Annotated in this window: 47 protein-coding genes and 2 tRNA genes (1 of these 49 running past the window's edge); 24 read left to right on the plus strand and 25 right to left on the minus strand. The window is 72.5% G+C overall.

The annotated features are described in order from the left end of the window. Nucleotides 1–185: 185 nt before the first annotated feature. The 3 genes from K7862_RS27315 to K7862_RS27325 are packed head-to-tail and all read right to left on the minus strand — an operon-like array spanning nucleotide 186 to nucleotide 3,073. Nucleotides 186–992, minus strand: coding sequence for a TrmH family RNA methyltransferase (locus K7862_RS27315; RefSeq protein WP_222967188.1), 807 nt, complete (start codon nucleotides 990–992; stop codon nucleotides 186–188). Between the two features lie 33 nt (nucleotides 993–1,025). Then, the gene (locus K7862_RS27320; RefSeq protein ID WP_222967189.1) at nucleotides 1,026–2,411 is read right to left on the minus strand and encodes an HTTM domain-containing protein; all 1,386 of its coding nucleotides are present in this window, start codon (nucleotides 2,409–2,411) and stop codon (nucleotides 1,026–1,028) included. After that, a complete protein-coding gene (locus tag K7862_RS27325; RefSeq protein ID WP_222967191.1) occupies nucleotides 2,408–3,073 on the minus strand; it encodes a DUF5819 family protein in 666 nt (221 codons plus the stop codon). The genes K7862_RS27320 and K7862_RS27325 overlap by 4 nt, the downstream gene beginning before the upstream one ends. A gap of 391 nt (nucleotides 3,074–3,464) precedes the next feature. On the opposite strand from K7862_RS27325, the gene paaA reads away from it, so the two are divergent. The 5 genes from paaA to K7862_RS27350 are packed head-to-tail and all read left to right on the plus strand — an operon-like array spanning nucleotide 3,465 to nucleotide 7,208. Next, a complete protein-coding gene (paaA, locus tag K7862_RS27330; RefSeq protein ID WP_262413896.1) occupies nucleotides 3,465–4,454 on the plus strand; it encodes a 1,2-phenylacetyl-CoA epoxidase subunit PaaA in 990 nt (329 codons plus the stop codon). After that, nucleotides 4,451–4,816, plus strand: a complete 366-nt coding sequence (gene paaB / locus K7862_RS27335) for a 1,2-phenylacetyl-CoA epoxidase subunit PaaB (protein WP_262413897.1) — start codon at nucleotides 4,451–4,453, stop codon at nucleotides 4,814–4,816. Before paaA ends, paaB begins: the two co-directional genes overlap by 4 nt. Then, nucleotides 4,813–5,610 (plus strand): 1,2-phenylacetyl-CoA epoxidase subunit PaaC, encoded by a 798-nt coding sequence (gene paaC, locus K7862_RS27340; protein ID WP_222967192.1) that lies wholly within the window; start codon nucleotides 4,813–4,815, stop codon nucleotides 5,608–5,610. The genes paaB and paaC overlap by 4 nt, the downstream gene beginning before the upstream one ends. Beyond that, the gene (gene paaD / locus K7862_RS27345; RefSeq protein WP_222967193.1) at nucleotides 5,604–6,146 is read left to right on the plus strand and encodes a 1,2-phenylacetyl-CoA epoxidase subunit PaaD; all 543 of its coding nucleotides are present in this window, start codon (nucleotides 5,604–5,606) and stop codon (nucleotides 6,144–6,146) included. Before paaC ends, paaD begins: the two co-directional genes overlap by 7 nt. Beyond that, the gene (locus tag K7862_RS27350; RefSeq protein WP_222967194.1) at nucleotides 6,147–7,208 is read left to right on the plus strand and encodes a 2Fe-2S iron-sulfur cluster-binding protein; all 1,062 of its coding nucleotides are present in this window, start codon (nucleotides 6,147–6,149) and stop codon (nucleotides 7,206–7,208) included. A gap of 75 nt (nucleotides 7,209–7,283) precedes the next feature. Here the strand turns inward: K7862_RS27350 and K7862_RS27355 are convergent, their stop codons facing one another. From K7862_RS27355 to K7862_RS27365, 3 genes are all read right to left on the minus strand, one after another. Then, nucleotides 7,284–7,616, minus strand: a complete 333-nt coding sequence (locus K7862_RS27355) for a rhodanese-like domain-containing protein (RefSeq protein ID WP_222967195.1) — start codon at nucleotides 7,614–7,616, stop codon at nucleotides 7,284–7,286. Between the two features lie 82 nt (nucleotides 7,617–7,698). Further along, nucleotides 7,699–8,631, minus strand: a complete 933-nt coding sequence (locus K7862_RS27360; RefSeq protein ID WP_308012217.1) for a hypothetical protein — start codon at nucleotides 8,629–8,631, stop codon at nucleotides 7,699–7,701. Between the two features lie 172 nt (nucleotides 8,632–8,803). Next, nucleotides 8,804–10,210 carry a DUF2252 domain-containing protein gene (locus K7862_RS27365; protein WP_222967196.1) on the minus strand — a complete coding sequence of 469 codons (1,407 nt, stop codon included), beginning with the start codon at nucleotides 10,208–10,210 and terminating at the stop codon, nucleotides 8,804–8,806. A gap of 153 nt (nucleotides 10,211–10,363) precedes the next feature. On the opposite strand from K7862_RS27365, the gene K7862_RS27370 reads away from it, so the two are divergent. Then, entirely contained in the window at nucleotides 10,364–13,567 is a 3,204-nt protein-coding gene (locus tag K7862_RS27370; protein ID WP_262413898.1) for a SpoIIE family protein phosphatase, read from the plus strand. A gap of 69 nt (nucleotides 13,568–13,636) precedes the next feature. Continuing rightward, nucleotides 13,637–14,080: a MarR family winged helix-turn-helix transcriptional regulator gene (locus K7862_RS27375; protein ID WP_222967197.1), complete on the plus strand. Its 444-nt coding sequence runs from the start codon at nucleotides 13,637–13,639 to the stop codon at nucleotides 14,078–14,080. A gap of 108 nt (nucleotides 14,081–14,188) precedes the next feature. On the opposite strand, the gene K7862_RS27380 is transcribed toward K7862_RS27375, so the two are convergent. Then, a complete protein-coding gene (locus tag K7862_RS27380) occupies nucleotides 14,189–14,617 on the minus strand; it encodes a winged helix-turn-helix transcriptional regulator (RefSeq protein WP_222967199.1) in 429 nt (142 codons plus the stop codon). A 152-nt stretch (nucleotides 14,618–14,769) separates the two neighbouring features. Here K7862_RS27380 and K7862_RS27385 point away from each other — a divergent pair, with 152 nt between their 5' ends. Further along, on the plus strand, nucleotides 14,770–15,417 hold the full coding sequence (locus tag K7862_RS27385; protein WP_222967201.1) for an FMN-dependent NADH-azoreductase: 648 nt from the start codon (nucleotides 14,770–14,772) through the stop codon (nucleotides 15,415–15,417). 190 nt (nucleotides 15,418–15,607) lie between these two features. Here K7862_RS27385 and K7862_RS27390 read toward each other — a convergent pair whose 3' ends face one another. The 5 genes from K7862_RS27390 to K7862_RS27410 form a co-directional block, all read right to left on the minus strand. Continuing rightward, nucleotides 15,608–16,183, minus strand: a complete 576-nt coding sequence (locus K7862_RS27390; protein WP_222967203.1) for a TerD family protein — start codon at nucleotides 16,181–16,183, stop codon at nucleotides 15,608–15,610. Nucleotides 16,184–16,309: 126 nt separating this feature from the next. After that, a complete protein-coding gene (locus tag K7862_RS27395) occupies nucleotides 16,310–16,843 on the minus strand; it encodes a PadR family transcriptional regulator (RefSeq protein ID WP_222967204.1) in 534 nt (177 codons plus the stop codon). A gap of 279 nt (nucleotides 16,844–17,122) precedes the next feature. Then, nucleotides 17,123–17,698, minus strand: coding sequence for a flavin reductase family protein (locus K7862_RS27400; protein ID WP_372461688.1), 576 nt, complete (start codon nucleotides 17,696–17,698; stop codon nucleotides 17,123–17,125). A 122-nt stretch (nucleotides 17,699–17,820) separates the two neighbouring features. Further along, nucleotides 17,821–20,103 (minus strand): tetratricopeptide repeat protein, encoded by a 2,283-nt coding sequence (locus K7862_RS27405; RefSeq protein ID WP_222967205.1) that lies wholly within the window; start codon nucleotides 20,101–20,103, stop codon nucleotides 17,821–17,823. Then, nucleotides 20,100–21,455 carry a hypothetical protein gene (locus tag K7862_RS27410; RefSeq protein ID WP_222967206.1) on the minus strand — a complete coding sequence of 452 codons (1,356 nt, stop codon included), beginning with the start codon at nucleotides 21,453–21,455 and terminating at the stop codon, nucleotides 20,100–20,102. Before K7862_RS27410 ends, K7862_RS27405 begins: the two co-directional genes overlap by 4 nt. Nucleotides 21,456–22,156: 701 nt before the next feature. On the opposite strand from K7862_RS27410, the gene K7862_RS27415 reads away from it, so the two are divergent. Next, on the plus strand, nucleotides 22,157–25,126 hold the full coding sequence (locus K7862_RS27415) for a helix-turn-helix transcriptional regulator (protein ID WP_222967207.1): 2,970 nt from the start codon (nucleotides 22,157–22,159) through the stop codon (nucleotides 25,124–25,126). A gap of 137 nt (nucleotides 25,127–25,263) precedes the next feature. Here the strand turns inward: K7862_RS27415 and K7862_RS27420 are convergent. Further along, nucleotides 25,264–25,347: transfer RNA gene (locus K7862_RS27420), tRNA-Leu, on the minus strand. Nucleotides 25,348–25,846: 499 nt separating this feature from the next. Here K7862_RS27420 and K7862_RS27425 point away from each other — a divergent pair. The 6 genes from K7862_RS27425 (at nucleotide 25,847) to pknB (ending at nucleotide 33,958) form a co-directional block, all read left to right on the plus strand. Then, entirely contained in the window at nucleotides 25,847–26,755 is a 909-nt protein-coding gene (locus K7862_RS27425) for an FHA domain-containing protein (RefSeq protein WP_222967208.1), read from the plus strand. A gap of 10 nt (nucleotides 26,756–26,765) precedes the next feature. Then, complete coding sequence (locus K7862_RS27430) at nucleotides 26,766–27,281, plus strand: FHA domain-containing protein FhaB/FipA (protein ID WP_222967209.1); 516 nt, start codon at nucleotides 26,766–26,768, stop codon at nucleotides 27,279–27,281. 87 nt (nucleotides 27,282–27,368) lie between these two features. After that, the gene (locus K7862_RS27435; protein WP_262413899.1) at nucleotides 27,369–28,919 is read left to right on the plus strand and encodes a Stp1/IreP family PP2C-type Ser/Thr phosphatase; all 1,551 of its coding nucleotides are present in this window, start codon (nucleotides 27,369–27,371) and stop codon (nucleotides 28,917–28,919) included. 31 nt (nucleotides 28,920–28,950) lie between these two features. Further along, entirely contained in the window at nucleotides 28,951–30,333 is a 1,383-nt protein-coding gene (locus tag K7862_RS27440; protein WP_222967210.1) for an FtsW/RodA/SpoVE family cell cycle protein, read from the plus strand. Then, a complete protein-coding gene (locus K7862_RS27445; protein WP_222967212.1) occupies nucleotides 30,330–31,793 on the plus strand; it encodes a peptidoglycan D,D-transpeptidase FtsI family protein in 1,464 nt (487 codons plus the stop codon). The genes K7862_RS27440 and K7862_RS27445 overlap by 4 nt, the downstream gene beginning before the upstream one ends. Before the next feature lie 188 nt (nucleotides 31,794–31,981). Then, a complete protein-coding gene (gene pknB, locus K7862_RS27450; protein ID WP_222967214.1) occupies nucleotides 31,982–33,958 on the plus strand; it encodes a Stk1 family PASTA domain-containing Ser/Thr kinase in 1,977 nt (658 codons plus the stop codon). A gap of 85 nt (nucleotides 33,959–34,043) precedes the next feature. Here pknB and K7862_RS27455 read toward each other — a convergent pair whose 3' ends face one another. The 5 genes from K7862_RS27455 to K7862_RS27475 form a co-directional block, all read right to left on the minus strand. Beyond that, nucleotides 34,044–34,748, minus strand: coding sequence for a class E sortase (locus tag K7862_RS27455; protein WP_222967216.1), 705 nt, complete (start codon nucleotides 34,746–34,748; stop codon nucleotides 34,044–34,046). Between the two features lie 38 nt (nucleotides 34,749–34,786). Then, on the minus strand, nucleotides 34,787–36,379 hold the full coding sequence (locus K7862_RS27460) for a class E sortase (protein ID WP_308012218.1): 1,593 nt from the start codon (nucleotides 36,377–36,379) through the stop codon (nucleotides 34,787–34,789). Then, entirely contained in the window at nucleotides 36,376–37,032 is a 657-nt protein-coding gene (locus K7862_RS27465) for an aminodeoxychorismate/anthranilate synthase component II (protein ID WP_222967218.1), read from the minus strand. Before K7862_RS27465 ends, K7862_RS27460 begins: the two co-directional genes overlap by 4 nt. Further along, entirely contained in the window at nucleotides 37,029–37,205 is a 177-nt protein-coding gene (locus K7862_RS27470; RefSeq protein WP_222967219.1) for a hypothetical protein, read from the minus strand. Before K7862_RS27470 ends, K7862_RS27465 begins: the two co-directional genes overlap by 4 nt. Before the next feature lie 126 nt (nucleotides 37,206–37,331). Beyond that, a complete protein-coding gene (locus K7862_RS27475; RefSeq protein WP_222967221.1) occupies nucleotides 37,332–38,045 on the minus strand; it encodes a DUF881 domain-containing protein in 714 nt (237 codons plus the stop codon). Nucleotides 38,046–38,258: 213 nt separating this feature from the next. Between K7862_RS27475 and crgA the strand changes: the two genes are divergently transcribed. After that, entirely contained in the window at nucleotides 38,259–38,513 is a 255-nt protein-coding gene (crgA, locus tag K7862_RS27480) for a cell division protein CrgA (RefSeq protein WP_222967223.1), read from the plus strand. Between the two features lie 296 nt (nucleotides 38,514–38,809). Here crgA and K7862_RS27485 read toward each other — a convergent pair whose 3' ends face one another. After that, entirely contained in the window at nucleotides 38,810–39,664 is an 855-nt protein-coding gene (locus K7862_RS27485) for a rhomboid family intramembrane serine protease (protein ID WP_222967225.1), read from the minus strand. Nucleotides 39,665–39,790: 126 nt separating this feature from the next. Continuing rightward, on the minus strand, nucleotides 39,791–40,324 hold the full coding sequence (locus K7862_RS27490) for a peptidylprolyl isomerase (RefSeq protein WP_222967227.1): 534 nt from the start codon (nucleotides 40,322–40,324) through the stop codon (nucleotides 39,791–39,793). Between the two features lie 217 nt (nucleotides 40,325–40,541). Here K7862_RS27490 and K7862_RS27495 point away from each other — a divergent pair, with 217 nt between their 5' ends. Beyond that, the gene (locus tag K7862_RS27495) at nucleotides 40,542–41,321 is read left to right on the plus strand and encodes a DUF5324 family protein (protein ID WP_222967228.1); all 780 of its coding nucleotides are present in this window, start codon (nucleotides 40,542–40,544) and stop codon (nucleotides 41,319–41,321) included. A gap of 111 nt (nucleotides 41,322–41,432) precedes the next feature. Here K7862_RS27495 and K7862_RS27500 read toward each other — a convergent pair whose 3' ends face one another. Together K7862_RS27500 and K7862_RS27505 are read right to left on the minus strand one after the other, a co-directional pair. Continuing rightward, on the minus strand, nucleotides 41,433–43,100 hold the full coding sequence (locus tag K7862_RS27500) for an MFS transporter (RefSeq protein WP_222967229.1): 1,668 nt from the start codon (nucleotides 43,098–43,100) through the stop codon (nucleotides 41,433–41,435). 248 nt (nucleotides 43,101–43,348) lie between these two features. Further along, complete coding sequence (locus K7862_RS27505) at nucleotides 43,349–46,756, minus strand: ATP-binding protein (RefSeq protein ID WP_443611934.1); 3,408 nt, start codon at nucleotides 46,754–46,756, stop codon at nucleotides 43,349–43,351. A gap of 205 nt (nucleotides 46,757–46,961) precedes the next feature. Here K7862_RS27505 and K7862_RS27510 point away from each other — a divergent pair, with 205 nt between their 5' ends. From K7862_RS27510 to K7862_RS27535, 6 genes are all read left to right on the plus strand, one after another. Next, the gene (locus tag K7862_RS27510; protein WP_222967230.1) at nucleotides 46,962–47,777 is read left to right on the plus strand and encodes a nucleotidyl cyclase domain-containing protein; all 816 of its coding nucleotides are present in this window, start codon (nucleotides 46,962–46,964) and stop codon (nucleotides 47,775–47,777) included. Continuing rightward, nucleotides 47,774–50,092 carry an ATP-binding cassette domain-containing protein gene (locus tag K7862_RS27515; RefSeq protein ID WP_222967231.1) on the plus strand — a complete coding sequence of 773 codons (2,319 nt, stop codon included), beginning with the start codon at nucleotides 47,774–47,776 and terminating at the stop codon, nucleotides 50,090–50,092. The genes K7862_RS27510 and K7862_RS27515 overlap by 4 nt, the downstream gene beginning before the upstream one ends. Further along, entirely contained in the window at nucleotides 50,089–51,777 is a 1,689-nt protein-coding gene (locus K7862_RS27520; RefSeq protein ID WP_222967232.1) for a vWA domain-containing protein, read from the plus strand. The genes K7862_RS27515 and K7862_RS27520 overlap by 4 nt, the downstream gene beginning before the upstream one ends. Before the next feature lie 157 nt (nucleotides 51,778–51,934). Continuing rightward, complete coding sequence (locus tag K7862_RS27525) at nucleotides 51,935–52,612, plus strand: vWA domain-containing protein (protein WP_222967233.1); 678 nt, start codon at nucleotides 51,935–51,937, stop codon at nucleotides 52,610–52,612. Between the two features lie 313 nt (nucleotides 52,613–52,925). Then, nucleotides 52,926–53,801 (plus strand): protein phosphatase 2C domain-containing protein, encoded by an 876-nt coding sequence (locus K7862_RS27530; RefSeq protein ID WP_222967235.1) that lies wholly within the window; start codon nucleotides 52,926–52,928, stop codon nucleotides 53,799–53,801. Continuing rightward, the gene (locus tag K7862_RS27535) at nucleotides 53,798–55,492 is read left to right on the plus strand and encodes a hypothetical protein (protein WP_222967237.1); all 1,695 of its coding nucleotides are present in this window, start codon (nucleotides 53,798–53,800) and stop codon (nucleotides 55,490–55,492) included. The genes K7862_RS27530 and K7862_RS27535 overlap by 4 nt, the downstream gene beginning before the upstream one ends. A 7-nt stretch (nucleotides 55,493–55,499) precedes the next feature. Here the strand turns inward: K7862_RS27535 and K7862_RS27540 are convergent, their stop codons facing one another. From K7862_RS27540 to K7862_RS27550, 3 genes are all read right to left on the minus strand, one after another. Beyond that, entirely contained in the window at nucleotides 55,500–56,267 is a 768-nt protein-coding gene (locus K7862_RS27540; protein WP_222967239.1) for a Crp/Fnr family transcriptional regulator, read from the minus strand. A 3-nt stretch (nucleotides 56,268–56,270) separates the two neighbouring features. Beyond that, nucleotides 56,271–56,768, minus strand: coding sequence for a Pycsar system effector family protein (locus K7862_RS27545; RefSeq protein ID WP_222967241.1), 498 nt, complete (start codon nucleotides 56,766–56,768; stop codon nucleotides 56,271–56,273). A 173-nt stretch (nucleotides 56,769–56,941) separates the two neighbouring features. Further along, nucleotides 56,942–57,014 (minus strand) — tRNA-Ala (locus K7862_RS27550). A 97-nt stretch (nucleotides 57,015–57,111) separates the two neighbouring features. On the opposite strand from K7862_RS27550, the gene K7862_RS27555 reads away from it, so the two are divergent. Further along, nucleotides 57,112–57,671 carry the 5' portion of a DNA-binding protein gene (locus K7862_RS27555; protein WP_222967243.1) on the plus strand. 1 nt of this gene lie beyond the right edge of the window, so only the first 560 of its 561 coding nucleotides appear in the window; the start codon lies at nucleotides 57,112–57,114; only part of the stop codon is in view: it crosses the right edge, with 2 bases visible at nucleotides 57,670–57,671.

The raw sequence follows: 57,671 nt of genomic DNA on the forward strand, positions 1-57,671 counted from the left end.
CCAGCTGTCGCTGAACCTGACCGGCGGGGTGTACGTCAACCAGACGGCCGCGTTCTCCGACTTCCACGGCTCGGGCGGCAACCCGGCCGCGAACGCAGCCCTGTGCGACAGCGCGTTCGTGGCGAGCCGCTTCCGGATGGTCGAGGTGCGCCGCCCCGCGTAGTTCCGAGGCGGTCCCCCGCGGATCAGTGCCCGGCCGGGTGCGGCACGCGGGGGGACGCCGAGGTCGCCGCCCAGTGGTAGAGCGCCATGCCGACGCTGGTGGCGAGGTTGTAGCTGGAGACCTGGGCCCGCATCGGCAGTGCCACCAGCGCGTCCGCCCGGCCGCGCAGGTCGTCGGAGACGCCGTGCCGCTCGGAGCCGAAGACGACGAGGGCGTCGTCGGGCAGCTTGGTGGAGCGGATGTCCCGCCCCTCGGGGTCGAGGACGTACAGCGGTCCGCCGGGCAGGGCCGAGGCGTCCGCGTGCTCCACGGCGGTGGCGAAGTGCAGCCCGGCCCCGGACCGCACGGCGTTGGGGTGCCAGGGGTCGAGGTCGCCGGTGGTGACGACCCCGGTCACCGCGAATCCGGCGGCGAGGCGCACGACCGCGCCGACGTTCCCGAGGTTGCGGGGGCTGTCCAGGACGACGACCGGGGCCTGGCGCGGCCGCAGGGACAGCGCTGCCAGGTTCTCCTCACGGCCCGGCCGTGCGGCGAGCGCGGCGACGGCGGTGGGATGCACCCGGGCCATCAGGTCCCGCAGCGCACCGTGCGGGACCTCGGTGAGCCGGTCGGCGAGCGTCCCGGTCAGATCGGGCGCCAGGTCGGCGGCCAGCAGCAGCGTGGCCGCCTTGTCCGCGCACAGGGCGACGCGGACGTCCGCGCCGAAGCGGAGAGCGTGCTTGAGGGCGTGGAAACCGTCGAGGAGCACGGCTCCCGGGGCGGCCGCCCGCCAGCGGCGCACGGCGAGGACGGCGTCGGAGTCGTGTGCTGCTGCCGCGTCGTCGCTCATGGCGTCACCCTACGGGCCGCCCCGGACGGCCGATCACGTGACGGTGCTGGGCGGCGCGGATCCGGCGGACGGTTCCGTCACCGCGCCCGCTCCCGCCGTCTCCACGGCCTGGGGTGAGCGCTGCCCCGGCACCACCACGGCGGAACGCACCGGCGCGATGCGCAGCGCGCGCCCGATCCGCTGTCCGGCCCAGCGCAGGAACCCGGTCGGCAGGAACACCGCGTCGGCGGCGATCATCGCCAACGAGAAGAACGGCAGGCCGAGCACGATGGCGATCGAGGCGTGCTCGATCATCATGCCGACCAGCAGCACGTTCTTCACGCGCCGGTTGAAGAGGGTGAAGGGGAAGGCGACCTGCACGATCACCGTGCCGTAGGTGATGAGCATGACCATCACGTCGTTGCCGGCCAGGGCGTGCGAGAGGGCGGGCCAGGGCGTGAAGTCGTCCAGGTGGAGCGGGTAGTACAGCGCGGTGCCGTCCTCCCAGCGGCTGCCCTGGATCTTGTACCAGCCGGCGGTGGAGTAGATCAGGCACACTTCGGCGACGATCACCAGCATGGCGCCGTTGTGGACGATGTCGCCCATGATCGTCATCAGCGTCCGCGGCTCGCCCGGCGCGTAGCGGCGCACCGCCCACCACACGGCCTGCCCCACCCAGCACAGCCAGAAGATGATCCCCCAGCCGGTGGTGAGCTTGCCGGCGGCCGTGGCGGCGAACAGGGCCGCGCCCAGCACCACCCACAGCGCGATGCCCACCGGGTCGGCGTCGCGCGGGGTGCCGTCGGACGGCTCCTCCATGCGGGCCGCGGCCCTGCGCGCGGCGAACCGGCGGTCGAGGGACCAGACCTGCCCGCAGCGGGTGAAGGCCAGATAGATGGCCATGAGGTGGATGACGTTGTCACCGCCGTCACCCACGAAGATGCTGCGGTTCTGCAGCGACAGCACGCCGACCATGAACAGCAGCGCCGAGGTGCGGGTGCGCCAGCCCAGCATCAGGGTGGCCGCGGAGACCACCGCCAGGGCGTAGACCAGCTCGAACCAGATCCGGCCGTCGCTCCACATCAGCACCGTGAACGCGTGGTTGTCGGCGAGCAGCCGCTTCGCCAGGTCGAATCCCCAGGGACCGTTCGGACCGTACAGCTCCGCGCGGTGCGGGAACTCCCGCAGCAGGAACAGCATCCACGTCAGGCCGAACCCGATGCGCACGATGGCGCTCTGGTACGGCGCGACGGCGCTCGCGGTGACGCGCCGCAGGCCGCGGGACAGCGCCCGGTCGAGGCCGGCGCCCAGCGAGGCGAAAGGCGACGGGACGGTTTCCCCGGCGTCCGGCGCGGCGTCGGGAGCCGGCGTGGCGTGGGGGGGAACGTCGCGGTCGGGGAGGTGGGCGCCGCCCGCGAGGTGGCTGCCGGGGGTGCTCACGAGGCGTTCTCCTGCCCGGTCGAGGGGGTGTCCACGATCCACCACGGAAGCTGCCGGTACGACGTGCTGGTCACCGAGCCGCCGCTGACCCACCGCGGCTGGGGGACCGGCGAGGTCGCGGCGCGGGCCTGGACCCGGACGACCTGGCCGCCGTTGAGCCGCGGTCCGAAGCGCCGCTCGATGATCCGCAGCAGGTAGGTGCGGCTCAGGTCGCTGCGGTCGCCGGCGGTCGGCTGCTCCTGGTTGTCGTGGGTGTCGGTGTAGAAGGACCAGGCGCGGCGCAGTTCGTTCTGCTGGGAGTGGCTGGGGATCGGGTCGTGGCGCATCGCGGCGATGTCCATGCCCGTCAGGTCGACCCAGCCGGTGGTCCGGGTGCCGCCGGAGGCCGACTTGACCTCGGCTCGGGCCTGCACGTGGATGTTCTGCTGGAGCGGGTCGGGGGCGAACAGCTTCCAGTTCTGTTCGAACTCCGGGTAGATGTAGTCGTTGACCGCGGTGGCGTGCTCTTTGCTGAGCGTGTTCGACGGCGCGACGTGCAGGAACACCATTGCGAGGTGGTACGCCGCGGCCACGGCCACCGCGCCGAGTGTCACCGCCACGGCTATTCGCGAGGGCAGCGACAGTGCGGCCACCCGCGACGGCGGCTCCTCCAGCGAGTCCATCGTCTCTCCGCTCTCCCCATGCGTTCTGCACGATCGGCCCTGGACCCCGGTCCGCACTGGTCGTGTGCCGCCCCGGACGGCGGGCGCCCGGCTGCCGCCACACGCTACCGACGACGGGCTCCGGCGGTGACCATACCGAGTTATCCACAGCCTCTGGAATGGCTTGACACCCCATCTCTCGCCATCGACCATGGAAGCAACCGAACGATCGGTCGGTCGGGGGAACGGCGAGGCGCCCGTCCGGGAGATCCGGCCGGGAAGCAGGCCGGGCCTGTGCGCGCCAGACTGCGCACAGAACCGGGGGACACGCGCAGAACTCCGCGCGGGCTCCGCCGGCCGTCCTGGCAGGTCGGGGACGGGACGAGCGGACACACGAGAGAGGGAGGGCCCGATGACGACCACGGCAGAGCCGGGCGCGGCCACCGCGCAGGCGGGGCCGGACCGGCACACTCCGGAAGCCCTGCAGGCGGAGTTCGACGCCGCCGTGGCGGCGGACACCAGGATCGAGCCCCGCGACTGGATGCCGGACGCCTACCGGTCCACGCTCGTCCGCCAGATGGCCCAGCACGCCCACTCCGAGATCATCGGGATGCAGCCCGAGGCGAACTGGATCACGCGCGCGCCCTCCCTGCGCCGCAAGGCCATCCTGATGGCCAAGGTGCAGGACGAGGCGGGCCACGGCCTCTACCTCTACTCGGCGACCGAAACCCTCGGCGTCAGCCGCGACGAACTGCTCGACAAGCTGCACGCCGGACGCCAGCGCTACTCCTCGATCTTCAACTACCCCACCCTCGCCTGGGCCGACGTCGGTGCGATCGGCTGGCTGGTGGACGGTGCCGCGATCACCAACCAGGTGCCGCTGTGCCGCTGCTCCTACGGTCCGTACGCCCGCGCGATGGTCCGGATCTGCAAGGAGGAGTCGTTCCACCAGCGCCAGGGGTACGAGCTGCTGCTCGCCCTCAGCCGCGGCACCGACGCCCAGCACGCCATGGCGCAGGACGCGGTGAACCGGTGGTGGTGGCCGTCGCTGATGATGTTCGGCCCGCCCGACGACGAGTCCGCGCACTCCGCCCAGTCGATGGCGTGGAAGATCAAGCGCCACTCCAACGACGAACTGCGCCAGCGCTTCGTGGACATATGCGTCCCGCAGGCCGAGATCCTCGGGCTCACCCTGCCCGACCCCGACCTGCGCTGGAACGAGGAGCGCGGCCACTACGACTACGGCGCGATCGACTGGTCGGAGTTCCAGGAGGTGCTGCGGGGCAACGGCCCGTGCAACGAGCAGCGCCTGGAGCGGCGCCGCGCCGCACACGACAACGGCAGCTGGGTACGGGACGCGGCCGCCGCCCACGCGGCCAAGCACAGGAAGGCACAGGCATGACAGGGCAGACAGGGGAGTCCGCGAGCGGAGCGTCCTCCAGCGGGCAGAGCGCCGACGGAACCCCGGCGGCCGCGTCCACCGGCGGCCAGTGGCCGCTGTGGGAGGTCTTCGTCCGCAGCCGTCGCGGCCTGAGCCACAGCCACGCCGGCAGCCTGCACGCCCCGGACGCGGAGATGGCCCTGCGCAACGCCCGGGACCTGTACACCCGGCGGGCCGAGGGCGTCTCGATCTGGGTCGTGCCCTCCTCGGCCGTGACCGCCTCCTCCCCCGACGAGAAGGACCCGTTCTTCGAGCCGGCGGGCGACAAGCCCTACCGCCACCCGACGTTCTACGAGATCCCGGAAGGGGTGAAGCACCTGTGACCGCCACCGAACAGAGCCGGGCTGCCGCGGCGCCCGCCTCCCCGGGAGCTGCGGCAGCGGAGAAGGCCGCACCGACGCTCGAGGGCCCCGCCCTCGCCGCTGCCCGCGCGTTGGGCGACGACGCCCTGGTGCTGGCCCAGCGGCTGGGGGAGTGGGCGGGCAACGCGCCCGTGCTGGAGGAGGACGTCGCGCTCACCAACATCGCGCTCGACCTGCTCGGCCAGGCCCGCACGCTGCTGTCGCTGACCGGCGACGAGGACGACCTGGCGTTCCTGCGCGAGGAGCACGAGTTCCACAACGCCCAGTTGGTGGAGCAGCCCAACGGGGACTTCGCGGTCACCATCGCCCGGCAGCTCTACTTCTCCGTCTACCAGGAACTGCTGTACACCGCGCTCGCCGAACACGGCGGTGACCTCGCCCCGCTCGCCGCCAAGGCGGTCAAGGAAGTGGCCTACCACCGCGACCACGCCGAGCAGTGGACGCTGCGGTTGGGTGACGGCACCGAGGAGAGCCACCGCCGCATGCAGCAGGCCCTGGACGCCCTCTGGCGTTACACCGGCGAGCTCTTCCAGCCGCTGGAAGGCCTGGGCGTGGACCTGCCCGCGCTGCGCGAGCGGTGGCTGGAACAGGTGACGGCCGTGGTGGAGAAGGCGACGCTCGCGATACCCCAGGGTGCCGATCACACCCCGTGGGCGGCCGGAGCCGGACGGCAGGGCGTGCACACCGAGTCGTTCGGGCGGCTGCTCGCCGAGATGCAGTACCTGCACCGCGCACACCCGGGGGCGTCATGGTGATCACCCGCACCGTCGAAGCCCGCGCGGCCGGGGGGCTCAGCTCCCTGGAGCAGGAGCTGCTGCGCCTGGCCGGTGCCGTGCCGGACCCGGAGCTCCCCGTGGTCTCGCTCGCCGAACTCGGGGTGCTGCGCGGCATACGGGTCACCGGTCCCGGTCAGGTCCAGGTGGAGCTGACGCCGACGTGGACCGCGTGTCCGGCGCTGGAGACCATGGCCGCCGACGTCACGGCAGTCCTCAAGGACGCGGGGATGTCCGAGGTCACCGTGCACACCGTGCTCTCGCCGGCATGGACCACCGACGCCATCAGCGAGGAGGGCCGCCGCAAGCTCGCCGAGGCCGGGGTCGCGCCGCCGCGCCCCCAGACCCTGGGCGGCACCGGCATCTCCGGTCCGGTGGCGCTGGACCTGGCCATCCACTGCCCGCACTGCGGGTCGACGGAGACCCGGCTGCTGAGCCGGTTCTCCTCCACCGCGTGCAAGTCCCTGCGCAGCTGCAAGTCGTGCGGTGAACCGTTCGACCACTTCAAGGAGGTGTGAGTGTTCCATCCGCTCCGGGTGGCGGAGGTCCGCCCCCTGACCGACGACGCGGTGACCATCACCTTCGAGGTCCCCGAGGACCTGCGCGCCCAGTACCGCTACGCGGCCGGACAGCACATCGCCATCCGCCGGCGGGTGGACGGCGCGGAGATCCGGCGCACCTACTCCCTGTGCGACCCGGCCCCCGGGGCGGCCGAACCCGGCCCGCAGCGGCTTCGGGTGGGGGTGCGCATGGTCGAGGACGGCGCGTTCTCCGCCTACGCCCTCAAGGAGCTGGCCGCCGGAGACACCCTGGACGTGATGACGCCCGCGGGGCGGTTCGTGCTGGAGCCACGGCCCGGGCGGTTCGCGGCGGTGGTCGGCGGCAGCGGCATCACCCCGGTGCTGTCCCAGATAGCCACGGTGCTGGCCCGGGAGCCGAAGGCGAGCTTCTGCCTGGTGCGCAGCGACCGCACGGCGGCGTCCACAATGTTCCTGGAGGAGGTCGCGGACCTGAAGGACCGCTGGCCCGACCGGTTCCACCTGGTCTCGGCCCTCTCCCGGGAGGAGCAGCAGGCGGGCCTGCCCTCGGGCCGGCTCGACGCCGACCGGCTGGCCGCGCTGCTCCCGGCGATCCTGCCGGTCGGCGAGGTGGACGGCTGGTACCTGTGCGGTCCGCTGGGGCTGGTCAGCTCCGCCGAGCGGGCGCTGCGGACCCTCGGTGTGCCGCGGGCCAAGGTCCACCAGGAGATCTTCCATGTGGACGAGGTCCCGGCCACGCCGTCGGCGGGCAGCGTCGTGCCCGACGGCGCGACGGTCAGGGCGACGCTGGACGGGCGGGCCGGGAGCTGGCCCTCGCAGGGCGGGGAGTCGCTGCTGGAGACGGTGCTGCGCAACCGTTCCGACGCGCCCTACGCCTGCAAGGGCGGGGTCTGCGGAACCTGCCGGACGAAGCTGCTCTCCGGTGAGGTGCGGATGGACCGCAACTTCGCCCTGGAGCCGGAGGAGACCGAGGCGGGCTATGTCCTGGCGTGCCAGTCGCACCCGGTGACCGCGGTGGTCGAGGTGGACTTCGACGCCTGAGCCGGCCTCCGGCAGCAGGAACAGCCGGCACGAGCAGTGGGTGAGGACGGCTCAGGACGCCCGAGAGGCCGAGGGCTACAGGACGTAGCCCGCGGCCCCGGCACCGTCGACGACCGGACGGCCGGAGGCCTCCCAGTCGAGCATGCCGCCGTTGACGTTGACGGCGTCCATGCCCTGGGCGATCAGGTACTGGGTGACCTGGGCGGAGCGACCGCCGACGCGGCACACGACGTGCACCCGGCCGCCGTCCGGCACCTCGGACATCCGGGCGACGACCTCGCCCATAGGGATGTGCACGGCGTTCTCGGCGTGCCCCGCGGTCCACTCGTCGTTCTCCCGGACGTCCAGCAGGATCGCGTCAGCCGGCACGGCCGCGGCATCCACCGCGGGAATCTGGGCGCGGAACATCGGAAAGGGCCTCCTGGGAGACGGGGGCGTGGCAGCCGCGCCCGAGGGCCGACCGCTCACGAGGGAACCCGGCCAACGTACCTCAGGCGTCGCCGGAACCCGTCTCGTCCGGCTCCGAACCGGCCTCCGGCTCCTCCGCCGGGGAGGACGACGAGGCGGGAGACGGGGCAGAAGAGGCAGAAGAAGCCGCGGCCTTCGAGCGGGCGGGCGGCCGGCGGACCAGCTCGGCCAGCCGGGCCTCGCGCTGGGAGACCTGGGTGAGCAGCTGCTCGGCGATCTCGTTGAGCAGGGCGTCCGGGTCCTCCGGAGCCAGCCGCATCATCTGGCCGATCGCGCTCTCGTCGAGCTCGGCGGCCAGGGCTGCCAGCTTCTCCTTGCGCTCGGCCAGCCACTCCAGCCGGGCGTAGAGGACCTCGGCCTCGCTGGGCTGGTCCTCCTCGGGCACCGGGCCGGCGTCCCACTCGTCGGACAGGGCGCGCAGGGCGTCCTCGTCGGCGTAGGCATAGGCCTCGTTGACCCGCGCGATGAAGGCGCTGCGGCGCTCCTTCTCGGCCTCGTCCTGCGCCAGGTCGGGGTGGGCCTTGCGGGCCAGCTCACGGTAGAGCCGCTGGGCCTCCTTGCCTGGGCGCACCCGGCGCGGCGGGTTGGTGTCCTCGGTTGGGCGTACTCCGTCGGAGCCCAGCAGGCCGCCGAACAGCTCCTCCACCCCGGGCATCGGCATGACCAGCGCGCGCGCCTCCCAGGCGCGCTCGATGTCTTCGCGCTCACCGCTGTGGGCGGCGACGGCTTCGGCGATGAGGGCGTCGAGCTCGTCGAGGCGCGCATACATCGGGCCGAGGCGCTGGTGGTGCAGCCGGGAGAAGTTCTCCACCTCGACCCTGAAGGTCTCCACCGCGATCTCGAACTCGATGAGGGCCTGCTCGGCCGCGCGTACCGCCTTGGCCAACCGGTCCTCCGGCCCCGCGGAGGGGGCGGAGGCAGTCGCGGACGATTCGGTTCCGGAGGAGTTCGTCACCCGGACAGCCTAGGCCCTGACCGACCGGTACCGGCCCGCACGCACCACGACCAGGCCCTTCCCGGAACCGAGGCAGACCGGGCCGAACCGGCCAAGACCTGACCGGCCCCCGGGCCGCACCGGATACCCCGCCACACATCCGCGGGGCCCGTCCCCCATCAGCCCGGCCATCTCACGCGGCGACCTCGGCCGCCAGCCGGCCCATCCGTATCGCCGTCAGCAGCTCCGCGTGGTCGGCCTCGGTGCGATCGGCGTAGGCAACCGCGAAGGCCGCGAACGCCGTGTCCAGCTCCTCGCTCTTGCCGCAGTAGCCGGCGATCAGCCGCGGGTCGGCACTGTGGGCGTGCGCACGGGCGAGCAGGGCTCCGGTCATCCGCCCGTAGTCGTCCAGCAGATCGGGAGCCAGAACGGACGGGTCGACGCTGCCCTTGCGGTTGCGGAACTGCCGGACCTGGAAAGGAAGGCCGTCGACGTCGGTCCATCCCAGCAGCGCGTCGCTGACCACCTGCATCCGCTGCTGGCCGAGCACGATGCGGCGGCCCTCGTGAGCCGGATGTTCCACGTGAAACCCCGCCTTGGCCACATACGGCACCAGCGCCGACGCCCGCGCCTCCTTGACCTGCAGCACCAGCGGCTCGCCGTGATGGTCCAGCAGCAGGACCACATACGAGCGGGTGCCGACGCTGCCGGTGCCGACGACGCGGAAAGCCACGTCCTGCACGGCGTACCGGGCCAGCAGCGGCAGCCGGTCCTCGCCGACGGTCGTCAGGTAGCCGCCGAGTGCCGCCACAACCGCGGCCGCCTCGGCGTCCCCGACCCGCCGCAGCACCGGGGGAGCGTCGGTGAACCGCCGGCCGCCGCCCTCGACCGGCTCGGTCGCCCGGGCCGCGAACCTCGCGCTGGTGTTGCGCCGGGCCTTGGCCGACACCTTCTCCAGGGTGCCGGCCAGATCCCGGGCGTCGGCGTGGGTGACGAGGGCTTCGTCCGCGATGGCGTTCCAGGCGTCGAGCACCGGGAGGCGGGTCAGCAGCCGCATCGTCGACCGGTAGGCGCCGACCGCGTCGTAGGCGGCCGCGCGGCAGACGTCCTCCGCCGCGCCCGCCTCACGCCCGGCCAGCACCAGCGAGACCACCAGCCGCTTGAGGTCCCACTCCCACGGGCCGTGCACGGTCTCGTCGAAGTCGTTGATGTCCATCGCCAGGCCACCGCGGGCATCCCCGTACAGACCGAAGTTGGCGGCGTGCGCGTCGCCGCAGATCTGGGCGCCGATGCCGGTCACGGGAGCGTCGGCCAGGTCCGCGGCCATCAGCCCGGCCGAACCCCGCAGGAACGCGAACGGGCCGGCTGCCATCCGGCCGACCCGCAGCGGCACCAACTCCGGTATCCGTCCGGAGTTGGACTCCTCGACCGCCGCCACTGCAACGGAGGTGCCGTTGCGCCGCTCCCGCCACGTCCAGTGCGCGGCCGTGCCATGGGCGGCTCGCGGCAGCCGCCGGCGCAGGGCCTTCCCCGTCTGCTTGGCCGTCGATGCGTGTGGCCAGGCGGCGAATCCCGCCACATGAGGCACGCGTGCACCCATGGTCACCCTCCCCCTGGGCGGCCGCGTCAGCGGACGCCCCGTCACCGTGCCACCACCGGGGGGCAATCCGGCAATTCGGTCGCCCTCGTCCGTTATTTCGTGCTTGCCTTGTCTCAGGACCCTACTCAAGCGCCGAACCGCAGGTGCAGGACGTTGGACGAGATCACCCGACTTCCCACAGCCCACGACACGGACCCTCCTGCAGAGCGTCCCACCAGCTACGAACAGCGCGAACACCGGCAGCCCGACATCACCGGCGGTGAACCCAGGGACGCCGGAGGCACCGGGCACCCGCACGACCGCCCCGGCCCGCCGAGCGTCCATGCCCCACCGGCGGACGGCGGGCCCGCCTCCATGGCCAACGGCACGCCTGAGTCGGCCACGCCCGCACGGGCCGTGCCCGAGCTGATCACACCCGACCTGACCGTGCCCGGCCTCGGTGCCTCCGGTCCCGGCCGCACCGGCCCGCTCACACCGGAACCGCCCGAGCCTGATCCCGTCAGCCCGCCGCCACAGCCCGCGCCCAGCACCAGCACCAGCACCAGCACCAGCACCGTTGCAGGGCCCCCTCCCGGCCTCGGCCTCGGTCCGCCGGCGCCCGACGCCGACCTCCCCGTCCTCTCCCCCGCGCTTCCCGCCGTGCACGCCACCGTTCCGGACCCCGAGGTGGCCGCGCTGCTGCGCCTGGCCGTGATCTGCGTCGACCCCGACGGGCGGATCTCGTACTGGAACCGCGGCGCCGAGGAACTGTTCGGTCATCGCTGGGAGAACGTGTTCGGCAGCCGGGCGTCCGGCCTGCTCACCGCCATGCGCTCGCACGGCGGCCCCGGTTCCGGCCGGCCCGTCGCCCCGCACCTGGACACCCTCGACCTGCTGGACGACCTGACCAACCCGGCGTGGGCGGGCGCGCTCGCCGCAACCGACCGCGACGGCACCCTGCGGGACGTGCTGTGGTGGACCTACCGCCTGGTCGAGCCGGTCGGCCGCAGCCTGCTGGCGATCGCCACCCACGCCAAGCCGCTGCGCACCGGCAGCCTGCGGATCGCGCTCGGCGGACGCATGCTTCCGTACACCGCCGAGGGCCCGCAGCGTCAGGACATCGCGGTCGCCGCCGTGCTCACCAGCGCCGGCGACGCCGACCGCGGCTTCGCGCTGGCGGAACGCCTCCGCGATGTGCTGCCCGGAGCCAGCGCCGGCCGGCTGGACCGGATCCTGCGCCAACTGGTGCCGCTGGGACTGCCCGCCCTGGACGTGGAGGGGGGCACCCGGCTGCCGGTCGTCCCGCAGGACTACGCCAGAAACGTTGCGGCAGCCCGCACCGAGCGCAGCGCACGCCGCGAACTGCTTCCCGGCCCGCGTCCGACCGGCCCCACCGCCATCGGCACCGCCGCGCAGACCGGCGACCTGACCCGTCCGTCCTCGCTGGTCGCCGTCCCCCCGCCGACGGTCACCGGCGCGGGGCGGAAGGCTCCCGCCGGCACCCAGGACGACCTGCCGGCGTCCGCAAGGGCCACGGCCACCCCCCCGCCACACCCGGGCTCCTCTGACCCCGCAACCGCAACGCCCGCCGCCAGCGGCACGGCCCCGACGGGAACGACCGGAACCGCCCAGCCCCACGGCATCCCCCGCGCCACAACCACCCCCACCGTGGACACGCCCCTGGACGCCGCGGACGCCGCCGCTGCCGCCCCCCGCGGCACCGCCCTCGACGAGCAACTGGCGCTGCTGCACGACACCGGCGCCCTCGTCGGCTCGACCCTCGACCTGCACACCACCGCGCGCGAGCTCTGCGGCGTGACGGTGCCGCGGTTCGCCGACGTCGCCGCCGTACTCGTCGTGGACCAGCTCTTCTCCGACGCCGAGCCGCACAAGGACGACCGGCCGTCGGACACCGTCCTGGTCCGCCGGGTGGCGATCGCCGCCGACGCCGGACCGCCCGGGGTCTGGGAGAACGCCCTGCCCGAGGGCGAGTTGCTGTCGCTGGCCACCGAGGAGATCGTGCCGAGGCTCGGCGAGCCCGTGCTCGTCCCGGTCGTGGACCCGGCGCTGGCCCCCGACATCGCCTTCGACATGGGCGTGCCGGGACTGGCCGAGCTCCTGCCGGGCCACTCGCTGATCGTGGCGCCGCTGACCGCGCGCGGCACCGTGCTCGGCCGGGTGTGCTTCCTGCGCGGCCCCGACCGCCGGCCCTTCGACGTGCGCGACGCGGCGACGGCGGCCGAGGTGGTGGCCCGCGGCGCGGTGCACATCGACAACGCGCGGCTGCACCGCCAGGAGTCACGCGCCGCCGCCACCCTGCAGCGCTCGATGATGCCGACCCGTCCGCCGCGCCTGCCCGGTGTCCGCATCGCCCACCACTACATGCCGGGCGACCGGCAGGCCCAGGTCGGCGGCGACTGGTTCGACGCGATCCAGCTGCCCGGCGGCCGCGTGGCGCTGATCGTCGGCGACGTGATGGGGCACGGGCTCCAGGCGGCGGCCGTCATGGGCCAGTTCCGCACCGCCGTGATCACCATGGCGGCGCTCGACCTGCCGCCCGCCCAGCTCCTGCGCCACCTGGACAACCTGGCCCACCGCCTGGGCACCGAGCACCTGGCCACCTGCGTCTACGCCGTCTACGACCCGATCCTGCGGACCCTGACGCTGGCCAACGCCGGGCACATCCCGCCGGTGCTCGCCGGTTACGACGGGCGCAGTGAGCTGCTGCAGATCCCCGGCGGCGCGCCGATCGGGGTCGGCGGGGTGCCGTTCGAGACGGTGGAGATCCCGGTACCCGACGGCAGCTGGCTGGTGCTGTGCACCGACGGCCTGGTCGAGGTGCGCGGGCAGGGCATAGACGCCGGGCTGGCCGCCTTGTGCGCCAACGTGATCGAACCCCAGCAGACACCCGAGGACGTGTGCGGGCAGATCCTCGCCCGGGTGCACACCGAGGACCGCAGGGACGACGTCGCGCTGCTCGTCGCCCGGTTCGAGGGGATCGCGCCGGACGACGTGGTGAGCTGGCGTCTGCGCCTGGACCTGGCGGAGGTGGCCGCGGCCCGCCGGCTGACCCGCCGCCAGCTCGCCGCCTGGGGCCTGGAACGCCTGGGCGAGACGGCGGAGTTGCTGGTGAGCGAGCTGGTGACCAACGCGATCCGGGCCGCCTCGTACGAGGTGGAGCTGCGCCTGATGCGGGTCGGCAAGCTGCTGGTCGAGGTGAGCGACGACAACCACAACCTGCCGCAGTTGCAGCGCGCGGACGCCGACGACGAGGAGGGGCGCGGTCTGGCACTGGTGTCGCACCTGTCGCGGCGCTGGGGGACCAGCCGCAAGGCGGTCGGCAAGGTCGTGTGGTTCGAGCTCCCGCTCCCGCCCTGATATCGTTGTACTATACAACTCTCGGGATCCCGCCAGGGGATCGCAGGTCGAGAGGCGGGAGCAGCAGCGATGTCCGCACGGGATGCGCGGGACGTGGCGCTGGAGACGATCCAGCGTGAACTCACGGCGGTCGCCCGCCGGGCGCGCGCGACCGCCGCGCAGATGCACCCGGAGCTGTCGCTGGTCGCGTACACGATCCTTGCGCACATCGAGGAGCAGCAGGGCTGCCGGGCGACCGACCTGGCCGCGCACTACCTGCTCGACAAGTCCACCGTCAGCCGCCAGGTGGCCGCGCTGGAGCGGCTCGGGCTGATCGAGCGGCGGGTCGACCCGTCGGACCACCGGGTTCAGGTGCTGCACCTGGCGCGCCACGGCAACGAGATCCTGGCCACCGCGCGGGCCAGCCGGCGCGAGACCTTCGAGGCGCGACTGCGGGACTGGGACCGGGAGGACCTGACGCGGTTCGCCGCCGATCTCGTGCGCTACAACGTGGACGCGGCCTCGCACCCCTGAGAACGCCGGTGCAACCCCCGCCGGTGCAGCCCCGCCGGTGCCGCGCCGCAACCGAGCTCAGGCCGCGTCCGGGCTCAGGCCACGCCCGAGCTCAGGCAGAGCCCGGACTCAGGCCGCGCCGTCGCAGGGCTCGGGCCCGAGGCTCTCGGTCGTGACGAGACCGGCCGCCTCGCACGCCTCGACGCACCCGCCGCCGCCCGGCAGGTACTCCTCGGCCCACTTCCCCAGTTCGTGCAGAGCCGGGCGGATCGCCCGCCCCGCCTCGGTGAGCCCGTAGCTCACCCGCAGCGGCGGGCCGGGATCCACCTCGCGCACCACCAGGCCGGCGTCGACGAGTTCGGACAGCCGATCGGAGAGCATGCGTTCGCTGATCTTCGGCAGGGCGCGGCGCACCTCGGCGAAGTACGCGGGCCGATGGGTGAGCACGGCGACGATCAGACCGGTCCACCGTTTGCCGAACAGCTCGAAGACGCGGGTGAGCGCCACGTCGACCCCGACGCAGGCGACGTTCTGCTCCGCATGCTGTCCCCGTCCCATGCACACAGGGTACCCCGCCACGGGAGAGCAGGTGCAGAAAAGTAAGTAGCTGTGTTATCAATAGCTACGTACGAAGTCGCGGCACCTCTGACGTCGTACGACGTGTTTTCGGCATGCCGCGAACCCCTTCTGACACAGCGAATGAGGCTCCCATGGCCACGCTTCTGCACCTCGATTCCTCCGCGTTCCACGAGCCCTCGGTCTCGCGCGAGGTCACCGCGATCTTCCGCAAGGAGTGGGAGGACCGGCACCCCGGCGGCACGGTGATCTACCGCGATCTGGCGAAGGAACCGCTGCCCCACCTGACCGCCGACGGCATCGTCTCGGCGCTGGCCCCCGTGGACTCGCACACGCCCGAGCAGGCCGCGGCGGCCGCGCTGCGGTCCGAGCTGGCCGACGAGCTGGAGCGGGCCGACGCGGTCCTGATCGGCACGCCGATGTACAACTTCACGATCCCCTCCACGCTCAAGGCGTGGCTCGACCAGGTGATCATCGTCGGCCGGACGGCGGGCGAGGGAGGCTCGGTGGCGGGCAAGCCCACCACGGTGGTCGCCGCACGCGGGGGCGGCTACGGCCCGGGCACCCCGCGGGAGAGCTTCGAGTTCGTCACGACGTACCTGGAGAAGGTGCTCACCGGGATGCTCTCGCTCGACGTGGACTTCATCATCCCCGAGCTCACGCTGGCCAAGTCCCAGCCGCAGATGGCCCCGCTGATCGACGCGGCCGAGGCCTCGCGCGCACAGGCCGAGCAGGACGCGGTCCAGAAGGCCAAGACGCTGGCGGAGCGGTTCGCCGCCTGATCACGGCCCCGCCTGATCACGACCGACACGGCCGGTCACGACGGATCACGACCGGTGACCACCGGCGCGGTCGATCAGGGCCGGTACAGCACGAAGGCCGCGTGCACCGGGCGGTGGAAGCGCCCGGTGCACGCGGCCGTACGTGAGCCGGGGGCGGCCTCGCGGCCGCTCCCGGCGGGTGGTCCGGAGGTCAGAGGTTGACGCCGAAGTCCTGCGCGATACCGCGCAGGCCCGAGGCGTAGCCCTGGCCGACGGCCCGGAACTTCCACTCGGCCCCGTTGCGGTAGAGCTCGCCGAAGACCATGGCGGTCTCCGTCGACGCGTCCTCGGTGAGGTCGTAGCGGGCGATCTCGGTGCCGCCGGCCTGGTTCACCACGCGGATGAACGCGTTGCGCACCTGGCCGAAGCTCTGCTGCCGGGTCTCACCGTCGTAGATCGAGACCGGGAAGACGATCTTGTCCACGTCGGCGGGGACCGCCGCGAGGTTCACCTTGATCGCCTCGTCGTCGCCCTCGCCCTCACCGGTGAGGTTGTCGCCCGTGTGCTCGACCGAGCCGTCCGGGCTCTTGAGGTTGTTGAAGAAGACGAAGTGCTTGTCCGAGACGACCTTGCCCGTCGCGCTCAGGAGCAAAGCGCTCGCGTCCAGGTCGAAGTCCGTGCCGGTGGTCGTGCGGACGTCCCAGCCCAGGCCGACGGTGACCGCCGTGAGACCGGGGGCCTCCTTCGTCAGCGAGACATTGCCGCCCTTGGAAAGGCTGACACCCATCGTGGATCTCCCTGCTCGGTACGGCGCGGGCCACACCGCTTGACGATTCCTTTGCCCAATGGCTCCAACGGACACCACACTGCCCCGGTTCCCGTCCACGTGCCACCGACTCGCCCAGGCGGAATGTCAGCTCGCCGCTTCTTGCGCCGCAGCGATCTGCCCGGCCGCCCAGCGGGCCCACTCCTCCTGCAGCGCCGCCAGCCGCAGCCCGTACTCCAGGGCGAGCCGGCCGTGCACCGAGAGGGCGTTGGCCCCCGGGTCGACGGTGGGCTCCAACTCCCTCAGGGCGGCTGCCTCCTGAGCCGCCCGCGTCGCCTCGACGGCGAGGAAGGCGGTGGCCTCGTCGGGGGTGAGCAGGCCGAGGAAGAACACGCGGAGCAGCGTCTCGCTGCGCCGCACGCGTTCGGGTTCCGTCTCGACGAGCCAGTGCCGCAGCTCGGCCCGGCCGGCCGCGGTGACGGCGTACTCCTTGCGGCCGCGCGGACCCTCGGCGGACACCGTCAGCAGGCCGGCCGCGGAAAGCTTGCCGAGCTCCCCGTAGACCTGGCTCTGGGTGGCGGGCCAGACGTTGGATAGGGAGCTCTCGAACAGCTTCATCAGGTCGTAGCCACTGGCCGGGTGCTCCGAGAGCAGGCCCAGGACCGCATGTCGAAGACTCATGCCGACCAGCCTACCTTCCACCCTTGACAGGTCAACGAGGGAAGGAAGAGGGAGGGGGGCGGCGCGCCCGGGAGGAGCTCGCCCCAGGACGCTCACCCGTACGTCTGACGCGCCCGACCTGCCCGCCCGTACGCCCGGCGTGCCCGTACGCCCTGCCCGCCCGTACGCCCGGCGCGCCCGTACGCCCGGACGCCCGGCGCGCTCCTCCACACGCCGGGCACGTACGGGCCGTCCGCAGAGCAGAGCACCTGCTTCGGCGCCCGCCGCGGACAACCCCCCTCAGCCCACCGCCCGTTCCGGTGCCGCCGCCGGGGGTGCGAACCCGCCGAACACCCCGTCGTGGTGGACCAGCGGGCGAGCCGGGCGCCGCGGCGCGTGACCCGCTCCCGGGCCGGTGGCCACCACACTGCCCAGGACGAGCGCGTGGTCGCCGGCCGGCACCACCCGGACCAGGGCCACGGCCAGCCAGGCGAGCACGTCGTCCAGGACGGGCAGCCCGAGCGCGCCGCGGTGCCAGCGCGTCGCCGGGCCGAAGCGCGGCGCCCCGCTGCGGGCGAACCGCAGGGCCAGCTCCTCCTGGTCCTCGGCGAGCAGGTGCACCACCACGTGCTCGGCCTGCTCCACGGTCGACCAGGCGGACGCCCCCCGGCCCACCGTGAAGGACACCATCGGCGGGTCCAGTGACACCGACGTCAGAGAGGTCGCACAGAACCCGGCCGGCACGTCGAGGCCCGCGGTGATCACCGCGACCCCCTTGGCGTGGTGCCGCATCACCGCACGGAAGGCCCCCGGGTCGACCGGCTCCCCCGGCTCCCCCGGCCCGTCCGGCCCGACCGGCTCAGCCGCCCCGGTCACCTCCGTCTCCGCCGCGCCCTGACCCGCCGCCGGAGCCTTCACCGGGAGAGCCGGAGCCGTCGGAGCCGGAGCCGTGGGAGCCGGAGCCGTGGGAGCCGCCGGGGCGGCCGGGGTGACCGCCGTCATGCCGCGCTCTCCGTGAGCTGCCGGAGCTCCGCGGCGAACGGCGAGGTCTCACCCAGTTCGTCGTACGCGGCCAGGTGCGCGGCCCAGTCGGCGCGGGCGCCCTCGGCGTCGCCCAGCGCGTGGCGGGCGGTGCCGCGGCGGAAGAGCAGGTCCGGGTCCTCGTCGGCCAGTGCCGGCACCGCGATGTCCAGGTCGGCCAGCGCGCGGGCGTGCTCGCCGAGGTCCTGCAGCGCCAGCGCGCGGTTGGCCCGCAGCATCGGGTCGTCGCCCAGCTCGACCGCGTGGTCCAGGTCCTCCACCGCGTCCGCCGGCCGGCCCGCGGAGTACGCCAGCACCGCGCGGTTGGCCCAGGCCGGCGCGAACTGCGGGTCGGCCTCCAGCGCGGCGGTGAAGCTGGTGAACGCCGCCTCGGCCTGCTCGGACTCCGCGAGCAGCGTCCCCTGCGCGCACAGCAGCCGGACGTTCTTGGCGTCCAGGGCCAGGCCGGTCCGCACGTCCTCGGCGGCCCGGTCCAGCTCGCCCAGCGCGATCAGCAGGTCGGCGCGGTTGACCAGGGTGTCCACATGGCTGGGGTCGAGGATCGCCGCGTAGTCCAGGTCGCGCAGCGCGGCCTCCTCCTCGCCGAGTTCGCGCAGCAGGTCGGCCCGGTTGAAGTGCGCCTCGTGGAAGGGCGGGCTGAGCCGGATGGCCACCGCGTAGTCCTCCAGCGCCTCGGCGAACCGGCCCGCGGCCCGGCGTCCGCCCGCGCGCTCGAAGTAGTAGTCGCCGTAGTCGGGGTCGCGGCTGATGACCAGGTCGTAGTCGGCGAGCGAGCCGTCGTGGTCGCCGAGCGCGGCCAGGATCTGCGCGCGGTTGTAGCGCAGCACCGAGCGGTGCAGCAGCTGCTCGTCGGGGCCGAGGTCCGCGTCGGTCATCGCGATTGCCTCGTTCACCAGGTCCAGCGACGCCTGCAGGTCGCCGCGGTGGAGTTCCACCAGCGCCTTGGCGTTGCGCATGAACGCGCCGACGAAGACCGCGCGGTGCGGGTCGGGACGGCTGTCGGCGAAGGCGATCGCGGTGTTGACCCACTCCGTCGCCCGGGTCTCGTCGTGCATGTTCTTGGGCAGGTGGCGGGTGTACAGCATCGCCATCATGTAGCAGCTGTTCATGTGGATCTCGGGGTCGATGCTGCCGGCCCGCAGTTCGGCGAAGTAGGAGAAGCCCTTCTCGCCGCGCCGCAGGTACGACAGGCAGGCGCCCGTCTTGTTCGTCAGGTTCCAGTAGGGCTTGGGCCGTTCGTCGCCGAAGAGGGTCCGGCCGCGGACCGCCATGTCGAGCGCCGCCTCGTAGAAGCCGCCGTCGAAGCAGACCTCGCAGCCCTCGACGAAGGCGTTGCCCGCGGCGAGCGGGTCCGAGCCGTGCTCCAGGTGGTACAGCCGAGCGCCGAGCGCGGAGCCGGGCTCGCCGTGGTCGGTCAGGTGCGCGGCGCGCGCGTCGTGGCGGGCGGCGCGGTCGGCCGCGGGCAGGGCGGCGTAGGCGGCGGCCAGCCGCGGGTCGGTGCTGGTGCCCTCGCCGTCGATGTAGAGCTGGGCCGGGTCGGCGCCCGCCGGCAGCTCGGCCGGGTCGGCCGGCCGTGCCGTGGCCGGGTCGGCGAAGCTCCGCAGCGCGCGGGCCAGTTCGTCGTCGGCGATGCTCGGCGCCCCGATGCCCTGCGCGGCGGCGGCCTCGGACGCCGCGGTCGCCTCCGCGGCGGTCACCGGGTCGAGCGCGTTCGCGGCCTCGTCCACGACCACCTGGATCAGGGCCGGGTCGCAGCGCCGCAGCAGCACCGCGACGAGTTCGCGGTCGGTGGGGTCGGCGCGGTCCAGCTCGCGGAAGCGCAGCACCACGCCGTCGGGGTGCAGGGTGCGCGCCCAGTCGACGAGCAGCTCGCAGATGCCGTGCGCGACGCGCAGGGTGCGGGCCACCGAGTAGAAGCGGGTGCGTTCGGCGCGGCTGGCCAGCGCGGTCAGGGTCTGCGGCGCGATCGGGACCAGCGGGGCCAGGTCGGGGGCGAGGGCGATCACCTCGGTCGCCCGCGGCGCTATCAACCCCTCGTTGTCCGGCACCAGTTCGGGCACGACCGCGCGGATCAGCGCGCCGCCCCCGGAGTAGGGCCCGCGCAGCCGGCGATGACAGCGCACGTCGATCGTGTGGCGTGGCCCGGCGCCGGACTCCGGCGTCTCCGGGGCGGGTCCGCCGCCGGGAGCGCCGGCGGTGCCCGCGCTGATCCACAGGTGCCGGGTGGAGGTCGAGGTCATGACGGTGCTCCTTGGGTTGAGGTGGCGCGGGCACGCCGGTCCCGCACGGTGACGTAGAGCAGCAGGCCGATCTGGAGTCCCGTCAGGCCGACGAAGCTCACCGCGTCGAGCAGCGCTCCGGTGGGAGTGCCCGAGCCCCGGAACCGGTCGCTGACCAGCGACCAGAAGTGCACGGTGGTCGGTATTCCGGCCCACACCAGGCTGCCGAGCGAGAAGCCGTACCCGGCGACCAGCAGCGGCGCGTACCAGCGGGCCATCGCCCGGTCCCGGTCCGACCACTGGTCGTCGGAGCCGCCGTCGGCGCCGGGGTTCTCGCCGCCGGCCGCCTCCCCGGCGAGGTCCGCACCGTCCGCACCCCCCGCGCCGCCCGCGCCGCCCGCGCCGTCGACCGACGGGTCCGCGACGGCGGAAGCCGTCCCGTCCGGGACGGTGGCGCCCGCCTTCGCGGACCCCCGGCGCACCACCTGCCGGAAGCGGCGCCGCAGATGGGCGCGGGTGGCGTTCTGCAGGTCCGAGCAGCGCAGGGCGTTGGTCAGGACGTAGTAGAGGTCGGTCTCCAGGTAGAACATGAACTGCCAGACCAGGCGCATGACGCAGGTGAACGCCACGGCCAGCAGCAGGGCCGGGACCCAGCCGGGCACGCCGTGCCCGCGGAGGGCCACGGCCAGCAGGTCGAGGCCGGCGATCAGCACGGCGTCGGCCAGCATGCCCGCGACGAACGGCAGATAGCGGCGCCGGCGCGGCACGCTGAACAGCGAGTCCAGCCGGGTCTCGGCCACCAGGTAGTACAGCCGCCTGCTGATGGTCAGCGTCGAGGGCAGGCCGAGGCGCCGCCCGGACAGCGCGTGGAACCCCTCGTGGATGAGGATGCAGGGGATCTGCACCACCGTCAGGGTGATGGGGATCAGCGCGAGATGACTGGTGAAGAACACGTCGTGGTACGAGGGCCGCAGCGAGGCGTCACGCACCCATTCCACGCCGGCGGCCAGCAGCAGCACGGCGTAGCAGAACCACGCCGGGCCGGAGAACGTCCAGCGGCCCAGCCGCTGCCAGCGCACGGGCGCGGGCGGCGGAGGCGGTTCGCCGTTCTCGGTGAGAAAGCCGAGGTCCTCCAGGATCTCCAGGAAGTCGTCGACGTCGAGCGTCTCGCCGCAGGTCCGCTCGTACCAGGCGGCGACCTCGTCGAGCGGCACGCCCGCGTCCAGCATCCGCAGCGCCTCGGCCCCCTCCTCGGGGAAGAGCGCGTACGAGGCGGTGTCGGGCCGGCCGACCATGACCCCGTCGTCCTCGGGGACCATCGTGAGCCGGTGGAGGCGAACGGTGGTGACGCGGCCGGGCGGCGTGACGGTCATACGGCACGTCTCTCTCTGCGGGGAGCTCGGCGCGAGCTCTGCGGACGGCTCGGTGACGCTCTGCGGGAGGAGGCTCCGCAGGGAGGAGGTTCCGCAGGGAGAAGTCCCTGCAGGGAAGAGGCTCTGCGGAACGTGGCCGGGGCCGGACTGCGCGGACCACGCGAAGGCCGGCCCCGGTTGGTGAGGTGCCCGCTCCTTAGAGCGCGGAGCAGCAGTAGTACGCGGAGCTGGTCAGCCGAATCGGGCCGGCCTTGCGGATCGACATCTTCTTCATGGTTTTCCCTCCCTCCGGTACTCGTGCGGAATTGACCCGGCTTCAGCGGCCACGGGCCTTGACCCGGGGCCTCGCCGGAACCGGGCCAATACTGTTAGGAGGTACGGGAGTTGACGTCGGCAATATGACGTACGCGCGCAGGTGGGAAATGACTAGCCGTGGTGTCCCAGGGCGAACAGCAGTCACTACCGCCCCGGTTTCCCCTGGTCATTCCGATGATTACCAGACTGCGAATGTCGCGGGACCGCGCTTTCCCGGCCCCGCTCCCGCGGCCGCCGCAGCCGTCCCACAAGGCACGAAACATCGCACGCGCCCTCCGGGGGTGGCTCCCACCAGCCATGACGAGAAAGGCTTGTTCGGAACGTATTGCGGCCGGGAGCGGAATGCGCCCGTCGACAGCCCGTAGCGGTCTGCACACAATCACCACATGACCACATCACCACCATTAGTCGGGCGTGCCGCGGAACGGGGAGTCGTCGCGGAAGCCTTTGCGCGGACGGCCGCGGGCCAGGCCCAGACCGTCCTCGTCACGGGGGAGGCGGGGATCGGGAAGACCCGCCTGATCGAGGAGCTGGGCGCCCTGGCCCGGGCGTCCGACGGCGCGGTGCATCTGCGCACCGGCGAGTCCGTGCCGCTCAGCGGGACGACCCTGGCCTACGGGCCGTTCGTCGCCGCGCTGCGCGACCGGGTGGAGTGGCTGTTCGCCGACGACCGGCCGGGAGACCCCGCGGCCGCCCGTCAGCGCCTGTTCGAGCGGATGCTGGAACTGCTCACCGAGCTGTCCGCCCGGGCGCCGCTCGTCCTGGTCCTGGAGGACGTGCACTGGGCGGACGCCTCCACCCGGGAACTGCTGGCGTTCCTCGCGGTGCGGCTGCGCGGCCGGCGGGTGCTCATGGTCGCCACCCTGCGCGACGAGGACCTGCCGCCGGACGCCCGCCGCTGGCTGGCCGAGCTGGTGCGATGTCCCCGCGTGACGCGTCTGCGGCTGACCGGACTCAGCGACGCCGAGCTCACCGAACTCGTCCGCGGGCAACTGCCGGCCGGCGCCCGCGACGAGGACGTGGCCGCCGCCGTCGCCGCGGCCGAGGGCAACCCGCTGTACGCCCAGGAACTGGTCCGCGCCGGCCGGCACTGGCCGCCGGTCTCCATCGCCGAGGTCGTGCTGGCCCGGGTGGGCTGCGTCCCCCGGCAGGTCCGCGAGGTGCTCGACCAGATGTCGGTGACCGACGGCGGCATGTCCCACGACCTGCTCGCGGCCACCGTGCCGCTGTCCGAACGCGCCCTGCTGACCGCCCTCCGCCAGGCCGTCACGCTGCGGCTGCTGAACGCCACCGGGGACGGCTACGCCCTGCCGCACGGCCTCATCCGGCAGATCCTGTACGCCGACCTGCTGCCCGGCGAGCGGCGCCGGCTGCACCGCAGGTACGCCGGGGCGCTCGCCGACCGCAAGGGCTCCGACCCGGCCTGCGTGGCCCGCCAGTGGTACCTCGCCGACTGCCCCGACCGCGCCGCCGAGGCGGCGCTGACCGCCGCGCGTCTCGCGGTCGCCGCCCGAGCGCACCCGGAGGCCGACCGGCTGTACGCGCTGGTCGTCGAGCTCGCGGCATGGCTGCCGGGGCACGGGCCCGCGGTGTGGGAGGAGGCGGCGCGCGCGGCCAGTTGGGCGGGGGAACCCGCCCGCGCGTGCCGCTACCTGGAGACCGCGCTGGCGGCGGCCGGTGGTCCGGGGGCCGGCGCGGGCGGCGCTTCGGCTTGCGGCCCGGTCACCGGTCCGGTACGCGGTCCGGCGGGCGCCCCGGTCACCGGGCCGGCCGACGCGGACCGGAGCGGGGACGGCGTTGGCGGGGCGGGGTACGCCGCGGAACGGGCCCGGCTCCTGGAGCGCCTGGGCCGCTACCGCCGCGAGACCGGCGACCTGCGGGCCGCGCTGGAGGCCACCGAGGAGGCCGTGCGATTACTGGACGGCGAGCCGCCGTCCGCGCTGCAGGCCCGGGTGCTGGCCGCGACCGGCGCCGGGCTGATGCTCCTCGGCCGCCCCGAGGAGGCGCTACCCCCGACCGAGCAGGCGCTGCGGGTGGCCCGCGCCGTCGACGCGCCCGCCGAGCACGGCCACGCGCTGACCACCCTCGGCGTCATCCTCGCCCAGCGCGGCGAGTTGGGCGCCGGCCTGGACGCCCTGCGCTCCGCCCGGGGCCTGGCGCAGCGCACCGGCGCCGCCGAGGAGGTGCTGCGCGCGGCGAGCAACCACATGTACGTGCTGTGCACGGCCGGCCGGTTCACCGAGGCGCGGGACGTCGCCCGCGACGGGCGGCGGGCGGCGGCGGAGCTGGGCGCGCCGCCGTCGCTGGGCGCGGTGCTGGAGTTCAACACCGCGGCCGTGCTGGTGGCGACCGGCCAGTGGGACGAGGCCGACCTGCTGCTGGCCGAACTGACCGGCGGCGCCACCCCGCACGACCGCCGTTTCCTCGACCTGCTGCGGCTCGAACTGGCCGTCGGCCGCGGCCAGGAGCGCCGGGTCGCCGAACTCACGGCGGACCTCGGCGCCGGGCCCGACGACCCGCGGCTGCTCGGGCCGCTGCACGCCTGCCTGGCCGAACACGCGCTCGCCGCAGGCCGGCCGGCCGAGGCCGCGGGCCATCTGCTGGAAGGTCTGGCGGCGCTGGACGGCGGCGCCATGGCCGAGGACGAGATCCGGCTGCTGGCGGGCGGCGTCCGGCTGGTGGCCGATCTGGCCCTGCTGCCGCGGGCGGTGAGGCCGCGTGACCTGCCGGCGGGCTGGACGGCGGTGGCCGACACGTTCGCCCGGCGGGCCCGCGGCACCGCGGAGGGCTGCGCCGGGGAGCCGGTGGTGGCCGCGTACGGGGCGCTGGCGGCGGCCGAACACGCCCGTCGGCACGGCGCCGACGACCGGGCGACGTGGCGTGCGGTCGCCGAGGCGTGGCGGGCCGCGCAGCAGCCGCACCGCGAGGCGTACGCGCGGCTGCGGGAGGCGGAGACGGCGGTCAGGGCGGGCCGCCGGGAGCAGGCGGGGCGGGCGCTGGCCGCCTGCGAGAGCCTGGCCGGGCCGCTGGCCGCCGCGCCCCTGCTGCGTATGGCCCGGGAGGTCGCGGCGCGCGGCCGGCTCGGCGCACCGCCCGCCCCCGCCGCCCCGGCGGCCGCCGAGCACGCCCGCTTCGACCTGACCGAACGGGAGACGCAGGTGCTGGCGCTGCTCTCCGACGGGCACAGCAACCGCCAGATAGCCCGTTCCCTCTACATCAGCGACCGCACGGTGGCCGTCCATGTCTCGCACATCCTGGACAAGCTGGGGGTCCGCAACCGCACCGAGGCCGCCCTCGTGCACGCCGCCGCCCGCACCCACCGCGTCGCGGAGCCGGGCCCGGTCCCCCACGCGTGACGGCGGACGCGCCGCCCGGCCGCGGAAACCACCGAGCACAAGGCACCACGGCGCCACCGCCCACCGCACCAAACGAAGCGGGCCCCCGGCTGCGACTTCCGTCACTGCCGAGGGCCCGCTCACGGGTACCTCTGTTGTGCGCGAGGGGGGAGTTGAACCCCCACGCCCTTGCGGGCACTGGAACCTGAATCCAGCGCGTCTGCCTATTCCGCCACCCGCGCATGGGTGCTGCCGTTCGATTCTCACACATCCGGTGGACTGGCTTGTCCTTGCGGTGTGGGAGCGCCTCCCGACATGCAGAAGATTAGCACGCTGCAGGCGGTGCCCTCACATCGGTTTCCGCCCGGGGCCGGCGGGCGGAAGCGGAGGGAAGCGGAGGACGCAGTGCCGCGACGACACGGCGGCGGCACCGCCACGGCACGGCGACGCAATCGAGGAGGGACGGGGAGGGCATGGCGTGCGGGACACTGGACAGACGAGGCCGGGGACGCCGGTCGGCGGCGGGTGAACCGGGGACCCGCACCGCACGGCGCCTCTACCATCGCAAGGGGCAGGGGAAGCCAGGGCGTACCAGGGGACGGCCGGACACGGCGCGGTGTGAGGGTTGACACTGCCCTGTCCAGCAAGATCGGGGAACCACCGGTTTTTCCCGTGCGTGGATACGATCAGTGAGCAGTACGGACATGACTCGAAGGACGGCCCCGAGGAGGGAGGTGCCCGGTGGGAGTACTGAAGCGCTTTGAGCAGCGGCTGGAAGGCCTGGTGAACGGCACCTTCGCCAAGGTGTTCAAGAGTGAGGTGCAGCCCGTCGAGATCGCGGGCGCGCTGCAGCGTGAGTGCGACAACAACGCCACGATCTGGAACCGCGACCGCACCGTGGTGCCGAACGACTTCATCGTGGAGCTCAGCGGCTCGGACTACGAGCGGCTGAGCCCCTACGCGGTGCAGCTCGGCGACGAGCTGGCCGGCATGGTCAAGGACTACGCCAAGCAGCAGCGCTACACCTTCATGGGCACCATCAAGGTGCACCTGGAGCGGGCGGACGACCTCGACACCGGCCTGTACCGGGTGCGCAGCCGCACGCTGGCCTCCAGCGAGTCGCAGCACCAGCAGGGTTCCTCCAACGGTCCGCAGGGCTACCAGCAGCAGCCTCCGCAGCACCAGCAACCGCAGCCCCGTCAGCAGCAGGGCTACCAGCAGAGCTCCCCGCCGCGCCCGGCCGGCGCGCCGCCGATGCCGAGCGCGCCGCCGCCCGGCGGCTCACGCGGCCCCGGCGGTGCGGGTGGCGCCGGCGGCAATGTGACCCGGCTGCCCGGCACCGGATTCACGCCCGGTTCGCCGGCCGCGTCCGTCCGCCGCTGGATCGAGATCAACGGCACCCGCCACCAGATCACCCGGGCGACCCTCGTGCTCGGCCGCTCCACCGAGGCGGACGTGCGGGTCGACGACCCCGGAGTGTCCCGCAAGCACTGCGAGATCCGGGTCGGAACGCCCTCCGTGATCCAGGATCTCGGGTCCACAAACGGCATCGTGGTGGACGGGCAGCACACCCAGCGCGCTACGCTCCGCGACGGCTCCCGCATTGTCGTGGGGAGCACCACCATCGTGTATCGGCAAGCCGAAGGGTGAAGCGGGGCCAATGTCAGAGCTGACCCTCACGGTCATGCGGTTGGGTTTCCTCGCCGTGCTGTGGCTGTTCGTCATCGTCGCGGTGCAGGTCATCCGCAGTGACCTGTTCGGGACCCGGGTGACCCAGCGCGCCGCGCGGCGCGGGGACACCGGTTCGCGTCCGCCGCAGCAGCGCCAGCAGGCGCAGCCGGCCCCGCGGCAGCAGCCGCAGAACAACCGCCAGCGCCGCGGCTCGCCCACCAAGCTGGTGGTCGCCGAGGGTTCGCTGGCCGGCACCACCGTCGCGCTCCAGGGGCAGACGATCACCCTGGGCCGGGCGCACGACTCGACGATTGTGCTCGACGACGACTACGCGTCCAGCAGGCATGCCAGGATCTATCCGGACCGCGACGGCCAGTGGATCGTCGAGGACCTCGGATCCACGAACGGCACCTATCTCGACCGGAACCGGCTCACCACGCCCACGCCGGTCCCGCTGGGTGCGCCGATCCGCATCGGCAAGACCGTCATCGAGCTGCGGAAGTAGTCGCACAATGGGCGAGCGGAGCCACGACGCGCGAGCGAGAGGGTGGGCAGCGTGCGGATGTACCCGGAACCGACGGGGGAGGTACGCATGTCTCTGAGCCTGCGTTTCGCCGCCGGTTCGCACAAGGGCATGATCCGCGAGGGGAACGAGGACTCCGGCTACGCCGGCCCCCGTCTGCTCGCGATCGCCGACGGCATGGGCGGCCAGGCCGCCGGCGAGGTCGCCTCCTCCGAGGTGATCTCCACCATCGTCTCGCTCGACGACGACATCCCCGGCTCCGACATCCTGACCTCGCTGGGCACCGCGGTGCAGCGGGCCAACGACCAGCTGCTGCACATGGTCCAGGAGGACCCGCAGCTCGAGGGCATGGGCACCACCCTCACCGCCCTGCTCTGGACCGGCCAGCGGCTCGGCCTGGTGCACGTCGGCGACTCCCGCGCCTACCTGCTGCGCGACGGCGTCCTCACCCAGATCACCCAGGACCACACCTGGGTGCAGCGCCTGGTCGACGAGGGCCGCATCACCGAGGAGGAGGCCACCACGCACCCGCAGCGCTCGCTGCTGATGCGCGCGCTGGGCAGCGGCGAGCGCGTCGAGCCCGACCTCTCCATCCGTGAGGTGCGGGTCGGCGACCGCTATCTGATCTGCTCCGACGGGCTGTCCGGTGTAGTCAGCCACCAGACCCTCGAGGACACCCTCGCGGGCTACCAGGCCCCGCACGAGACCGTGCAGGAACTGATCCAGCTCGCCCTGCGCGGCGGCGGACCCGACAACATCACGTGCATCGTCGCCGATGTCCTGGACACCGACGACGGCGACACGCTGGCGACGCAGCTCAATGACACCCCGGTGGTCGTCGGGGCGGTCGCCGACAGCCAGTTGCCGCTGCACGACCCGCGTCATCTGCAGACCCCCGCCGGCCGCGCCTCCGAACTCGGCCGCACCCCGCACCAGGCGGGCCCCACGGGCACCTTCGGGCCGCCCGGGAGCGGCGACCCGGCGCCCGGCGGCATGCTGGGCTCCTTCGGCGCCTACGACGACTCCTTCGACGAGAAGGAGACCGGCGGCGGCCGCAGGTGGCTCAAGCGCGGCCTGATCACGGTCCTGGTGCTGGCGATCGTCGGCGGCGGTCTGTACGCGGCCTACGCGTGGACGCAGACCCAGTACTACGTCGGCGCCAAGGACGACCACGTCGCGGTCTACCGGGGCATCGACCAGAAGCTGGCCTGGTTCAGCCTGTCGCAGGTCCACCAGGACCGTCCCGACATCGAACTCAAGTACCTGCCCGCGTACCAGCGCAAGCAGGTCGAGGACACCATCGCGGTGAGCAGCCTCGGCCAGGCCGACGACAAGACCACGGAGCTCGCGACCCAGGCCGGGGTCTGCAAGAAGGTCGCCGACGCGCAGAAGACGGCCTCGGCCGCGCCGAAGAGCGGCGCGTCCGCCGGCGTCGGCAGCAAGGCGACCGACGCCGCGAAGGCCGTCGAGGGCAGCGTGGCCACCGGCAGCAAGACCGCCTCGGGCACCAAGAAGTCCACCACCACCACCGCACCGACCACCCCTGCCCCCACCCCGACCCCGTCCCTGTCACCCGACGAGAAGAAGCTGGCCGGACAGTGCGGTACGGGCCAGCAGTGATGCCGGGACCAGCAGGAGGAGCCGGCACTTCATGAGCGCCAGCAACACCACCACCATCACGTCGATCGGCGCGCCGAACCGCCGCAACACCGAGCTCGCGCTCCTGGTGTTCGCGGTGGCCATTCCCGTGTTCGCCTACGCCAACACGGGCCTGGCCAAGAACGGGTCGGTGCCCGCCGGGCTGCTCGGCTACGGGCTGGGCCTCGGCCTGCTCGCGGGCATCGCGCACCTGCTGGTGCGCAAGTTCGCGCCCTACTCCGACCCGCTGATGCTGCCGATCGCGACGCTGCTCAACGGCCTGGGACTGGTGCTGATCTGGCGGCTCGACCAGGAGCCGGTGCTGGGGGCCGCGATGGCCCCCAAACAGCTGATGTGGTCCACCCTGGGGGTGGCGCTCTTCGTCTGCGTGCTGGTCTTCCTCAAGGACCACCGCATCCTGCAGCGCTACACCTACATCTCGATGTTCGTGGCGCTGGTCCTGCTGGTGCTGCCGGTGTTCTTCCCCGCCGTGTACGGCGCCCGGATCTGGGTGACGCTGCCGGGGATCGGCTCGCTGCAGCCGGCCGAGTTCGCGAAGATCATCATCACGGTCTTCTTCGCCGGCTACCTCATGGTCAAGCGGGACGCGCTGGCGCTGGCCAGCCGCCGCTTCATGGGCCTGTACCTGCCGCGCGGCCGCGACCTCGGGCCGATCCTGGCGATCTGGGCGATGAGCCTGCTGATCCTGGTCTTCGAGACCGACCTGGGCACCTCGCTGCTCTTCTTCGGCCTCTTCGTGATCATGCTGTACGTCGCCACCGAGCGGACCAGCTGGATCGTCTTCGGTCTGCTGCTGAGCGCGGCCGGCGCGGTCGCGGTGGGCAGCTCGGAGCCGCACGTCAAGGTCCGCGTCCAGGACTGGCTGCACCCGCTGGCGCTGCACAACGGCGGCGTCACCGAGACCGCGCAGTCGATGTACGCCTTCGGCTCCGGCGGCCTCTTCGGCTCCGGGCTCGGCCAGGGCTACTCCCGGCTCATCGGCGGCATCGCCCCCAAGAGCGACTACATCCTGGCCACGGTCGGCGAGGAGCTCGGCCTGGCCGGGCTGATGGCGATCCTGCTGCTCTACGCACTGCTGGTCGAGCGCGGCATGCGGACCGCGCTGGCCGCCCGTGACCCGTTCGGCAAGCTGCTGGCGGTCGGCCTGTCCGGCGCGTTCGCGCTGCAGGTCTTCGTGGTCGCCGGCGGTGTGACCGGTCTCATCCCGCTGACCGGTATGACGATGCCGTTCCTGGCCCAGGGCGGTTCCTCCGTGATCGCCAACTGGGCCCTGGTCGCGATCCTGCTGAGGATCAGCGACACCGCGCGGCGGCCGGCCCCGAGCCCCGCGCCCTCCCCCGACGCCGAAGCGACCCAGGTGGTGCGCAGCCAGTGAACAAGCCCCTGCGACGCGTCGCGGTCTTCTGCGGCCTGCTCGTCCTCGCCCTGCTCGTGCGCGTGAACTACGTGCAGTTCGTCCAGGCCGACCAGCTCTCCAACGACAAGAACAACCGCCGGGTGGCCATCAACCAGTACGCCCAGCCGCGCGGCGACATCATCGTCGACGGCAAGGCGATCACCGGCCACACGACCACCACCGGCAGCGACTTCAAGTACAAGCGCACCTACACCGACGGCCCGATGTGGGCGCCGGTGACCGGCTTCGCCTCGCAGGCGTTCGGCACCACCATGCTGGAGGGCGTGGAGGACAAGTTCCTCACCGGAAACGACGACCGGCTCTTCTTCAACCGCACCATCGACCTGCTGACCGGCAAGGAGAAGAAGGGCGGCAACGTCGTCACGACCCTCAACGCCAAGGCGCAGAAGGCCGCGTACGACGGGCTCGGCAACAAGAAGGGCGCGGTCGCCGCGATCGACCCGCGCACCGGCGCGATCCTGGCGCTGGCCAGCACGCCGTCGTACGACCCGGGGTCCTTCGCCGGCAACTCCGTCAAGGACAGCAAGAACTGGGTCGCCCTCGACAAGAAGAACGACGCCGACGACCCGACGCTCAACCGGGCGCTGCGTCAGACGTACCCGCCCGGCTCGACGTTCAAGCTGGTCACCGCAGCGGCGGCGCTGGAGAGCGGCAAGTACACCGACATCAACGCCAAGACGGACTCGCCGGACCCGTACATGCTGCCCAACACCCGTACCCCGCTGGTGAACGAGGGGCACATCCCCTGCAAGGACGCCAGTCTCAAACAGGCCCTGCAGTACAGCTGCAACAGCGTGTTCGGCAAGATCGGCGCCGACCTCGGCCAGCAGACCATGCTCGACGAGGCGGAGAAGTTCGGCTTCAACGACGAGCAGTTCGTCCCGGTGCGGGCCGCGGCCAGCAACTTCGACAAGAAGATGAGCCCGGACCAGGTCGCACAGTCCTCGATCGGCCAGTTCGACACCGCGGCCACCCCGCTGCAGATGGCGATGGTCGCCTCGGCGATCGCCAACAACGGCGTGCTGATGAAGCCCTACGAGGTGGACAAGCTCGTGGCGCCGAACCTCAGCACGATCGCGCAGACCAGCCCCAGTGAGCTCAGCAAGCCGCTGTCGCCGGAGAACGCCCAGAAGCTCCAGTCCATGATGGAGAACGTCGTCGACAAGGGCACCGGTACCAACGCCAAGATCCCCGGGGTCCGGGTGGGCGGCAAGACCGGTACCGCCCAGCACGGCGTCGGGAACGACAAGGCGCCCTACGCCTGGTTCGTCTCCTACGCCATGACCGACCAGGGCTCGCCGGTCGCCGTGGCCGTCGTCGTCGAGGACGGCTCCGCCAACCGCGACGACATCAGCGGTGGCGGTCTCGCCGCCCCGATCGCCAAGAAGGTCATGGAGGCGGTCCTCAACAACCACTGACCATCGTCCGACGGTCGGGTGAGACGGACATCACTCCCATGGCGTCCCGAGCCGAGGTACCGGTCAGGTATCGGCGAGCGGCTGTCATGAGGTTGCACGCGACACGCCCGGTAACCTATGCCGGGTCAGGCACAGGGCATGGGTTAACGGAATCCGGTTGAGAACGGGTTTGAGGAGAGGGCAGAGCTATGGAAGAGCCGCGTCGCCTCGGCGGCCGGTACGAGCTGGGCTCGGTGCTCGGCCGCGGTGGCATGGCCGAGGTGTACCTCGCCCATGACACGCGCCTCGGCCGTACCGTCGCCGTGAAGACGCTCCGGGTGGACCTCGCCCGCGATCCGTCCTTCCAGGCCCGGTTCCGCCGAGAGGCCCAGTCGGCCGCCTCCCTCAACCATCCGTCGATCGTCGCGGTCTACGACACCGGCGAGGACTACGTCGACGGCGTCTCGATCCCGTACATCGTGATGGAGTACGTCGACGGTTCCACCCTGCGTGAGCTTCTTCACTCCGGACGCAAGCTGCTGCCCGAGCGTGCCATGGAGATGACGGTCGGCATCCTGCAGGCGCTGGAGTACAGCCACCGGGCCGGCATCGTCCACCGGGACATCAAGCCCGCGAACGTCATGCTGACCCGCACCGGCCAGGTCAAGGTCATGGACTTCGGCATCGCCCGCGCGATGGGCGACTCCGGCATGACCATGACCCAGACCGCGGCCGTCATCGGCACCGCCCAGTACCTCTCGCCCGAGCAGGCCAAGGGCGAGCAGGTCGACGCCCGGTCCGACCTGTACTCCACCGGCTGCCTGCTCTACGAGCTGCTGACGGTGCGGCCGCCGTTCATCGGGGACTCACCCGTCGCGGTGGCCTACCAGCACGTGCGGGAGGACCCGCAGCCGCCGTCGGTGTACGACCCCGAGATCACGCCGACGATGGACGCGATCGTCCTCAAGGCGCTCACCAAGGACCCGGACTACCGGTACCAGTCGGCCGACGAGATGCGCGCCGACATCGAGGCCGCGCTGGACGGCCAGCCGGTCGGCGCCGCGGTGGCCATGAGCGCCATGAGCTACGGCTACCCGCACCAGTACGGCGACACCGCCGCCACCACCGCCCTCCCGCCGCAGGGTGGCGAACAGCACACCTCGATGCTGCCGCCGATGCGGGACGACGACGGCGGCTACGGCTACGACGAGCGGCCCGACCGCCGCCGGCAGAAGAAGAACAACACCTCCACGGTGCTGCTCGTCATCGCCGGTGTGCTGGTGCTGATCGGTGCGATCTTCCTGGGCAAGGCCCTGTTCGGCGGCGGCTCGCCCAGCGCCGGCGGGACGGTGCCGAACTTCGTCAACAGCACGTTGGACCAAGCCAGGGCGAAGGCCGCCAACGTCAACCTGACCCTGCAGCAGGACGGCCAGAAGTTCTGCGACAACATTCCGAAGGACAGCGTCGGCAGCCAGACCCCGGCCGCCGACGCCTCGATCCCGTCGGACAAGATCGTGCACGTGACGGTCTGCAAGGGCGCCGCTCCGGTCAAGGTCCCTGACGTCAAGAACGACCCGGTCGACAGCGCCGAGCAGCAGCTCACGGACGCGGGCTTCACGTACACGGTGAAGTACCAGCCCTCGACCACGGTCGACGACGGCACCGTCCTGGGCCAGAACCCGGCGGCCGGATCGATGAAGCCCAAGGGCGCGCAGGTCACGCTGACGGTGGCGCAGAAGCCGAAGCAGGTCACTCCGCAGAACGTCAAGGGTGAAACCTATGACCAGGCCGTTGCGGACCTGAACAAGCAGGGCTTCAAGAACGTGACCCGCGGTCCCGACCAGCCCTCGAACGAGACTCCGCAGGGGCAGGTCCTCCAGCAGAACCCGGGCCCCGACAGCGGTCCGCAGTCGCTGGACACCCAGATCGTCCTGACCGTCTCCTCCGGCCCGCAGCAGTCACAGCAGCCGCAGCAGACGATGCCGAACTTCGCGGGACAGACCGTCGGCCAGGCCAAGCAGCAGCTCAACGCGATGAACCTCAGCCTGCAGATCTCAGCGGTCGGCCCCGGTGGCAACCAGGTCGGCGACGACGCGGTGATCCTCAAGTCCGACCCCCAGGCGGGCACCCCGCTCAATGAGGGTCAGCAGATCCAGTTCACCGCATGGGGCGGCGGCAACCACTGACGGTTGCACGGCAGGACCGACAAACGAACACAGGGGCGGCCCGCACGATGATCGTGCGGGCCGCCCCTGTGCGTGGGCGTCCGGGTCAGCTCAGCTCGGGCGGCGGGGTGCGCTGCGCGTCGACCTTCTGGGTGCGGACCAGTTCGCCCCAGACGATGTACCGGTAGCGCGAGGTGTAGACCGGCGTGCAGGTCGTGAGGGTGATGTAGCGGCCCGGCTTGTTCTTGCCGGACTCCTTCGGGACCTGGTCGGTGACGTGCACGTTGTACTTCGAGGTCTGGTCCAGGATCTTGTAGACCTTGTAGATGTACCAGGTGTCCTTGGACTCGAAGACGATCGGGTCACCCGTGTGGATCTTGTTGATGTTGTGGAACTTGGCGCCGTGGCCGTCGCGGTGCGCGGCCATCGTGAAGTTGCCGGTGGTGTCCCACGGCATCGCGGAGGGGACGGGCTTGACGTAGTAGCCCGCCACACCCTCGTTGAGGATGCTGGTGGAGGTGCCCTTCTTCACCAGCACCTCGTAGTTCTTGCCCATGGCCGGGACGTGCAGGAAGCCGATGCCGTCCTTGGTGTCCAGGCCCTTCGCCGGGGCGTCGGGCGGGGCCTGCGCCCACTGCCGGCGGACGTCCGCGCTGGCCTTCTTCTCGTGCCGGTCGGCTATGACGTTCGTCCACCACAGCGAGTAGACGACGAAGAGGGCGAGGAGCAGCCCCACCGTGATGAGTATCTCGCCGATGACACTGATCGTGGCCGCGATCGGTCCCCGCCCACCCCGTTTGTCGCTGGTCACACTCTTCCGTTCGTTGTGTCAGTGCGTTCGTGCCCGGCTCAGCCCTGGAGGGCGGCGGGCTTGCCCTTGCTGCGCGGCTGCTCCTGGACCAGCGTCCCCCACACGATCAGCCGGTTCTCACTGGTGAACTCGGGGGTGCACGTCGTGAGGGTGATGTAGCGGCCGGGCTTGGTGAATCCCGAACCGGTCGGGATGGGCTTCAGCACGTTCGTGTTGGTCGGCGGCGTCGACGCCAGGGAGCTGGTGACCTGGTACGTGTAGTACGTCGTCGCCGTCTCGACCACCACCTTGTCCCCCGGCACGAGGTGGTTGATGTAGCGGAACGGCTCACCGTGGGTGTTGCGGTGCGCGGCGACCGCGAAGTTGCCGGTCTTGTCCCACGGCATCGCGGTGTTGAGAGAGCCGTCGTAGTGCCCGACCATGCCGTGGTCGAGGACCTTGGTCTTGCTGACGCCCTGCGCGATCGGCGCCTTCACGTCCAGCTTCGGGATGTACATGATCGCGAAGCCCTGGCCCGGCGAGAAGGTGCCGGACGCGTTCGGGTCCTGCGAGGTGCTCGCCCACTGGTGCTCGAGGCTGTTCGAGGCGCTGTTGGCCTGCTCGTGGGCGCGGACGTTGGTCCACCACAGCTGGTACGTGACGAAGAGCAGCATGATGACGCCGGTGGTGATGAACAACTCACCGATGACCCGGCTGGCGATCACCGCCGGACTGTCCTTGGCGGCCTTCGCCGCGCGGCGGGCCTCGACCCTGCTCAGCGGCGCGGACGGCTGGGCCGCGGACTCGGCGACGGCGGGCGCCGCGGCGCCGCGGACCCGGGCGCGGTGGCCGCCGCTCTGACGTGCGGCTTTGCGGCGGGCGGCGCGCCCGCCGTCCGGGGGCGGAGCGAGCTGCTGGTCCCGTGCCGCCTCCGACGCGCCCTGCTCGGCGCCCGGCTCCTCGATCACCGGGAGCTGGGCGGTCTCGCCGGCCCCGGCTCCGGGGTCCTGCGCGGGCTGCGGCGGGGTGTACGGCTCGGCCGCCGATACCGGCTGCGGCACCGGTTGCGGCACCGGTTGGGACACGGACTGCGGCGGGGTGCCCGGGCCCGGCGCAGGCGCCTGCTCACGGTAGAGCTCCGCCGGGGGCACGGCCGGTGCCTCGGCGTACGGCTCGGCGGCCGGCGCCGGTCGTGCCCCGGCGTACGGATCGGCCGTCGGCGCGGACTGCGGCTGCTCGGCGAAGGGATCCGCCACAGGCACAGCCTGCGGCGCGGCGAACGGCTCCGCCACCGGAGCGGGCTGCGCGTGCTGCACCCCGGGCACCACCCCGGCCTGTCCGGACGGGCGGAACCACGGCGACGTGGCGGACGGCTGCCCCGGAACACCGCCCGCGGTCGTCGCCCCCGGCCCGGGCCGCGCGTGCTGCCCGGACCGGACGCCGGGCGGAGTCGGAACGCCAGGCGCGGTCGAAACGCCCGGCGCGGTGCGCGCGCCCGGGACGGGCGCGTCGTTCTGGGGGACGGCCGGCGGCCGGTCGGGCAGCGGATCGTTCAGGGGGTCGTCGAGCTGCTCGACGACAGCCCGGAACTGCCCGGTGTCCTCATAGGACATCGGGCCGTCGGCGGGACGCTCCGGTCGGAGCGTGGTCACGCCCCGGCCCTCCCGCTGAGCCCGCTCGCCCCGACCACCGGGGCCAGCCCCCGCGAGCGCTCGACCGCGCCCTGATCGCCGCACGCGGCAAGCCAGTTGGCGAGCATCAGGTGACCCCACTCGGTGAGCACCGACTCGGGATGGAACTGCACTCCCTCGACGGCGGCGTCCCGGTGCCGCAGGCCCATGATGATCCCGTTCTCCGTCCAGGCGGTGACCTGCAACTCCTCGGGAAGCGTGGCCCGTTCGACCGCGAGCGAGTGGTACCGCGTCGCGGTGAACGGCGTGGGCAGCCCGGCGAACACGCCGGTTCCCTCGTGCGTCACCAGTGACGTCTTGCCGTGCAGCAGCTCCGGCGCCCGGTTCACGACGCCGCCGTACGCGACCGCCATCGACTGCACACCCAGACAGACGCCGAAGACCGGCACCCCGGTTTCCGCGCAGTGCCGGACCATGTCGACGCAGACTCCGGCCTCTTCGGGAGCGCCGGGACCGGGGGACAGCAGCACCCCGTCGAAACCGTCCTGCGCGTGGGCCAGTTCGACCTCGTCGTTGCGCAGGACCTCGCACTCGGCGCCGAGTTGGTAGAGGTACTGGACGAGGTTGAAGACGAAGCTGTCGTAGTTGTCGACAACCAGAATGCGAGCACTCATCGGACAGCAGCCATCCCGTTGTCGACGGTCACGTCATTGAAGGGCAGCAGAGGTTCGGCCCAGGGGAACACGTACTGGAACAGCAGGTAGACGACGGCGAGCATCAGCACCAGTGAGATGAACGCCCTCGTCCAGGCGTTACCCGGCAGATGCCGCCAGATCCAGCCGTACATGCCGTGCCTTCCCTGCCCTGAAGTCCTTGACTGCTCCCCGGAACAGAGTAAAGGGAGATCGGCCGCCGAGGGGGCCCGGACCGACAAAGCTTGGGCATGGGTTGGGACCGGTCACAAGGCCCGTGGTCAGGGCTTCGACACAGGTTTCGCATAGGTCAGGTCGACCGGTCCGGTGTACCCCGGCAGGGTGACCCGGCTGCTCGATCCGACCTTCCAGCCGAGCCCGTACGCCTGCACGTACTGCAGGTAGTTCTGGATGGCCGGGCTGTCCTTGAGCGCCTGGCGCAGCTTGTCCTGGTCGCCCACCGCGGTGATCTTGTACGGCGGGGAGTAGACGCGGCCCTGCAGGATCAGGGTGTTGCCCACGCACCGGACGGCGCTGGTGGAGATCAGCCGCTGGTCCATGACCTTGATCCCCCGGGCGCCGCCCTGCCACAGCGCGTTGACCACGGCCTGCAGGTCCTGCTGGTGGATGACCAGGTCGTTGGGCTGCGGGTCGGGCACACCGGGGACCAGCGGCACGGCGTTGGGCGGGGCGTCGTTGAGGGTGACGTCGAGCGAGGCGCCGGTCAGCGGCGCGGTGCCGGCGGTCGTGCCGAGGCTGTCCAGGCGCTGCCGCTCGGCGGTGGTCAGCCCGCTGTCGCTGCCGGCGAGCCGGTCGACGTCGCCCCGCGCCGAGGCGACCTGGTTCTCCAGGCGCGCGTTCTGGGCGCTCTTGGCGCGGATGTTGTCCGAGAGCTTCGGCAGCGGGTCGTCGCTGCGGATGTCGACGCCCTTCGCGGTGTCGAAACTGGTCCAGAAGATCAGTCCGGCCAGCGCGAAGACTCCCGCACTGAGCACTCGCAGCGCTACCGTGCGGTGAGCAGGACGGGAGGAGGGGGTGGGGGAGGTGCCACCGGTTCCGGTCACCAAATACCCTGTCTCCTTAACAACCCGAGGAAGCACTACGCTAACGGACGCCGGGAGCGGAAGCGCATCCCCACAGCCCGACAGCCGCCCGGCTGACCCACCACACCCGCGCGGTCACGCAGCGCATCGACAGGAGAGTCCCTCGTGCCGAAGTCACGGATCCGCAAGAAGGCCGACTTCACGCCGCCGCCGGCGAAGAACGCCACCGCCATCAAGCTCGGCACGCGCGGCTGGGTCGCGCCGCTGATGCTCGCGTTCTTCGTGCTCGGTCTCGCATGGATCGTGCTGTTCTATGTGACGCAGGGCAGCCTTCCGGTGGACGCCCTGGGCAACTGGAACATCGTCGTGGGCTTCGGCTTCATCGCCGGCGGGTTCGTCGTGTCCACCCAGTGGAAGTAGCTGCTCGCGCGCGGGTGCGCACAGCACTTGTCCACACGGTTATCCACAGTGGGGAAAAGGTCGGAAGATCTGTGGATAACCTCTACGAGATTGACGCCGGTACGACCGGTGGCCGCAGAGCCGGCCACCGGTCGTTCTGTGTGTTCGGGGTGATCTTGGCCGCCCTTTCCAGGGCAAACCCGTCACGGTGACCCTCCGCACAGCCGTTCCCACCTGCTGTGCACAGGAGGCGGAAGCCACTCCTCCTGCTGTGGATAACGTGTGATCAACGCCAGGGACACGGCCTGGCGGTCAGGTCAGGACGTGACCTGGGACACAGCGATGGCGGAGACCGCCAGCGTCACCAGCAGCACGGCCGCGCACGTCCCCCACTGCACCAGGTTCCGTCGCTCCCGCGGCGCGTACAGCATCCCTATCGCGAGGACCGTGCCGGTCAGCAGACCGCCGAGGTGGCCCTGCCAGCTGACGTTGGCCCAGGTGAAGCTGAAGATGATGTTCAGCACGAGCAGCGCGATCACCGGCCGCATGTCGTAGCGCATCCGCCGCATGTAGACGGCGGTCGCGCCGAACAGCCCGAAGATCGCGCCCGAGGCGCCGATGGTGAGCGCTCCCGGTGCGATCACCAGCACCGCCGCGCTCGCACCGAGCGCCGAGACGAAGTAGAGGGCGATGTAGCGGCTGCGGCCCAGCCGCTGCTCCAGCGGGGCGCCGATCCACCAGAGCGACAGCATGTTGAAGCCGATGTGCACCGGGCTGGGGCGCTCGTGGATGAAGGCCGAGGTCAGCACCCGGTACCACTCGCCGTCCGAGACGCCGCAGCGCGCCGGCTGGAGGGTCTGCAGGTCCACGCACTTCGCGTAGAGCCCGAAGTCGTCCACGATCCGGTCGCCGAGCGCCAGCTCCAGCACGAAGACCAGGACGTTCAGGCCGATGAGGATCTTGGTGATCAGGAACGGGTCCGAGGTGACGCTGCCGCCGGCGATCGTCCGCGGCTGGACGTGGGTGCCGCCGCGCTGGTTCACGCAGTCCCGGCAGTGGAAGCCGACCGACGCGTTGACCATGCACTCCGGGCAGATCGGCTTGTCGCACCGGGTGCAGCGGATGCCGGTCTCCCGGTCCGGATGCCGGTAGCAGCAGACCGCCTGGTCCATGTCGTCCACTCCCCTTGGGGGCGGCCCGCCCTGTGCGGCCGCTGTGCACTTTCGCGCCCCGTCCACAAGGACGTGCGGACGGGGCGCGGTGTTCCCGAAGGCTACGGGATGACGGATCCGCGTCGATCAGGAGGAGCGCTTCTCCACGGCCACCGTCTCGATGACGACGTCCTCCATCGGACGGTCGGTGCGCGGGTTGGTGGGCGTGCCCACGATGGAGTCCACGACCTTGCGGCTGGCGTCGTCCGCGACCTCGCCGAAGATGGTGTGCTTGCGGCTCAGCCAGGCCGTCGGGGCGACCGTGATGAAGAACTGCGAGCCGTTGGTGCCCGGGCCCGCGTTGGCCATCGCCAGCAGGTAGGGGCGGTCGAAGGCGAGGTCGGGGTGGAACTCGTCGGCGAACTCGTAGCCCGGCCCGCCGGTGCCGTTCCCCAGCGGGTCGCCGCCCTGGATCATGAAGCCCGAGATGACCCGGTGGAAGACCGTCCCGTCGTACAGCTTGGCGTTCGACGGCTGCCCGGTGCGCGGGTCCGTCCACTCGCGGGTGCCGTCGGCCAGCCCGACGAAGTTCGCCACCGTCTTGGGGGCGTGGTTCGGCAGCAGCCGGATCACGATGTCGCCGTGGTTGGTCTTCAGGGTGGCGTACAGCTGCTCGGCCACGGTCTACCTTCCATAGATCTCTGATGAGTGGGCACAAATCCTCGCACGGGCGCACCCCCGCCCGGGGACGTGCCCCCGGTCGGGCCGCGCCGGTACCCGCCGAACTAGGCCGACTGACCCGGATGCCTTGCCGCACATGCCGTACCCGGGGCGGCCGGGCATGATTTCAAACCGGGTGGAAAGGCGAAAACCGTACGCCACCGAGGAGGAGGTTCCTGTGACCCGCATCGACAGCGTGCGCCACGCGGCCGACGTGACGAAGGACAGCGTGCGGCACGCCGCGGAGGTGGCGGCACCGTACGCGACGACGGCGAAAGAGAACGCCGTGATCTATGGCAAGCAGGCAGGCGTCTACGGCCGGCAGGCCGGCCTGCTGGCCAAGCAGCAGTACGACGCGAAGCTCGCCGACAAGGTGAACCAGGCGCGTGACCAGGCGATCGCGGCCGTGCCGCCGAAGGCGGCCACCGCGGTGGAGAAGGCCGCCCGCCGTACCCGCAAGGGCGCGAGGACGGCCGCCGAGTACACGGTGCCGATCGCCGCGGCCGCGGTCGCCACCACGCGGGCCAAGGCCGGCCCGGCCAAGGACGAGGTGGTCGTCCGGGGCGCGGCGGCGCTGCAGGCCCTGCGCGGCCAGGTGACCGCGGAGGACATCGACCGGCTGGTGCGGCGCAAGATCCGCCGCCAGAAGGCCGGCCGGGCCATGCGCGGGATGCTCGTGATGGTGCTGGCGAGCGGTGCCGCCTACGCGGCCGTCAAGTGGTGGAACAAGCAGTCCAGTCCGGACTGGCTGGTGGAGCCGTCGGAGCCGACGGAGGTCAGCGACCGGATCGGTCCCGGGGCGACCCTGACCGTGGTCGACACCCTGGAGGACGGCCAGTCCGTCAACGGCTCGGGCCCGAAGGTGGACCGGGTCGACGGGTCCCCGGAGGCCGGGCTCGACCCCGAGGTGGAGGCCAAGCAGGCCGACGCCGACCGTCCGGAGGACGACGAGGAATAGGCGGGCCGGCAAGGCGGTGGGCACCCCGACGGGGGTGCCCACCGCCTTCTCCCGGGTGGCCGCGGACCGTGCTCCTCGCGCGTGGCCGCGGCCTTTTTCCGGCATGTCCGCTCACGCCGTCGGCACCGTCTGCTCCCGCGCGTCCCCGCCCTCTCCGACGACGCCGTGCCCGGCGCCGTCCCCGGCACCGCCCTCGGCACTGTGACCGTCGGCGTCCTCATCAAGGACGGCCGGCACGTTCCGCAGGGTGACCAGCGCGGCCACCGCGCCGAGCAGCATGATCGTCGCCGCGATCAGCGTGGTGGTGTGCATGCTGTCGACGAAGGCCTGCCGGGCCGCGTCCGCGACGTGCTGTCCGTTGCTCCCCGCCACGCGGACGCCGGTCTCGACACCGCCGCTGACCGACTCCCGGGCGGCCGAGGTCTGCGCGGCGTTCAGGCCCCGCGGCAGCGTCAGATCGCTGCGGTAGAAGGCGCTCAGCACCGAGCCGAGCACCGCGATGCCCAGCGCGCCGCCCAGCTCCATCGCCGTCTCCGAGATCGCCGCGGCCGCGCCGGTACGGGTCCGCGGCGCGCTCGCCAGGATCGTGTCGGCGGTGACGGAGAAGGTGAAGATGATGCCGACCCCGTTGACGACCAGCAGCGGCAGCAGCTGGAGGTAGCCGGTGTGCTGCGTGGACATCCCCAGGCCCGCGGTGCTCACGGCCATCAGGAACAGGCCGATGGCCACCGTGCGGGCCCGCCCGACCCGGGGGATGAGCACCGAGCACAGCGGCGCCGCGAAGGCCGCGGACAGCGGGCCGGGCAGCAGGGCGAGCCCCGCGGTGAGCGGCGACCAGCCCCGGATCACCTGGAAGTACAGCGAGAACGCCAGCGACAGGGTGGAGGAGGTGAACATCGTCACGACGTTCGCGCCGATCGCCCCGGAGAACGCCGCGGTGCGGAAGAGCCGCAGCTCCAGCAGCGGCTCGGCGAGCCGGGTCTGACGGCGGAGGAAGACCAGCAGGGACACGCTGCCGACCGCCGCCGCGATCCACGCCGGGTGCGAGCCGGCGCCGTCCCGCGCGGCGGTCTTGATGGCGTAGATGACGCCGAACATGCCCACGACCGACAGCGGAACGCTCACCCAGTCCAGCCGGCCCGGGTGCGGGTTGCGCGACTCGGGCAGCACCAGCAGGCCCGCGACCAGCACCAGCGCCATCACCGGCACGTTGATCAGGAAGACCGACCCCCACCAGAAGTGGTCGAGCAGCAGGCCGCCGACCACGGGGCCGAGAGCGAAGCTCGCGGCGGCCACACCGCTGCTGACGCCGATCGCGGTGGTGCGCTCCTTGGGGTCGGTGAAGGCCGCGCGCACCAGCGACAGGGTGGACGGCATGATCGTGGCGCCCGCGAGGCCGAGCAGGGCCCGGGCGGCGATCAGCATCTCGGGGCTGCCCGCGTAGGCGGTGAGCGCGGAGGCCAGTCCGAAGCCCGTGACGCCCATCAGCAGCAGCTTCCTGCGGCCGATCCGGTCGCCGAGATTGCCCGCGACGATCAGCAGACCGCCGAGCACGAAGCCGTAGACGTCCACGATCCACAGCAACTGGGTGGAGGAGGGGTGGAGCTGGCGGGCGAGCGACGGCACGGCGTAGTTCAGGACACTGTTGTCGATGCCGAGCAGGGCGGCGGCCACGCAGCAGATGGCCAGCACGGCCCACCGGCGGGCGCCGGCGGCGGGGGCGGGCTCCTCGCTGCGGGGGCGGGGTCCGGGGCTCTGGGGAAGCGTCTGCGATGTCATGCCCCGGAGCATGCGGGCGCCCGCTGACCGCTCGCTGACGGCCCGCGCACCGCCGCTGACAGCGGGCGCACCGCTGTGGCCCGGTGGCGCCGGCGGCTGGGCAGGACGAGCAGGGCGGCGCGGGCAGGGTGGTGCCGGGCGCGTGGCCGGGCCAGGTCCTGAGGGGACGGGATCAGCGCGGGCGGGCGCCGGAAGGCCCGGGGAAGGCCGTACGCGGGCTGCGCGGCCGGCCGCGGCTCACAAGCCCTTCAGACGGCCCCGACGTACGCGCTGAGGACCGCTGCGGCCTCTTCACGGGCCAGGCCCCGGGTGGAAGCCACGGCGGCGCTGTAGTCCGCCTCGCCGAGGGCGCCGCGGGCCGCCGCCGCCGAGGCGTCGGCCTCCGAGCCCTTGAGCGGACCGCCACGCAGCGCCTCAGCGGCGCCGAGCAGCACCGCGGCCTGCCGCGGCACGCCTTCCAGCAGCGCGAGGCCCGCTGCCGCCTCCGAGGCCGCCGAACCGGCGAACGCGAGCTGCAGGGCCGCGGCGTCGACGGCGGCCGCCTCGCGCAGCCGGGTCCGGGCGGTGGCCGCGTCGCCCTCGGCGACCGCGATCCGGCCCAGGGCCACCAGCACCGAGGACCGGGTGGAGTTGGTGGAGAACCAGCCCACCGGGCACTCCGCGAGCGCCTGTTCGCACAGGCTCCGTGCCGCGGCCAGGTCACCGCGCAGGCGCGCCGTCTCGGCCAGGCCCAGGTGCGCCATGGCCAGCGTCTCGGGCGCGCCCGCCCGCCGGGAGAGCTCCACGGCGCGCTCGCAGGACGCCGTGGCCGCCGCGTAGTCGCCGGCCGCACGGCTGTAGTCGGCGCGGTTGCAGAGCAGTTCGGCCATGTCGAGGGCGGAGTCCAGTTCCTCGGCCATGACCAGCGCCTCGCCGAGCAGGTCCGCGGCCGCCCCCAGTTCCCCCCGGTAGTCGGCGAGGTCGGCCAGCACGTTGAGGCAGGTGATCATGCCCCAGCGGTCACCCTGGCGGCGGAAGCCCTCCAGCGACAGGGTGCACTCGCGTTCCGCCTGGTCGGCGTCGGCCTCCACCAGCCAGGCCTGGAATCCGGTGCCGAGGTGTCCCAGCGCCCGGTACCAGGCGTCGTCAGGGCCGCCGTCGAGCAGCGCCTCCAGGGTTTCCAGCGTGCTCGCCCCCTCCTCGGGCACTCCGGCGAACGGCGCCCAGAGCAGGGTGAGCACCGGGAAGCGCCGGGCGAGCCGGTCCATGGCCTCGACGATCTCGGTGGCCGCCGCGACGTGGTCGGCGAAGTCCCCGGGATCCGACAGGGTGCTGAGCACGGCCATGACGCACAGCGCGTACTCCTCCTCCATGCCCGCCGGGGGACGGGGGCCGGTCGCGGCGAGCACCCGCCGGGCCGGGCCGGCGCCCTCGTAGCGGACGCCGCGCAGCAGCCAGTAGCTGGAGAGCGCCGAGATCAGCCGCATCGCGGTGGGGATGTCGCCGTCGTCCAGGCTGCGGTGCAGGGCCGCCTGCAGGTTGTCGCGGTCGTCGGACAGCCGTCGCAGCCAGTCCAGTTGGGCCGAGGTGCGCAGGTTCGGGTCGGCGGTGAGGGCGAAGTCGAGGAAGTACGCGATGTGCGTGCGCTGGACGGCCTCGGTCTCGCCCGCCTCCGCGAGGCGTTCGGCGCCGTAGGCGCGGATGGACTCCAGCAGCCGGTAGCGCACGCCGCCAGAGCCGTCCGGCTGCCGCACGGTCACCAGGGACTTGTCGACCAGCGCCGCCACCAGGTCCAGGACGTCCTCGGGCGCGATGGCGTCGCCGTCGGCACACACAGTCTCGGCCGCGGCCAGTGTCCAGTCACCGGCGAAGACCGAGGCGCGGCGCAGCACGGCCCGCTCGTCGTCGGGGAGCAGGTCCCAGCTCCAGTCGACGACTCCCCGCAGCGAACGCTGCCGGGGTTCGGCGGTGCGGCTGCCGCGGGACAGCAGCCGGAACAGCGCGTCGGGGCGTACTCCGAGGCTGTACGGGGACGTGTCGGCGGCGGTGCCGCCTGGGACGTCGCCGCTTGCGGCGCCGAGCCGGTCGGCGATCTCCGAGACCGAGAGCGAGCGCAGGCGGGCGGCGGCGAGTTCGATGGCCAGGGGAAGGCCGTCGAGGGCCGTGCACAGCCGCAGCACGGCGTCGGCGGTGACGGCATCGGCCGCTGGGTCGAAGTCCGGGCGCACGGCCGCGGCGCGTTCCCGGAACAGCCGGACGGCGGGGGAGGCGAGGACCTGCTCGGGCGCGGAGCCCGCCGGCGGCAGCGACAGCGTCGGGACGGGGCTGAGCACCTCGCCGGCCACCCCCAGCGCCTCCCTGCTGGTGGCCACGACGCGCACCTGGGGGGAGCCGGCGAGCAGGCGTGCGGTGAACCGGGCCGCGTCCTCCACCAGGTGCTCGCAGTTGTCGAGCACGAGCAGCAGGGGGTGGCCGTCCAGGGCCGCGGTGATCCGGGCGACCGGGTCGGGCCCGGCGGCAGCCGGAGCGGGGGCGCCCGGCCCGGCGCTGGGCAGCAGCCCGCCCTCCCGCAGCCCGAGGGCGCCGAGGACCGCCTGGGGCAGCTCGCCGCCGTTCGTGAGCCCGGCAAGCTCCACGAATGTCGCGTCGTACGGGCAGCGCCGGGCGGCCTCCACGGCGAGCCGGGTCTTGCCCGCCCCACCGGGGCCTATGAGGGTGACCAGCCTGCTCTGCGCCAACTGATCGCCGATGCGATCCAGTTCCTCGTCCCGGCCGACAAAGCTGGTGAACTGCGCGGGTAGTTCATGACGGGGTGCCATCTCCGGAGCTGGGAGCGGCGATGTTCCACGTGAAACAGCGTCACCCTTGTCCGTTTCGCGGTGAAGCTCATCGTCTGCCGATGTTTCACGTGAAACAGGGCGCACGGGCGCCGGTTCCGGCAGCAGGGCCGGGTCGCCGCGCAGCACGGCCAGGTGGACTGCGGCCAGTTCGGGGCCCGGGTCCGCCCCGAGCGTGTCGGCCAGGGTGCGGCGAGCGGTCTCGTAGGCCTCCAGGGCCTCGCTCTGACGGCCGGACCCGTAGAGGGCCCGCATCAACTGGGCCCGCAGCCGCTCCCTGAGCGGGCGAGCCGCGACGAGCTCCCCCAGTTCGGCCACGAGGGCCCGGTGCCGGCCGAGGGCAAGGTCGGCCTCGACCCGGTCCTCCAGGGCGCCGAGCCGCAACTCCTCCAACCGGACCGCCTGTGCGGCGGCGAAGGGCGCGTCACGGACGTCGGCCAGTGCGGGACCGCGCCAGAGACCGAGGGCGTCCCGCAGCAGTTCCGCCGCCCCTTGCGCGTCCCCGGCGGCCAGAGCGTCCCGGCCGTCCGCGGCGGTCCGCTGGAAGCGGTGCGCGTCCACCTCGGCGGGGTCCGTCACCACGCGGTACCCGGCGGGGTGGCCCTCGATCGGCACCGGCAGCACCTGCCGGAGCCGGGAGATCTGCGACTGCACGGCGTTGCCCACCCCGGCCGGCGGTGTCTCGCCGTACAGCCCGTCGATCAGCCGCTCGACCGTCACCAGCCGTCCCGCGTCGAGCAGCAGGAGGGCGAGCAACGCCTTGCGCCGGGGACCGCCGAGCGCGACCTCGCCGCCGTCCGCACCGATGACCCGGGTCGTCCCGAGGATGCCGAACATCACGCCCCCGATTGTTGCGCACCGCCCGCGCCGCCACCTGGAGTCGCCCGGGGCCCGCGGTCCTGAGGGGCTTCCGTGCCGGCCTCCCGTCTGCGGAGGCGGCTTGCCGGCAACTGGTCGGCGGTGTGCGCCATCTGGCGTGGACGGGTCTCCGGCTGTGCCGTAGGACAGGGACACCGCAGTTCTGCGGGGTCGCAGGGAGGCAGGAATGACTGGCGAAGCGCTGCACCATTGGATCGTGGTGCTGGACCTGGAGACGTTCAGCACCCGGTCCGATCCGCTCCAGCTGTCCCTGCGGGCGGCGATGTACGACGTGGTGCGCACCGCGTTCGGGGACGCGGGGGTGAACGCGGAAAACGTCGTGATGGAGGACCGGGGGGACGGCATCCTGATGCTGGTGCCGTCGACGGTCTCTCCAGTACGGCTGGCCGGCCCGCTGCTGCGAGCACTCGACGACGGACTGCGGGCGAAGGCGGCCATCTACGGCGACGCGCACTCCCTGCGCATGCGCGTCGCTCTCCACCAGGGGCTCGCTGTCCAGGATCCGCACGGCTGGTCGGGCGATGCCGTCAACACAGCCTTCCGCCTGGTCGACGCGCAGCCGCTGCGCGACGTCCTGAAGGCCGCCACCCTCGCCCGGCTGGCGTTCGTCGTCTCGGAGCAGGTGTACGAGGGCGTGGTGCGGCACGGCCACCGCGGACTGGACCCGGCGGCCTATCTGCCCCTGCAGTTCAGGACCAAGCACGGGGAGACGATCCACGGCTGGGTCACCGTGCCCGGATACAGCGCACCGCCCGGGCTGCCGTCCGGGGACGGTTCGCCGCAGCGTCCCTGCACCGCACCCGGCGCCCCGGGTACCACGCCCGCCGGGACCGGCGCAGCGCCCGCAGAACCGGCCGGGTCCGCTGCCGGAACATCGGCCGCCGGAGCCCAGCCGGGCCGGGTGACCACCTTCAGCGTGGGGACGGTGCTCGGCGACGTCGTCGGTGGGGACAAGCACGTCCACGGAGGACCGATCTCGTGACCACAGCACCTCCGGCAGGGGGCACCGCGCCCAGCGGTGGGACAGCGCCCGGGGCGTCGGGGGTCGCTCCAGGCGCCGGGGGGACGCCGGCCCCTCCCGCGCAGGGAACCCCGACGACGGGTTCCGATGCGGGAGGGTCCGGCGCTCCGGAGACACCCGGACAGGGCGGCGCCCAGCCCGGGAGCACCGCGCCACCGTCAGGTCCGGGTGCCGACCGGGTCGCCCCGGGCGAGGATGCCAGCGCGGCCACCGACCGTCTCGGCCAGGGCTCGCACCTCCACAACCACCTGCGCAACGCGTTCGCCAACGTCGAGGGCGACGTGGTCGGCGGTGACAAATTCGTCTACCTGCTGGGCGGCCGCCGCGACCGGCTGCGCCCACTCTCCCCGGCCCTGCGCGACCGCGTCCGTTTCGCGTACGAGGACGCGCCTGGCATTGACGATGCCCGCACCACGCTGCGTCGCGAGGGCGTCGTCATCCTGCGCGGACCCGCCGGGTCAGGCAAGACCGCCGCCGCTGTGCGCCTGTTGACGCCCTGTCGGGGCACCGTCTACCACCTGGACAGCCAGGTGGACGTCGGCTCGCTCGTGGACCGGATCGACAGCGGCGAGGACGGCGACGCGACCGGGATCGAGTCCGGGGCGGGCTTCCTGCTGGACCGGCCCGCCGACGCCGCCAACCTGCGCGGCGACGTCTACCAGCGGCTGCAGACCTCCCTGCTGGCCGCAGGGGCGCTCATGGTGGTGACCCTCGCCGACACCGACGTCGCCGACAGCGAGGTGCTCTCGGGCGTGGTGGACCTCACCCGGCCGCCCGCTCCCCGCGGAATCGTGCGCCGCTACCTGCAGTGGCGGCTCGGGGGCGCCGCCACCGAACAGATCCTGGCCGACCGCGACGTCGAGACACTGCTCAGCGAGCACCTGGGGGCGGGAGCGTCCTGCCGGACGGCGGCGGACCTGGCGACCGCCCTCCACGACGAGTTCTCCTCCGGCGACCCCGATCTGCGGAAGGTGCGGGACCGGATGGCCCGCAAGGGCCTCGAGACCTTCGAGATCTGGGCAGACGGGCTCACCGAACCGCCGGTGCGGTGTCTCTCCATCGCCCTGGCCGTGCTCAACGGCCTGCCACAGGAGGAGATCGCCAAGGCCGCCCGCGCGCTGCTGCGACGGCTGGACGGGACGCGTTCCCCGGCGCGTCCAGCCGACGACGAGGGCAAGTACCAGGACCTGCCCCCTCGGGACCCGACGGGGGTCCCCTTGCGCAAACTTCTGGCCCGGCTGCGGGCCCACCGCGTCCCCGCCATCGCGGGCCGCCGCGACGGCAGCCCTACCGGGCGGGCACCGGTGGTGTGCCTGGCATACCAGGAACCGGACTACCCGCGCCGCGTGATCACCCACGCGTGGACAGAGCTGTCCCTGCAGGACGTGCTGGTGGACTGGCTCGGCGAACTGGTCGCCGAGGGGTCGCAGGAGGCCTCGGTCTATGCGGCGGTCGCCCTGGGCGGGCTGCTCGCGGAGTCGTTCCCGTACATCAGCGAGGAAGTGTTGTCCCGCTGGGCGCACCACAGTGAGTACCGGTACCGCAACGCGGCCGGCTACGCCCTCGCCGCCGCCAGCCGAAACCCGGCCCTGCTGCCGGACATCAGGGCCCTGGTGGGCGAGTGGTACGCCGACCGGTCACGCCCGCTGGGCCAGGCCGCGGCGGCCCGCGTCTACGGGCTGACGCCGCTGGCGGCCGACATGGGGCAGTCCATCAACGCGCTCTCGCGACTGTCCCAGGTGGACCACGTCAAAGTCGCGGTGGCGATCGGCTACGCCTACACCGACCTGCTCGCCGAGGACGATGTGACGGCGCCGCCTCTGGTCCTGGGGGCGCTCAGGGCGGCGCTGGAAGACCCGCAGAAGCGGCCGACCTGCCTGTTGGCCTTCCTCATCGTGGCCGTGCAGTCGGTGGTGGACGATGCGCGCCCCGGCCGGCCGGAGGCCGAGGGCTGGCCGATGCTGCTGTTCCTGCGGGCAAGCCGGCCCGAACTGGTCGAGCCGCTGCGGGTGCTGTGGCGCGAGGCGTTGAGCCGGCCCTTCTTCAACCGGCAGGCGGAGCGAACGCTGAAGACGTGGGCGGGACTGGCCGAGGCCGATGAGCGGCTGCGCGCAGCGTTCCTGACCATGCTGGCCGACGTGGTGTCCGGCGACCGCCGCTCCGCGGCCATCGTCCGTCGCTGCGCAGAGACGTGGACCGACCGCGAGGAGTTGGCGCCCCTGCCGCTCACCGCGTGGGCCGTGAACAGGATGCTCGTCCGGGAGGGACTCACATGACCGCGCCGCTGCCGCTGATCTCCAGCGTCGACCGGGTGCCCAGGGAGCGCTATCGGGAGTGGTGGGACGAGCACCGCAATGTCGCCATCGTGCACAGGGCGCCGGACGGCACGCTCACTGTCGGCACGAGCGCCACCCCCTCGTTCTGGGAGAAGGTCCTCGGCAAGGCGGGCGTCCGGCTGGCCGTCGACGTGAGCGACCATCGTCGGCAGGCAGCCGTCACGCGCACCCCGCTGCCCTGCAGCGACCAGGCGCACCGGTTCACGGCCCGCTTCGACGTCGGCTTCCGGGTGCACGACCCGGCGAACGTGGTGAGCCGCAACATCCCCGACGCCCTGCCCGTGGTCTACGGCCACGTCGTACACCAGATCCGCACCATCGCGCGGGCGTTCCCGATCGATGAGGCCGACCGGGCCGAGGAGGCCGTCAATCGGGCGTTCCAGAACGAGGTGAGGCTTCCCGAGGGCATCACCATCTACCTGTGCCAGATCCACATCGAGCCCGACGAGGCCGCCACCGAGTACATCAAGGCGCTGAGGGCGGCGCAGCGAAACCGGACGCTCGGACAGCACCGGCACGACTCGGCGGTGGCCGGCGCGCGCTCCGAACAGGCCATCGAGGACATCAAGCTCGACGGCGAACTGGCACGCGACCAGCGACGCGGCACCGCCCTGGCAGGGATGAGCTGGGACATCGAGGGCCTCATCAGGCAGCACCTGATCAAGCACCCCGAGGACACGGACCGGGCCATGCAGTTGCGCATCGAGTGGGAGACCGGCCAGGCCGCCCGCTGGGAACTGGGCGTCGAGCGCAACGAGCAGATGTTCAAGTTCCTCGTCGACAAGGACTTCTTCCGCCCGGCGGACGTCGCGGCGCTGTACGGCGGTGGGGGCGGTGGCGGTTCGCCCTGGACGGCCCCCCCGGGTCTCCCACCCACCGCGGACGCGACGGCCCCCGTCCCGACGGCGCCCGTGCTCTGGGGAAACCTGACGCCCGGTGGCGCGGGTTCCGCCCCGAGCATCCAGGCAAAGCCGGCCGTTGTCGTGCCGGTCTATGTGCTGCTGGACGTATCGCAGGCGGCGGCGCACTTCATCGCCGGGTTCAACGACGCGCTGCGCTCTCTGCACACTGCGCTCGCGCAGAGCCCCGACCTGGCCACAGGGCTGCGCCTGTCGGTGGTCGGCATCGCCGAACGCCCCGACATGCGGCTGCCTCTGACGCAGGTCGGCTGGGGAACCGACGTCCCCCACCTGTCGGCGGGTGGCGGCCTGAAACTCGCCGCGGCCTTCGATGGTCTGCTCGACCTGCTGCCCGGCGACGTGGACGGGCTCAAGAAGGGCGGCGGCCGGGCCCACCGGCCGGTGGTCTTCCTGGTGACCGTCGCCCCGCCGCAGGACGGCGTCGCCTGGCCGCAGGCCCAACAGCGCCTGGCGGAGCACCGCTACGCTCCCAAAATTGTCGCCTGCGGTCTCGGCGAGAGCGATCCGCGCACGGTACTGCGGTGTGCCTCCTCCTCGGAACTCGCTTGTGTCGCCGCCCCCGGGACCGGCGTGCCCGAGCAGACGGTAGCCCTCTCGGCCCTGTTGCAGAACACCGTGCTGCACCTGGGCCGAGGGGTGCTCGCCGGTCACCCGGACCTTGTCACCGAGTATCCCCAGGGGCTGGGCCCCGCCACGGCCTCCTGACGCTGCCACCGTTCCCGTCCGGCCGCATCCGTCCCCGCCGCGTCCGGCCGACGCCTGTCCACCGCCGTCCACCAGCCTTCGCACCCGCCGCGCCTCGACGGGTGCCACAGCCATCCGCTCAGCCCGACCGGGCTCGTCCGAACGAAGGATCACCGCTGTGTCCGACAACCGCGGCTCTCTCCTGCCCGTCTACGTACTCGCCGACGAGTCCGGGTCGATGACCCCGCACCTGGGCGAACTCAACAAGGGACTGCAGTCCCTCTACGAAACGATGCTCACCGAGCCGATGGCCGCGGCCAAGGTACGGCTCACCGTGGTCGGCTTCGCCGACGACGTGGTGACCTACACCGAGCTGGCGGACCTGCGAAGCGAGTACCGGTCGCCGGAGCTGGCGACCCGCGGCAGCACCAGTTACGCGGCCGCGTTCGGCGCCGTACTCAACCGGCTCCCGAACGACATCGGAAAGCTCAAGGGCGAGGGATACCGGGTGCATCGCCCCGCGGTGTTCCTGCTGAGCGACGGAATGCCCAACGCCGGGGAGGACTGGCGCACGCCGCACCGGCAGCTCTGCGACAGGGCGGTCACCCCGGCCGCACCGAACATCGTGGCCTGCGGAATAGGCGGCGCGTCGCCGGAGGTCATGCTGGAGGTGGCCTCCACCGCGGAGTTCGCCCTGGTCTCCAAGCCCGCCGCCGACCTCGGGAAGGCCATCTCGTCCTTCTTCGTCGCCCTCACCAAGAGCATGGTGGAGTCCGGGCGCAGCCTCGCCGCCGGCAACGCCGAGTTGATCGTCACCAAGCCCGAGGGCTTCAGCATGGCGATCGACGAGGTCTGAGATGTCCGACCCGTACGAGCCGGAGCCCCGCAGCGAAGGTCTCGGCATCAGCGACTGGGAGCGCCACAACGGGTGGCGGGCGGACTTCGAGGGTCCGGCCACGCCGGAGGGGTGGCCGCAGCCCCAGCCGGAGGAACCGCGGCCGACCCCGGCGCAAGCGGTCCCGCCACAGCCCCATCCGCAAACGCAGCCGGGCGGCGCGCCCCACGGCTGGCTCCCGACGCCGCGCGCCCTCACGGGTCCGGTAGGGCCTCCGCCGCCCGCGGCCTCGCGTGCCGATGCTCCGGGCGAACCGACCGTTCCTGACTGGTCGGTGCTCGAGGTCGGCGAGCCCGGTTACGTCTTCGAGTCCCGGCCGCCCGAGGGCTCCCCGTACCGCCCCGACACGGTGGTGGACGGCTGGTCGACCGACCTGGTGACCATGCGTCTGGCCTCCATTCGCGGCTACGGCCACCGGTACCACGGCACGCCGCGCGAGGACGACTGCGCGGTGGCCGTCCACAAGGGCAGCGGAGGCGTGGTCTTCGCGGTGGCCGACGGCGTCTCGGCCGCCCCGCAGTCGGCGACGGGAGCGGCGCTGGCGTGCCGCGGCGCCGTCACCGACCTGCTGCACCAAATGGATGCCGACGTGCCCTCGCTGGACTGGGCGCACGTGGTGGGCACCGCCGCGTGGAGCCTCGTCGCCCGGGCCGCCGCGGGCCGGGAACCGGAGTCCGCCTACGCGGAGGAGGCCGAGCGGCTGTACGCGACCACGCTGGTGGCGGGAGTGGTGCGGCCGGGCCGGTACGGCATTCCGGAGGTACATCTGGTCCAGGTCGGCGACTCCGGCGCCTGGGTGCTCGACCGGGCCGGCGGGCGGTACCGGAGGCTGCTGGCCACCAAGGACTCCCAGGGCACGGAAATCGTCTCCTCCGGCGTGACGCCGTTGCCGCGCGTGCCCTCGCCCCTCGCCGTGCAGACGGTGGAGTTGGGGCCGTCCTCTGTCCTGCTGGTCGGCACGGACGGCTTCGGAGACGCGTTGGGCGACGGGGACGGCGCCGTCGGGCGCCTCTTCCACCGCGGCCTGGCCGCGCCACCGCCGGCGCTCGGCTTCGCACACCTGCTGGACTTCTCCCGGGAGACCTTCGACGACGACCGCACCCTGCTCGCCGTATGGCCGCGGCACCTGCTGCGGGAGCCCCGGCGATGACAGGCACGGCACCCAAGGCGATTCCCCGTGTCCGCCTCAGCACCCTCGTCCGGGACGGGCAACTCGGCAAGGGCGGGCAGGGCGAGGTCTGGGCCATCAAGGATCGGAAGATCAACAAGGAATGGCCGATCGCCTACAAGCAGTACGCGCCCACCCTCCAGGCCACCGCGGACTTCTCGGCGTTACAGGCCATGGTCGACCTCGTCCCGGCCCTCGACCCGCCGGTGGGGCGCTGGCTGTGCGAGCGCAGCGCTTGGCCCGCGGCCCTGGTCGAGGACGGCCGCGGGCCCTGCGGCTTCCTGATGCGCCGGGTGCCCGACGCGTTCACCCTGAACCTCCCCGTGCCGGCCGGCACAACGGCGCTCTCGGCCTTCCAGTTCCTGTTCAACAGCCAGGACTACCTGGACCGGATGGCAATCCGGGTGACCGACCTGCAGCGGCTCCTTCTGCTCCAGGATCTGGCCGGCCTGATGGGACGGCTGCATGAGCTGGACGTCGCGGTCGGCGACCTGTCCGCCAACAACCTGCTGTTCTCCCTCACTCCCCGGCCGACCTGCTTCTTCCTCGACTGCGACGCGATGAGGCTGCGCGGCCGGAGTGCACTGCCGCAGGCCGAGACGGCCGGCTGGCAGGTACCGGAGCCGGACCGCGAGGAACTCGGTACCGCACGGAGTGACCGCTACAAGTACAGCTTGCTGGCCGTCCGGCTGTTCCTGGGGGAGCAGGAGGGCACCGACGCCAGTGAGCTAGCCCGGGTGGACCCGGCGCTGGCGCAGCTCGCGGCGAAGGGGCGGTCGGCCGACCCCGAGCAGCGGCCGACCATGGGCGAGTGGGCGAAGGAACTGGAACGGGTCATCGCCCACAACCCGCAGGGCCGGCCTCCCCGCACGGTCCACCGGACCGTGCCGCCGACGGCGACGGCGACGGCGACTGGCACGGGACCGGCCCAGCCGGTGTCCCCCACCCACGCGCCGCCCCGCGCGACCGCCACGCCCGTCGTGCCGCCGCAGAAGAAGGGCCGGGGATGCAGCTGGTTCGTCCTGATCGTGCTGGCCCTGCTGCTGCTGTTCGGGCCTCCCCACCTCTACGACCGCCTCTCGCACACGGCGTCGGGGAACTCCACGACGGGCACGACCCTGGGCACCGACGGCGGTACGGCAACGGACGGGGGAGGCGGCGGCTCCGGCAGCTCGGCAGGGAACGACGACTCCTCCGGCTCGGACGGCTCGGACGGTTCCGGCGAGCAGAGCCAGGCCGCGGCGGTCGACCAGTTGCTGCAGAAGAACGCGCAGACACGCGCCGCCGTCGGGGCCGCCGTCGCGTCCGTCATGAAGTGCGAGTCGCTCTCCCGGTCCGCCGACGTCTTCCAGCAGGCCGCGGCGTCCCGCCGGGACCTGCTCCAGCAACTCTCCGACCTCGGTGTCGACGCCGTTCCCGGGGGGTCCGACGCCGTCAGCAGTCTGAATACGGCCTGGACGGACTCCGCCGAGGCCGACGACCGATTCCAGGAGTGGGCCGACGGCCTCGCTGGTGACGGCTGCGACAAGAACACCACGGCGAACGCCCCGGCGTTCCAGCAGGCACAACAGGCGAGCGACCGGGCCACGGCCGAGAAGAAGTCGTTCGTCGCCCTGTGGAACCCGATCGCGGACCGCGACAGCCTGACCCGCTACACCTGGGACCAGGTGTGAGCCGCGGCTACGCGGACGGCGAGGGAGGCCGGGGAAGCGGCCGCACGCCGACCGTGGGGCCTGCCACGGACGAGTTCGCCCGCCCGCGCAGCACCCTCAGGTCGGCCAGTTCGAGGACCTGGCGTCCAGTGGTGAGGATGCCGTCGCGCCTCCAGTGCTCCAGGATGCGGCTGACCGTCCGCAGCGAGCTGACCACCAGTCCCGCCAGGTCCTCCTGTGAGAGAGGGAGCTCGATCCGTACCGCACCCTCCGCCGTACGGTGCCCGTACTGGTCGGCCAGTTGCAGCAGCAGAGCGGCGAGCCGCGACTCCGTCGAGGCGGAGCCGATGGCCGCGCGCTGCCGGTCGGCGTCGCGTAAGCGCTGCGAGAGGACCTGCTGGACCGCGTTGGCAATGACCGCGCTGGCCGCCAGCATCGCGCCGAAGCGGCTGGCCGGCACCACCAGCGCCTGCACTTCCACCAGCGCGCAGACCGACGCCGAGCGCGGCCTGCGGTTCAAACCCGACTGCTCGCCGACCAGATCGCCGGCCCGGCGCAGGGCAAGCACCGCGCGGTAGCCGGTGTCACTGTCCGTGTAGACCTTCACGCAGCCGCTGCGCAGCACGAAGACGTGGTCGGAGCGATCGTCCTGACGCAGCAGCAGGCTTCTGGGGGCGTGCGTCCGCAGGTGGCCGGCCGCTTCCAGAGCCCGCCGGGCCTGGGTGTCAAGAAGGGACCAGAAGGGCTGGTCGGCGACCCGCCGGGGGTCGGGTGTCCGTTCCTCGGGGTGCATCATCGGTCAGCCGGTCACCACCGCCAGCCCGAGCAGCCCAGTCCCCGCGACTGCCAGCAGCAGGGACTGGCGTACGCGGCGGTGCTTGGCCCACATGATGGCGCTCGTGGTCACGATCTGGGCGCTGAGCGCGGTGAGCGGGTCCGCCTGCCCCAGACGCTCGGCGAGGTCCTGCGGCGTCCAGCGGCGCAGGTCCCCGTAGAAGAGGAAGTCGTCCGGCCCGGGGCGCTGTCCGCCTGGGGGGCCTTCCCTCGGCAGGACGGCGAGCACCGCGGCCAGCGCCGCGAGCGACAGCAGTGCCACCCCGCACCACAGTTCGGCCCGGGGCCACCATCCAGACAGCCCACCGAACCCGTTCCCCGTGCTGGACGCCGCTCCGACCCCGGCGAGCAGCGCCGACTCGATCGTCAGCGCGAATGACGCCTTGGCGTCGATACGCCCCGTCCATTCGGCCAGCGAGGTGTGTAATCGCCAGGCCGTCGCCACGGCCTCCTCACGGCTCATCGCGCTCCTGTCCCCCTCCCGCAGCGCCGAATTGCCATGATAGCGACGGGAGTTCACCCTGACCGGCGGTCGGCAAGGATGCCGGGGGGCATCCGACCGCGATCATGCGCCCCAACGCCGGCAGCCCTCCCGCCGGATCCGGCGAAAGGGCTGCTGACCTTCGAAGAAGAGAGTGGAGCCTAGGGGATTCGAACCCCTGACATCTGCCTTGCAAAGGCAGCGCTCTACCAACTGAGCTAAGGCCCCGCGTCGCAGACAGCGTACCGGTTCCCGGCCGCCGCTCCGACCGGGTATCGCGCTCCGTAGGATGGTTTGCGTTTCGCGGCCGCCAGGAGGAGCGTGCATGGAGACCCCCGCCCAGGAGCCCGCCACCCGTGCACGGGAGGCGATGGAACTGCAGCGCGGCTGGTACGGAGAGCCGCTCGGCGACCTGTTCCGCCGGCTCATCGCGGACCTGGGGCTGCAGAACCAGGTACGGCTGGCCGGGGTGCTGGGCCTGTCCGCGCCGATGCTGTCGCAGCTGATGAGCGGGCAGCGCGCCAAGATCGGCAACCCCGTCGTGGTGCAGCGGCTGCAGATGCTCCAGGAGCTGGCCTGGCAGGTCACCGCGGGCGGCACGGGCGCGACGGAGGCCGGCGCCCGGATGGACCAGATCAAGAAGTGGGGCGGCACCTCGGTGCTCAGCACCACCCACTCCACCTCTGCCCGGCCCGCCTCCACGTCCGCCCGCGAGGTGGTCCACGGCATCCAGACCGTGCTGCGTTCGGTGGCCTCAGCGGACGAGATCGCGGACGCGGCGCGGACCCTCGCGCCCTCACATCCCCACCTGGCAGAGTTTCTCCGTGTCTACGGCACGGGGCGTACCGGTGACGCCCTGGAGCACTACAGGTCGCACCAGGACTG

This window comes from Actinacidiphila acidipaludis (assembly GCF_019890725.1).
Taxonomy (GTDB): domain Bacteria; phylum Actinomycetota; class Actinomycetes; order Streptomycetales; family Streptomycetaceae; genus Actinacidiphila; species Actinacidiphila acidipaludis.

What these genes read in the sequence shown, in the direction of transcription:
- K7862_RS27315 (WP_222967188.1), bottom strand. Translation starts at nt 992, where the DNA reads ATGAGCGACGACGCGGCAGCAGCACACGACTCCGACGCCGTCCTCGCC.
- K7862_RS27325 (WP_222967191.1), bottom strand. Translation starts at nt 3,073, where the DNA reads ATGGACTCGCTGGAGGAGCCGCCGTCGCGGGTGGCCGCACTGTCGCTG.
- paaA (WP_262413896.1), top strand. Translation starts at nt 3,465, where the DNA reads ATGACGACCACGGCAGAGCCGGGCGCGGCCACCGCGCAGGCGGGGCCG.
- paaB (WP_262413897.1), top strand. Translation starts at nt 4,451, where the DNA reads ATGACAGGGCAGACAGGGGAGTCCGCGAGCGGAGCGTCCTCCAGCGGG.
- paaD (WP_222967193.1), top strand. Translation starts at nt 5,604, where the DNA reads ATGGTGATCACCCGCACCGTCGAAGCCCGCGCGGCCGGGGGGCTCAGC.
- K7862_RS27355 (WP_222967195.1), bottom strand. Translation starts at nt 7,616, where the DNA reads ATGTTCCGCGCCCAGATTCCCGCGGTGGATGCCGCGGCCGTGCCGGCT.
- K7862_RS27365 (WP_222967196.1), bottom strand. Translation starts at nt 10,210, where the DNA reads ATGGGTGCACGCGTGCCTCATGTGGCGGGATTCGCCGCCTGGCCACAC.
- K7862_RS27375 (WP_222967197.1), top strand. Translation starts at nt 13,637, where the DNA reads ATGTCCGCACGGGATGCGCGGGACGTGGCGCTGGAGACGATCCAGCGT.
- K7862_RS27380 (WP_222967199.1), bottom strand. Translation starts at nt 14,617, where the DNA reads ATGGGACGGGGACAGCATGCGGAGCAGAACGTCGCCTGCGTCGGGGTC.
- K7862_RS27385 (WP_222967201.1), top strand. Translation starts at nt 14,770, where the DNA reads ATGGCCACGCTTCTGCACCTCGATTCCTCCGCGTTCCACGAGCCCTCG.
- K7862_RS27390 (WP_222967203.1), bottom strand. Translation starts at nt 16,183, where the DNA reads ATGGGTGTCAGCCTTTCCAAGGGCGGCAATGTCTCGCTGACGAAGGAG.
- K7862_RS27395 (WP_222967204.1), bottom strand. Translation starts at nt 16,843, where the DNA reads ATGAGTCTTCGACATGCGGTCCTGGGCCTGCTCTCGGAGCACCCGGCC.
- K7862_RS27405 (WP_222967205.1), bottom strand. Translation starts at nt 20,103, where the DNA reads ATGACCTCGACCTCCACCCGGCACCTGTGGATCAGCGCGGGCACCGCC.
- K7862_RS27410 (WP_222967206.1), bottom strand. Translation starts at nt 21,455, where the DNA reads ATGACCGTCACGCCGCCCGGCCGCGTCACCACCGTTCGCCTCCACCGG.
- K7862_RS27415 (WP_222967207.1), top strand. Translation starts at nt 22,157, where the DNA reads ATGACCACATCACCACCATTAGTCGGGCGTGCCGCGGAACGGGGAGTC.
- K7862_RS27430 (WP_222967209.1), top strand. Translation starts at nt 26,766, where the DNA reads ATGTCAGAGCTGACCCTCACGGTCATGCGGTTGGGTTTCCTCGCCGTG.
- K7862_RS27435 (WP_262413899.1), top strand. Translation starts at nt 27,369, where the DNA reads ATGTCTCTGAGCCTGCGTTTCGCCGCCGGTTCGCACAAGGGCATGATC.
- K7862_RS27440 (WP_222967210.1), top strand. Translation starts at nt 28,951, where the DNA reads ATGAGCGCCAGCAACACCACCACCATCACGTCGATCGGCGCGCCGAAC.
- pknB (WP_222967214.1), top strand. Translation starts at nt 31,982, where the DNA reads ATGGAAGAGCCGCGTCGCCTCGGCGGCCGGTACGAGCTGGGCTCGGTG.
- K7862_RS27465 (WP_222967218.1), bottom strand. Translation starts at nt 37,032, where the DNA reads ATGAGTGCTCGCATTCTGGTTGTCGACAACTACGACAGCTTCGTCTTC.
- K7862_RS27470 (WP_222967219.1), bottom strand. Translation starts at nt 37,205, where the DNA reads ATGTACGGCTGGATCTGGCGGCATCTGCCGGGTAACGCCTGGACGAGG.
- K7862_RS27485 (WP_222967225.1), bottom strand. Translation starts at nt 39,664, where the DNA reads ATGGACCAGGCGGTCTGCTGCTACCGGCATCCGGACCGGGAGACCGGC.
- K7862_RS27500 (WP_222967229.1), bottom strand. Translation starts at nt 43,100, where the DNA reads ATGACATCGCAGACGCTTCCCCAGAGCCCCGGACCCCGCCCCCGCAGC.
- K7862_RS27510 (WP_222967230.1), top strand. Translation starts at nt 46,962, where the DNA reads ATGACTGGCGAAGCGCTGCACCATTGGATCGTGGTGCTGGACCTGGAG.
- K7862_RS27520 (WP_222967232.1), top strand. Translation starts at nt 50,089, where the DNA reads ATGACCGCGCCGCTGCCGCTGATCTCCAGCGTCGACCGGGTGCCCAGG.
- K7862_RS27535 (WP_222967237.1), top strand. Translation starts at nt 53,798, where the DNA reads ATGACAGGCACGGCACCCAAGGCGATTCCCCGTGTCCGCCTCAGCACC.
- K7862_RS27540 (WP_222967239.1), bottom strand. Translation starts at nt 56,267, where the DNA reads ATGATGCACCCCGAGGAACGGACACCCGACCCCCGGCGGGTCGCCGAC.
- K7862_RS27545 (WP_222967241.1), bottom strand. Translation starts at nt 56,768, where the DNA reads ATGAGCCGTGAGGAGGCCGTGGCGACGGCCTGGCGATTACACACCTCG.